This is a genomic window from Bacillus seohaeanensis (genome assembly GCF_042684945.1).
Taxonomy (GTDB): Bacteria; Bacillota; Bacilli; order Bacillales; family Bacillaceae_B; genus Rossellomorea; species Rossellomorea seohaeanensis.
The window spans coordinates 1-57671 of sequence record NZ_JBHUMF010000016.1; the positions used below are offsets into that span (position 1 = coordinate 1).

Annotated in this window: 58 protein-coding genes and 1 tRNA gene; 35 read left to right on the plus strand and 24 right to left on the minus strand. The window is 37.2% G+C overall.

Annotated features, from left to right (window positions below; all coding sequences use genetic code 11):
- Positions 1 to 383 precede the first annotated feature (383 nt).
- Both ACFSUL_RS07720 and ACFSUL_RS07725 read left to right on the plus strand, forming a co-directional pair.
- Positions 384 to 707, plus strand: a complete 324-nt coding sequence (locus tag ACFSUL_RS07720) for a YuiB family protein (RefSeq protein ID WP_071410900.1) — start codon at positions 384 to 386, stop codon at positions 705 to 707.
- Between the two features lie 330 nt (positions 708 to 1037).
- On the plus strand, positions 1038 to 1748 hold the full coding sequence (locus ACFSUL_RS07725; protein ID WP_377934234.1) for a 3D domain-containing protein: 711 nt from the start codon (positions 1038 to 1040) through the stop codon (positions 1746 to 1748).
- Positions 1749 to 1779: 31 nt separating this feature from the next.
- Here the strand turns inward: ACFSUL_RS07725 and ACFSUL_RS07730 are convergent, their stop codons facing one another.
- Together ACFSUL_RS07730 and ACFSUL_RS07735 are read right to left on the minus strand one after the other, a co-directional pair.
- Positions 1780 to 2577, minus strand: coding sequence for a cobalamin-binding protein (locus ACFSUL_RS07730; RefSeq protein WP_377934236.1), 798 nt, complete (start codon positions 2575 to 2577; stop codon positions 1780 to 1782).
- Between the two features lie 34 nt (positions 2578 to 2611).
- Positions 2612 to 3091 carry a divergent PAP2 family protein gene (locus ACFSUL_RS07735; RefSeq protein WP_377934238.1) on the minus strand — a complete coding sequence of 160 codons (480 nt, stop codon included), beginning with the start codon at positions 3089 to 3091 and terminating at the stop codon, positions 2612 to 2614.
- Positions 3092 to 3246: 155 nt separating this feature from the next.
- Here ACFSUL_RS07735 and ACFSUL_RS07740 point away from each other — a divergent pair, with 155 nt between their 5' ends.
- The 3 genes from ACFSUL_RS07740 to ACFSUL_RS07750 all read left to right on the plus strand — a co-directional run bounded on the left by ACFSUL_RS07740 (position 3247) and on the right by ACFSUL_RS07750 (position 6806).
- Positions 3247 to 4749 (plus strand): leucyl aminopeptidase, encoded by a 1503-nt coding sequence (locus tag ACFSUL_RS07740; RefSeq protein WP_377934333.1) that lies wholly within the window; start codon positions 3247 to 3249, stop codon positions 4747 to 4749.
- A gap of 465 nt (positions 4750 to 5214) precedes the next feature.
- On the plus strand, positions 5215 to 6531 hold the full coding sequence (locus tag ACFSUL_RS07745; RefSeq protein WP_377934240.1) for a Na+/H+ antiporter family protein: 1317 nt from the start codon (positions 5215 to 5217) through the stop codon (positions 6529 to 6531).
- Between the two features lie 86 nt (positions 6532 to 6617).
- Positions 6618 to 6806 carry a hypothetical protein gene (locus ACFSUL_RS07750; protein WP_377934242.1) on the plus strand — a complete coding sequence of 63 codons (189 nt, stop codon included), beginning with the start codon at positions 6618 to 6620 and terminating at the stop codon, positions 6804 to 6806.
- A 216-nt stretch (positions 6807 to 7022) separates the two neighbouring features.
- Here ACFSUL_RS07750 and ACFSUL_RS07755 read toward each other — a convergent pair whose 3' ends face one another.
- Complete coding sequence (locus tag ACFSUL_RS07755; RefSeq protein ID WP_377934244.1) at positions 7023 to 7415, minus strand: hypothetical protein; 393 nt, start codon at positions 7413 to 7415, stop codon at positions 7023 to 7025.
- 233 nt (positions 7416 to 7648) lie between these two features.
- Between ACFSUL_RS07755 and ACFSUL_RS07760 the strand changes: the two genes are divergently transcribed.
- Positions 7649 to 8035, plus strand: a complete 387-nt coding sequence (locus tag ACFSUL_RS07760; RefSeq protein ID WP_377934246.1) for a PaaI family thioesterase — start codon at positions 7649 to 7651, stop codon at positions 8033 to 8035.
- A gap of 108 nt (positions 8036 to 8143) precedes the next feature.
- On the opposite strand, the gene mnhG is transcribed toward ACFSUL_RS07760, so the two are convergent.
- From mnhG to ACFSUL_RS07795, 7 genes are read right to left on the minus strand one after another with little or no spacing between them, the layout of a single operon-like run.
- A complete protein-coding gene (gene mnhG / locus ACFSUL_RS07765) occupies positions 8144 to 8551 on the minus strand; it encodes a monovalent cation/H(+) antiporter subunit G (protein ID WP_071410909.1) in 408 nt (135 codons plus the stop codon).
- Positions 8535 to 8819, minus strand: a complete 285-nt coding sequence (locus ACFSUL_RS07770) for a Na(+)/H(+) antiporter subunit F1 (RefSeq protein WP_071410910.1) — start codon at positions 8817 to 8819, stop codon at positions 8535 to 8537. The genes mnhG and ACFSUL_RS07770 overlap by 17 nt, the downstream gene beginning before the upstream one ends.
- Entirely contained in the window at positions 8819 to 9295 is a 477-nt protein-coding gene (locus ACFSUL_RS07775; RefSeq protein WP_071410911.1) for a Na+/H+ antiporter subunit E, read from the minus strand. The genes ACFSUL_RS07770 and ACFSUL_RS07775 overlap by 1 nt, the downstream gene beginning before the upstream one ends.
- A gap of 6 nt (positions 9296 to 9301) precedes the next feature.
- Positions 9302 to 10783 (minus strand): Na+/H+ antiporter subunit D, encoded by a 1482-nt coding sequence (locus ACFSUL_RS07780; protein WP_377934249.1) that lies wholly within the window; start codon positions 10781 to 10783, stop codon positions 9302 to 9304.
- Positions 10776 to 11117, minus strand: coding sequence for a Na(+)/H(+) antiporter subunit C (locus ACFSUL_RS07785; RefSeq protein WP_071410913.1), 342 nt, complete (start codon positions 11115 to 11117; stop codon positions 10776 to 10778). The genes ACFSUL_RS07780 and ACFSUL_RS07785 overlap by 8 nt, the downstream gene beginning before the upstream one ends.
- On the minus strand, positions 11117 to 11539 hold the full coding sequence (locus tag ACFSUL_RS07790) for a Na(+)/H(+) antiporter subunit B (protein WP_071410914.1): 423 nt from the start codon (positions 11537 to 11539) through the stop codon (positions 11117 to 11119). The genes ACFSUL_RS07785 and ACFSUL_RS07790 overlap by 1 nt, the downstream gene beginning before the upstream one ends.
- Positions 11536 to 13941 (minus strand): Na+/H+ antiporter subunit A, encoded by a 2406-nt coding sequence (locus ACFSUL_RS07795; RefSeq protein ID WP_377934252.1) that lies wholly within the window; start codon positions 13939 to 13941, stop codon positions 11536 to 11538. Before ACFSUL_RS07795 ends, ACFSUL_RS07790 begins: the two co-directional genes overlap by 4 nt.
- 291 nt (positions 13942 to 14232) lie before the next feature.
- Between ACFSUL_RS07795 and ACFSUL_RS07800 the strand changes: the two genes are divergently transcribed.
- Positions 14233 to 14490, plus strand: coding sequence for a hypothetical protein (locus ACFSUL_RS07800; protein WP_377934254.1), 258 nt, complete (start codon positions 14233 to 14235; stop codon positions 14488 to 14490).
- Positions 14491 to 14751: 261 nt separating this feature from the next.
- A complete protein-coding gene (locus ACFSUL_RS07805) occupies positions 14752 to 15327 on the plus strand; it encodes a DUF5366 family protein (protein WP_377934256.1) in 576 nt (191 codons plus the stop codon).
- 330 nt (positions 15328 to 15657) lie between these two features.
- On the opposite strand, the gene ACFSUL_RS07810 is transcribed toward ACFSUL_RS07805, so the two are convergent.
- Positions 15658 to 17508, minus strand: coding sequence for a transglycosylase domain-containing protein (locus tag ACFSUL_RS07810; RefSeq protein ID WP_377934258.1), 1851 nt, complete (start codon positions 17506 to 17508; stop codon positions 15658 to 15660).
- Positions 17509 to 17948: 440 nt separating this feature from the next.
- On the opposite strand from ACFSUL_RS07810, the gene kapD reads away from it, so the two are divergent.
- Entirely contained in the window at positions 17949 to 18566 is a 618-nt protein-coding gene (gene kapD, locus ACFSUL_RS07815; protein WP_377934260.1) for a 3'-5' exonuclease KapD, read from the plus strand.
- Positions 18567 to 18933: 367 nt separating this feature from the next.
- Here kapD and ACFSUL_RS07820 read toward each other — a convergent pair whose 3' ends face one another.
- Positions 18934 to 19338: a kinase-associated lipoprotein B gene (locus tag ACFSUL_RS07820; RefSeq protein WP_377934262.1), complete on the minus strand. Its 405-nt coding sequence runs from the start codon at positions 19336 to 19338 to the stop codon at positions 18934 to 18936.
- A 134-nt stretch (positions 19339 to 19472) separates the two neighbouring features.
- Here ACFSUL_RS07820 and ACFSUL_RS07825 point away from each other — a divergent pair, with 134 nt between their 5' ends.
- From ACFSUL_RS07825 to ACFSUL_RS07835, 3 genes are all read left to right on the plus strand, one after another.
- Positions 19473 to 20159, plus strand: a complete 687-nt coding sequence (locus ACFSUL_RS07825; RefSeq protein WP_377934264.1) for a peptidylprolyl isomerase — start codon at positions 19473 to 19475, stop codon at positions 20157 to 20159.
- Positions 20160 to 20471: 312 nt separating this feature from the next.
- The gene (locus ACFSUL_RS07830) at positions 20472 to 20681 is read left to right on the plus strand and encodes a hypothetical protein (RefSeq protein ID WP_377934266.1); all 210 of its coding nucleotides are present in this window, start codon (positions 20472 to 20474) and stop codon (positions 20679 to 20681) included.
- Positions 20682 to 20926: 245 nt separating this feature from the next.
- Entirely contained in the window at positions 20927 to 21460 is a 534-nt protein-coding gene (locus tag ACFSUL_RS07835) for a superoxide dismutase family protein (RefSeq protein WP_377934268.1), read from the plus strand.
- Between the two features lie 256 nt (positions 21461 to 21716).
- On the opposite strand, the gene ACFSUL_RS07840 is transcribed toward ACFSUL_RS07835, so the two are convergent.
- Positions 21717 to 22880 carry a MalY/PatB family protein gene (locus ACFSUL_RS07840; RefSeq protein WP_377934270.1) on the minus strand — a complete coding sequence of 388 codons (1164 nt, stop codon included), beginning with the start codon at positions 22878 to 22880 and terminating at the stop codon, positions 21717 to 21719.
- Between the two features lie 185 nt (positions 22881 to 23065).
- On the opposite strand from ACFSUL_RS07840, the gene ACFSUL_RS07845 reads away from it, so the two are divergent.
- On the plus strand, positions 23066 to 23326 hold the full coding sequence (locus tag ACFSUL_RS07845) for a DUF1871 family protein (protein WP_377934272.1): 261 nt from the start codon (positions 23066 to 23068) through the stop codon (positions 23324 to 23326).
- Between the two features lie 62 nt (positions 23327 to 23388).
- Here the strand turns inward: ACFSUL_RS07845 and ACFSUL_RS07850 are convergent, their stop codons facing one another.
- Entirely contained in the window at positions 23389 to 24288 is a 900-nt protein-coding gene (locus ACFSUL_RS07850; RefSeq protein WP_377934274.1) for an alpha/beta fold hydrolase, read from the minus strand.
- Positions 24289 to 24759: 471 nt separating this feature from the next.
- On the opposite strand from ACFSUL_RS07850, the gene ACFSUL_RS07855 reads away from it, so the two are divergent.
- Positions 24760 to 25260, plus strand: a complete 501-nt coding sequence (locus ACFSUL_RS07855; RefSeq protein WP_071410925.1) for an Lrp/AsnC family transcriptional regulator — start codon at positions 24760 to 24762, stop codon at positions 25258 to 25260.
- Positions 25257 to 26426 (plus strand): aminotransferase, encoded by a 1170-nt coding sequence (locus tag ACFSUL_RS07860; protein WP_377934276.1) that lies wholly within the window; start codon positions 25257 to 25259, stop codon positions 26424 to 26426. Before ACFSUL_RS07855 ends, ACFSUL_RS07860 begins: the two co-directional genes overlap by 4 nt.
- 232 nt (positions 26427 to 26658) lie before the next feature.
- Here the strand turns inward: ACFSUL_RS07860 and ACFSUL_RS07865 are convergent, their stop codons facing one another.
- Positions 26659 to 27987 (minus strand): sodium-dependent transporter, encoded by a 1329-nt coding sequence (locus ACFSUL_RS07865; RefSeq protein ID WP_377934277.1) that lies wholly within the window; start codon positions 27985 to 27987, stop codon positions 26659 to 26661.
- A 343-nt stretch (positions 27988 to 28330) separates the two neighbouring features.
- Here ACFSUL_RS07865 and ACFSUL_RS07870 point away from each other — a divergent pair, with 343 nt between their 5' ends.
- The 3 genes from ACFSUL_RS07870 (at position 28331) to yugI (ending at position 30779) form a co-directional block, all read left to right on the plus strand.
- Positions 28331 to 28888: an RNA polymerase sigma factor gene (locus tag ACFSUL_RS07870; protein ID WP_377934279.1), complete on the plus strand. Its 558-nt coding sequence runs from the start codon at positions 28331 to 28333 to the stop codon at positions 28886 to 28888.
- Entirely contained in the window at positions 28881 to 30140 is a 1260-nt protein-coding gene (locus ACFSUL_RS07875) for a hypothetical protein (protein WP_377934281.1), read from the plus strand. Before ACFSUL_RS07870 ends, ACFSUL_RS07875 begins: the two co-directional genes overlap by 8 nt.
- A gap of 234 nt (positions 30141 to 30374) precedes the next feature.
- Positions 30375 to 30779: a S1 domain-containing post-transcriptional regulator GSP13 gene (yugI, locus tag ACFSUL_RS07880; protein ID WP_377934283.1), complete on the plus strand. Its 405-nt coding sequence runs from the start codon at positions 30375 to 30377 to the stop codon at positions 30777 to 30779.
- 174 nt (positions 30780 to 30953) lie between these two features.
- Here yugI and ACFSUL_RS07885 read toward each other — a convergent pair whose 3' ends face one another.
- Positions 30954 to 32366 carry a sigma-54 interaction domain-containing protein gene (locus ACFSUL_RS07885; protein WP_377934285.1) on the minus strand — a complete coding sequence of 471 codons (1413 nt, stop codon included), beginning with the start codon at positions 32364 to 32366 and terminating at the stop codon, positions 30954 to 30956.
- A gap of 180 nt (positions 32367 to 32546) precedes the next feature.
- Here ACFSUL_RS07885 and pruA point away from each other — a divergent pair, with 180 nt between their 5' ends.
- The 3 genes from pruA to ACFSUL_RS07900 all read left to right on the plus strand — a co-directional run bounded on the left by pruA (position 32547) and on the right by ACFSUL_RS07900 (position 36794).
- A complete protein-coding gene (pruA, locus tag ACFSUL_RS07890; protein WP_377934287.1) occupies positions 32547 to 34091 on the plus strand; it encodes an L-glutamate gamma-semialdehyde dehydrogenase in 1545 nt (514 codons plus the stop codon).
- A 178-nt stretch (positions 34092 to 34269) separates the two neighbouring features.
- Entirely contained in the window at positions 34270 to 35466 is a 1197-nt protein-coding gene (locus tag ACFSUL_RS07895) for an ornithine--oxo-acid transaminase (protein WP_377934289.1), read from the plus strand.
- A gap of 83 nt (positions 35467 to 35549) precedes the next feature.
- Entirely contained in the window at positions 35550 to 36794 is a 1245-nt protein-coding gene (locus ACFSUL_RS07900) for a Glu/Leu/Phe/Val family dehydrogenase (RefSeq protein WP_377934291.1), read from the plus strand.
- Between the two features lie 497 nt (positions 36795 to 37291).
- On the opposite strand, the gene ACFSUL_RS07905 is transcribed toward ACFSUL_RS07900, so the two are convergent.
- Entirely contained in the window at positions 37292 to 37525 is a 234-nt protein-coding gene (locus ACFSUL_RS07905; RefSeq protein WP_377934293.1) for a DUF378 domain-containing protein, read from the minus strand.
- Positions 37526 to 37723: 198 nt separating this feature from the next.
- Here ACFSUL_RS07905 and ACFSUL_RS07910 point away from each other — a divergent pair, with 198 nt between their 5' ends.
- The 3 genes from ACFSUL_RS07910 to ACFSUL_RS07920 all read left to right on the plus strand — a co-directional run bounded on the left by ACFSUL_RS07910 (position 37724) and on the right by ACFSUL_RS07920 (position 41112).
- Positions 37724 to 38887 (plus strand): iron-containing alcohol dehydrogenase, encoded by a 1164-nt coding sequence (locus ACFSUL_RS07910; RefSeq protein ID WP_377934296.1) that lies wholly within the window; start codon positions 37724 to 37726, stop codon positions 38885 to 38887.
- Between the two features lie 247 nt (positions 38888 to 39134).
- The gene (locus ACFSUL_RS07915; protein ID WP_377934298.1) at positions 39135 to 40487 is read left to right on the plus strand and encodes a glucose-6-phosphate isomerase; all 1353 of its coding nucleotides are present in this window, start codon (positions 39135 to 39137) and stop codon (positions 40485 to 40487) included.
- A 217-nt stretch (positions 40488 to 40704) separates the two neighbouring features.
- Positions 40705 to 41112 carry a YugN-like family protein gene (locus ACFSUL_RS07920; RefSeq protein WP_071410938.1) on the plus strand — a complete coding sequence of 136 codons (408 nt, stop codon included), beginning with the start codon at positions 40705 to 40707 and terminating at the stop codon, positions 41110 to 41112.
- Here ACFSUL_RS07920 and ACFSUL_RS07925 read toward each other — a convergent pair.
- From ACFSUL_RS07925 to ACFSUL_RS07950, 6 genes are all read right to left on the minus strand, one after another.
- Entirely contained in the window at positions 41105 to 42097 is a 993-nt protein-coding gene (locus ACFSUL_RS07925) for a potassium channel family protein (protein WP_377934301.1), read from the minus strand. The genes ACFSUL_RS07920 and ACFSUL_RS07925 overlap by 8 nt on opposite strands.
- Positions 42098 to 42157: 60 nt before the next feature.
- On the minus strand, positions 42158 to 42703 hold the full coding sequence (locus tag ACFSUL_RS07930; protein WP_377934303.1) for a GNAT family N-acetyltransferase: 546 nt from the start codon (positions 42701 to 42703) through the stop codon (positions 42158 to 42160).
- A gap of 155 nt (positions 42704 to 42858) precedes the next feature.
- Positions 42859 to 43212: a hypothetical protein gene (locus ACFSUL_RS07935; protein ID WP_377934305.1), complete on the minus strand. Its 354-nt coding sequence runs from the start codon at positions 43210 to 43212 to the stop codon at positions 42859 to 42861.
- A gap of 91 nt (positions 43213 to 43303) precedes the next feature.
- On the minus strand, positions 43304 to 43537 hold the full coding sequence (locus tag ACFSUL_RS07940; protein ID WP_071410942.1) for a hypothetical protein: 234 nt from the start codon (positions 43535 to 43537) through the stop codon (positions 43304 to 43306).
- Between the two features lie 184 nt (positions 43538 to 43721).
- Positions 43722 to 43985 (minus strand): hypothetical protein, encoded by a 264-nt coding sequence (locus ACFSUL_RS07945; RefSeq protein ID WP_377934307.1) that lies wholly within the window; start codon positions 43983 to 43985, stop codon positions 43722 to 43724.
- Positions 43986 to 44077: 92 nt separating this feature from the next.
- Positions 44078 to 44497: a hypothetical protein gene (locus ACFSUL_RS07950; RefSeq protein ID WP_377934309.1), complete on the minus strand. Its 420-nt coding sequence runs from the start codon at positions 44495 to 44497 to the stop codon at positions 44078 to 44080.
- A 225-nt stretch (positions 44498 to 44722) separates the two neighbouring features.
- Here ACFSUL_RS07950 and ACFSUL_RS07955 point away from each other — a divergent pair.
- Positions 44723 to 44795: transfer RNA gene (locus ACFSUL_RS07955), tRNA-Ala, on the plus strand.
- A 120-nt stretch (positions 44796 to 44915) separates the two neighbouring features.
- On the opposite strand, the gene ACFSUL_RS07960 is transcribed toward ACFSUL_RS07955, so the two are convergent.
- Positions 44916 to 45449, minus strand: coding sequence for a GbsR/MarR family transcriptional regulator (locus ACFSUL_RS07960; protein ID WP_377934311.1), 534 nt, complete (start codon positions 45447 to 45449; stop codon positions 44916 to 44918).
- 357 nt (positions 45450 to 45806) lie between these two features.
- On the opposite strand from ACFSUL_RS07960, the gene ACFSUL_RS07965 reads away from it, so the two are divergent.
- The 10 genes from ACFSUL_RS07965 (at position 45807) to ACFSUL_RS08010 (ending at position 57140) form a co-directional block, all read left to right on the plus strand.
- Positions 45807 to 47015: a quaternary amine ABC transporter ATP-binding protein gene (locus ACFSUL_RS07965; RefSeq protein ID WP_377934313.1), complete on the plus strand. Its 1209-nt coding sequence runs from the start codon at positions 45807 to 45809 to the stop codon at positions 47013 to 47015.
- A 1-nt stretch (position 47016) separates the two neighbouring features.
- Complete coding sequence (locus ACFSUL_RS07970; protein WP_377934315.1) at positions 47017 to 47853, plus strand: ABC transporter permease; 837 nt, start codon at positions 47017 to 47019, stop codon at positions 47851 to 47853.
- 11 nt (positions 47854 to 47864) lie between these two features.
- Positions 47865 to 48788, plus strand: a complete 924-nt coding sequence (locus tag ACFSUL_RS07975) for a glycine betaine ABC transporter substrate-binding protein (protein WP_377934317.1) — start codon at positions 47865 to 47867, stop codon at positions 48786 to 48788.
- Between the two features lie 323 nt (positions 48789 to 49111).
- A complete protein-coding gene (locus tag ACFSUL_RS07980; protein WP_377934319.1) occupies positions 49112 to 49363 on the plus strand; it encodes a sporulation protein in 252 nt (83 codons plus the stop codon).
- A gap of 22 nt (positions 49364 to 49385) precedes the next feature.
- Entirely contained in the window at positions 49386 to 49541 is a 156-nt protein-coding gene (locus tag ACFSUL_RS07985; RefSeq protein ID WP_377934321.1) for a hypothetical protein, read from the plus strand.
- A gap of 262 nt (positions 49542 to 49803) precedes the next feature.
- Entirely contained in the window at positions 49804 to 51774 is a 1971-nt protein-coding gene (locus tag ACFSUL_RS07990) for an LTA synthase family protein (protein WP_377934323.1), read from the plus strand.
- Positions 51775 to 52061: 287 nt separating this feature from the next.
- The gene (locus ACFSUL_RS07995) at positions 52062 to 52814 is read left to right on the plus strand and encodes a DeoR/GlpR family DNA-binding transcription regulator (protein WP_377934325.1); all 753 of its coding nucleotides are present in this window, start codon (positions 52062 to 52064) and stop codon (positions 52812 to 52814) included.
- Entirely contained in the window at positions 52811 to 53722 is a 912-nt protein-coding gene (gene pfkB, locus ACFSUL_RS08000) for a 1-phosphofructokinase (protein ID WP_377934327.1), read from the plus strand. Before ACFSUL_RS07995 ends, pfkB begins: the two co-directional genes overlap by 4 nt.
- A 167-nt stretch (positions 53723 to 53889) precedes the next feature.
- Positions 53890 to 55776, plus strand: coding sequence for a PTS fructose transporter subunit IIABC (locus ACFSUL_RS08005; RefSeq protein WP_377934329.1), 1887 nt, complete (start codon positions 53890 to 53892; stop codon positions 55774 to 55776).
- 647 nt (positions 55777 to 56423) lie between these two features.
- Positions 56424 to 57140 (plus strand): MgtC/SapB family protein, encoded by a 717-nt coding sequence (locus ACFSUL_RS08010; protein ID WP_377934331.1) that lies wholly within the window; start codon positions 56424 to 56426, stop codon positions 57138 to 57140.
- Positions 57141 to 57671 lie beyond the last annotated feature (531 nt).

The window sequence follows — 57671 nt, forward strand, 5'->3', positions numbered from 1 at the left end:
AAAAGATAAAATTCCCAAAAGGCAAAAAGCGCCTTTAGGAAATTTTCCTATTTTCTTCACGAGCTAATCAAGCCGCTTCCGCTTTTCGTTAAATTTGTTGTTTTTGTGACGATAGCGTGAAACAAGTTTGTATGTGTTGACTAAGTTAAAAGCATTGATTACACTAAAAATTGGTGTTTTATATAAAAGGAAGGCTGTTTTCAAAAAGTTTGTTGCTTTTTAATGGAAATCAACGGGCGAAATTTATAAGCGACAATCTAGGAGAAAAGAGCCGAAAAGAAAAATAGAATTATCTATTTGGGATGTTCAGTTAGAGAAGACGTTACTAGAAGCAATATTTAATCCGCGTTAACTGCCGGTATCATTTTGGAGGTATACTCTTTATGCAAATGCCTATACATGTAATCTTAATTTCGATGCTTTTATTTTTTGTTTTGTTCTTTGGGATTGGATTTCTATTGAATATGTTACTTCGGATGACTTGGATTATGGCAATTATTTATCCTATCGTAACGATTTTTATTGTCGATGATGTACGATTCATAGATTATTTCCGGAATGCAGGGGAATCGTTTTCTGAACTAGGAACAAAACTTTCTCGTCTTGCTACAGCTGATTTATTAATTCTTGGAAGTGGACTTGCAGGCGCTATTTTAGCTGGGTATGTAATGAGAGTTCTTCGTAAAAAAGGCTATAGAATGTTTTAAAATATCCGTTCGCATGGTGTAGTTTTTATCATGCTGAGCGGATATTTTTTTATTTACTTGAGAAATATAAAGTGAAACTTCAATCAGTGGGGAGTTTCCTTCATCCCCACTGATTGTTAGTGGAACCAATCGGGCGTTTACGGGCAACCTATGCATCTCTAATTCTCAAGCCTTGAGGTGGAGGCTTACTGCTCGTTAATGCGGGATAAAGTAAGTAATTGGTTAGTTAGCTATGTATTGTAAATATTTGAAATATAAGACTTTTTTATCAATTTATGAATACCACACTCTTTTAGTGGGAAGGACTAGGTTTTGAGGGGTGAAATTTTTATGATGTTGGTAAAAACTTGGACAAAACGTTTTTGTATGACGGTTTTATTTCTTGCGGCGTTAGGTACAACCTTTCAGTGTATTTCTGGTGTGAAAGCTGAAACAATGAAAAACTGGTGGTTAGACTATTCTAATTCCTATCAAGAACATCAACAACAATATGAAAAACATGCAACCAAAACTATTTCTCTTGTATTTAAACAGTTAAATAAGGCAAGTACCTTAAGTACGCAAATCTCAAGTCAGCCTGTCATAGCAGAAACTCCAAAATTAGAGGATGCGATTAATTGGAATCAATACGAAAAACATACAGTGGTAGCAACTGGCTATACAGCAGGTTATGAATCTACAGGAAAGAGTCCTGAGCATCCTGGATATGGGATTACATACTCTGGAGTTAAAGTGAAACGTGATCTTTATTCAACGATTGCAGCTGATTTATCGGTTTATCCAATCGGGACAATCCTATTTATCCCTGGATATGGATATGGAGTAGTGGCTGATAAGGGAAGTGCAATTCAAGGAAATGATCTAGATTTATATTATGAAACAGTAGAAGATGTTTTTAATGAATGGGGCAAGAAGGAACTAGATGTATTTCTAGTACAAATGGGGAATGGTACGTTAACAGAAGATGAGCTCCATAAATTAAATAATAATGAGACAATGCAAGTATTCAGACAGCAGTATCTATCAACGAAAGAAGAATAAAATAGCTCGTCTTTTAGACAAGCTATTTTCATTACTGGGCAAAGTTAAGTTCTTTGTATAAAGATGGGTGCAACATTTTACCAAGTTCTACCGCACCTTGAAGTAGCCGAGGAGAAGGACGGCAATATAGTGCTTCCTCTAGAATGAGTATACGGTCCCTTTGGATTGCTTCTAACTCATTCCAGTGGGGGCGCTTTTTGACGATAGTAGGATTTACTCTTTTTTGTTGAACTCCGACCCATGCCAAACAAATGAAGTCGGGGTTTCTTTCTTTTACGTCATCCCAATCCGTTTGAACACTCGCCAAATCTACATCTTTGAACAAATTTACTGCTCCAACCATCTCGCTTAATTCTGTCAGCCAATTTACCCTTCCAGGTGTGAAAACAGGTTTTGGCCACCATTCCCAATAAAGGGTATAAGGGTTTTCAACTTCTTTAGCCAGTTCTTTTAAGCGACGACAGTTAGCAAGGAATAAGTTATGACACTCTGTTGCTTCTTTTTCTATTCCGCATGCCTTTCCTACTGTAAGCATATCTCCCGCAATGTCGTCAAAGCTTTGCGGATTTAAAATAATATGAGGGATTCCCCGTTCCTCTAACTGTTCAATATTTTTCTCCATTCCGGGAACGCTTAATGATGCCAATACAAGATCAGGTTGTAGGGCCTCCAGTTTATCCATATTAATAGATAAATCAGGACCTAGTTTTGGCAATGAGAGAATGCTTTCAGGATAGTCGGAGAAGTCATCAACAGCAATTAAATGGGACGTTAACCCAAGGTAATTAACTATTTCTGTATTACTTGGACAAATAGAAATAAGCTTCATTTAAGACACCCCTTCTTTCTTACTAGCTACTGAATTAATTGAAAAGAAAATAGTGGATGAGTAAGGTTAGAATAACCCCTGACAATCCTCCAAAAAAGACTTCGATAGGTTTATGCCCTAATAGTTCTTTCAGCTCTTTTCTTTTTATTTGTTCAGGCTTGTTTTGCCATCCCTTTGCTTCGAAAACGAATTTCTGAAAATCTGCCATTAATTGATTGAGAACAATTGCTTGCTCTCCAGCTTGACGGCGCACGCCTGTGGCATCAAACATTGTAATAATGGCAAACATAGCTGCAATCCCGAAAATAGGAGAATCTAGTCCGACTTCTAATGCTACACCAGTTGTTAAGGCCGTTACAGCAGCTGAATGGGAGCTTGGCATTCCACCGGTAGAGGTGAGGAGAGACCAATTCAACTCTTTTGTCGCGATAAATTGAATCGGAACTTTTACAAACTGGGCAAAGAAAATGGCGATTAATGATGCCCATAACGGAAAATTCAAAAAAATCTCCATGTTGTTAGAAGTCATCCTTTCCTGTCTATCAATAAAAATTTTAGATTGATTATATCATACCTCCCATAAAGGAATGCAAAAAGATCATCATAAATACTTAGAAATTCGAAATAATTGGATATTTTAGCTATAATAGAATCGGAGGTGTGGTATTGATGAATTTCACTATTAACGGCACGAAAGTAACGGAAGCCAAGCATGAATGCACGATTGTAGGTGTTTTTAATCAACCGTCATTTGATGGAGAACTACTAGAAATGGATAAAGCGTTTCAAGGCTACTTAACTGATTTAGTAAAAGAAGGGGATATCTCTTCAAAACCAAAGAAGATTTCAAAAATACATACGTTTGGAAAGCTTAATACGAAACGACTGTTGTTTGTAGGATTGGGTAAACAAAAAGAATTAACATTTGATCTATTAAGAGAAGCTATCGGTGCCGCAGCAAAATCAATTAAAGACATGAAACTTTCCTCTTTTGGTGTCGCACTTGATACTTTTGTAACAGAGGAATTTAATGCAGAAGATGTAGCGCATGCTTTTTCAGAGGCATTTACACTTGCTACATATGAATTTTATGGTTATAAACAAAAATCAAATGAACCAGAAGTACTACTGGAGTCTGTGGATTTTCTAACAGCTTCTGATCATAAGGGAGTAAGAGCGGCTCTTCATGTTGGGTATGCTCATGGAAGAGGAACAAACTCAGCTCGTACCCTAGTGAATATGCCTAGCAACATGCTTACATCTACAAAGCTTGCAGAGTATGCCGCAGAGCTTGGTGAAAAATATGGATTTGAAACAGAGATCCTTGACAAAGAGGAAATGGAAAGACTCGGAATGGGTGCGCTTTTAGCAGTAAATCAAGGGTCTGTAGAACCACCTAAAATGATTGTATTAAAGTATGCTGGTAAAGATGAGTGGAAGGATGTAATTGGATTAGTAGGAAAAGGAATTACATTCGATACAGGCGGTTATTCTATTAAACCGAAAGATGGAATCGTTGGGATGAAGACGGATATGGGTGGTGCCGCAGCGGTACTTGGTGCGATGGAAATCATCGGCGAATTGAAGCCTGAGCAAAATGTTGTTGCAGTTATTCCATCAACAGATAACATGATAAGTGGTAGCGCCTTTAAGCCTGATGATGTCATCACATCTATGAGTGGAAAAACAATTGAAGTGCTTAACACAGATGCGGAAGGGCGTTTAGCACTTGCAGACGGTATGACGTATGCAAAGCATCACGGTGCAAGCTACTTGGTTGATGTTGCTACATTAACAGGGGGCGTCATCGTTGCTCTTGGTACTGATAAAACAGGCGCACTAACAAATGACGAAGGTTTCTTTGAACAAGTACTAGAAGCCTCTAATGAAGCTGGAGAGTTCATTTGGAGACTTCCATATACAGAAAAGGATAAAAAGCGAGTTAGAAGCAGTAAAATTGCTGATCTAAATAACTCACCAGGTAGAGAAGGACATGCAATTATGGGTGGAGCATTTGTTGGTGAATTTGCTGACAACCTACCATGGGTGCATCTCGACATCGCTGGCACAGCTACATCAGCTAGTAGCTATGAACTCGGTCCAGAAGGAGCAACTGGTTCAATGGCTCGCACACTAGCACTGCTTGTAGAGCGATTTGAAGTAGAAAACTAAGTTAGATAGTGTATAGTCACCCTCACGGTAATAGAACCTACCGTGGGGGTTTTTGTTGTTTTTAGGGTGAATCACTGTTTTGTGCCAGGAACAAATCACCGTTTTGAAGACGGTTCATCTGTTGAAATTTAGGAGAAAATCAACTGTTGATTTAAAGTCTATTTTTAACTGTTGAAATTATTAAGATATTCACCTGTTAATCTACCCTTTAAAAAACAAAGCAAGCATTCTAAAAAAGGTCGAGTAACCGAATAAATATAAAAATTTGTCTGAAAATATTGTCTTTAACACTTTATTAAGGTGAAGTGTTGACAAAAACTAAAATTCTTGATAACTTATAGAAAGTTATTTTAACACTCTACCAATTTAGCGAACTAAAGTAAAATCATGAAGTATAGATGAAAACAATAAGGAAATAATTAATAAGTATTTGGGAGAGTTGAGGGACAGAGAGGAGTTTACAACATGAATGCTGTAATTTTGGCAGTAATTGTGATGCTAATACTAAGTTTATTAAGGGTAAATGTCGTTTTTGCACTAATAGCTGGTGCAACGGTTGGAGGGTTAGCTGGAGGATTAGGAATAAATGAAACAATCACCGTCTTTTCTGAAGGAATTAGTGGAGGAGCGAATATTGCGTTAAGTTATGCATTACTAGGTGGATTTGCTGTTGCTATTTCAAGTACAGGAATTCCGAATTTATTAGTTGAATTTGTATTGAAGACAGTTGGAAAACAGGGAGATTCGAGGAAGAAGGCACTATCAAAAGCACTTATTGTATTTTCTATTTTATTAATGGCTTGTTTTTCCCAAAATGTTATTCCGATTCATATTGCTTTTATTCCCATTTTAATTCCACCGCTGTTGAAGGTGATGACGGAATTGCGTATTGATCGTAGATTGATTGCATCTGTTTTGACGTTTGGTTTAACAGCTCCATATATTCTTTTACCTGTTGGGTTTGGTTTGCAATTCCATGAGATAATTGCCCAAAGTATGGAGAGCAGCGGGATGCAGGTTGCAATGAGCGATATTCCTAAAGCTATGTTGCTACCGATTGCAGGAATGGTATTAGGGTTATTGATAGCTGTATTCTTTAGTTACCGTAAGCCACGTGACTATCAAGAAGGAGAAGAGATAATTGCGGAAGAGAAAGCAGTTTCTTCTAAAAAAGGAATGATTTTTGCGTTTATTTCTATTGTCGTGGCTCTATACGTACAACTACAGTTAGGATCAATGATTTTCGGAGCCATTGCTGGTATCACCGTTCTGTATCTATCCGGTTCAGTAAAATGGAAAGAAGCAGATGGCTTATTAAATGATGGAATGAAAATGATGGCGTTTATTGGCTTTGTCATGATTACTGCTTCAGGCTTTGCGGAAGTAGTAAAAGCGACAGGACATGTGGAAACATTAGTGGAAGCTACAATAGATATTATTGGTGGAAACAAAGGATTAGCTGCGTTATTAATGTTGGTAGTTGGATTGTTTGTAACGATGGGGATTGGCTCCTCTTTTGCAACTATACCGATAATAGCCGCAATATTTGTGCCTTTAGCAATGGAACTTGGATTCAGTCCGCTTGCAACGGTTGCCATTGTAGGTACAGCTGGAGCACTAGGAGATGCAGGTTCACCAGCATCAGATAGTACACTTGGTCCGACAGCAGGTTTGAATGCTGACGGCCAGCACAACCACATTTGGGATACATGTGTACCAACCTTTATTCATTACAACATACCGCTAATTGTATTTGGGTGGATTGCAGCAATTATTCTGTAAGCTACAGGGTTTTTGCCCACTCCAATTACCTCTTTGTCGCATACAACAATAATGAAGGCCCATTAGAGATAAGGAGGTAGTTCAAAGTGGAAAGAAGACCTTTTTACTACGGAAGAAGACCATTTTATGGCGGCGGATTTTTTGGTGCGCCATTTTTCGGAGGTGTGCTCGGAGGTTTAGTAGGTTCTGCAATTCTAAGACCTAGACCATATCCATATTATGGTGGTTATTACCCGCCATATGGTTACGGATATCCACCGTATTATTATTATTAAATAAGTTATAAAGAACTAAGGACAGTTTCTTTTAATGGAGAAGCTGTCCTTTTGTCTTGTCTCCGCTGCCTGAGCCGCTTGCACTTTTCTCTTTGTCTAGTTCCAGCGGCTAACTCGCTATGAAAAAGATAATTTTCCTCTAAAGGAAAAAAGCACCTTTTGAGGAAAATTCCTATTTTCTTCGCGAGCTGCCCGAGCCGCTTGCACTTTTCTATTTTAGTTTTCCCTCCATCTTACAATGACGGTAACGTGACAGCAATCTATTACACCTAATTTTTCATCAAATACTATTTGGAGACCGTCAGGATTAATGTGGACTGTCGGTTGGACTTTTACACCGGTGGAACGTATTAGCTTGTTTACTTCCTTCATTTTTGATTGTTGAGCTGCATTCATAAGTTTATAAGCAAAATCATTGGAGTTGCCAATATGGTTTAGCAGGGTTTGGGCATCGTTCATTAGTGCTAAAGTCTTTTGAGCGGATGACATAAATATGTTCGTGTCCACTGGAGGATAATTGCGGTTATAAGGGTGAAAATACTGCGGTCGGTAGAGGTTTTGAGAGCAGGGGCGTTGGCTAGGCGGATAAAATGGGTGATATCGGTACATATGAGTGACCCCTTTCTGAAAATATCATTAAAGGCATTTATCTCGCATTAACAGGTGGTAACTCCCGGTTGGGTGAAATTTCACTTTATTTGAAATATATGAAAAAGAAAATGGGTATATTCTTGCTGTTAATTGAATCCAACAAGAAACACTTATCTCTAATGAATGAAGGATTTTTTACGATTAATAACGAAAGTAAGTAGTAATAAAGAATAGGACGAGGTGGATAAAGAATGGATTACCAAAATACATTAATTCGTGCACTTGGAATTGAGTTTACCATTTTAGGAAAAGGCAAGGTAGTAGCAACGATGCCAGTAAATGAAAATACAAAGCAGCCATTTGGCTATCTTCATGGGGGAGCATCTGTTGCCCTGGCTGAAACGGTTGCAAGTGTCGGTGCAGGTGGATTAATTGATCTCGAGAAGGAGATTTGTTTTGGATTGGAAATTAATGCGAATCATATAAAAGCAAAAAAAGAGGGAGTTGTCACTGCGACTGCGACCGTGCTCCATCAAGGGAAAAGTACACAAGTGTGGGATATTAAAATTACGGATGAAGAGAACCAGTTGATCTCTGTTTCTAGATGTACAATGTCTGTTGTACCGAAAAAAGTATAGTAGGGAAAGTTTTTTACATGTGTGATAAACGCTACAAAGCTGTTAAAAAGGCTTGTCTCGGTAAAAATTTTACCAAGACAAGCCTTTTTTTCACTGATTCGCCTTATACTATGCCTGAGGCTGTTTAAGGCGTTCTCGCTTTTGTTTCTTTTGAGTAGAGTGTTGTTTTTCCTCATACTCTTTTTTATGCTGTAAATCATCTTTTACACTTGTATCTGATAGTTTAACTCCTGAGTTATAAGCAGCCCTTGCAATTAGATGTCCTGCAACGGGTGCAGTAACGAAAAGAAAGACGATGGCTAAGATAAGTCTTGAGTTGAAGTGGCCGTGTTCTAAATAAAAGTAGAAGAAGGTGGCCAATAAAATAGACATTATACCGAGTGTTGCACTTTTTGATGCTGCATGGTTACGAGTGTAAATGTCGGGGAGTCTTAGTACTCCGAAAGCAGCTACAAGACTTAACAAAGCCCCAACAATTAAAAGGAAGCCTATTAAAAATCTAATGATCTCGGTCACGTTCTATAATCTCCCCTTTCTCTAGGAATTTTGCAAAGGAAACTGTACCAATGAACGCAAGAATTCCTAGTAACAGGATAACGTCTAAGAAAGCCGAAGTGTCTAATACCATAGATACTAGGGCTATGATAGCAATTAAACAGACACCAAGGGCATCCAATGCAATAACACGGTCAGGAACGGTCGGTCCTTTAATAACCCTGTAGATGAGCCCAATCATGGATAGGGAAACACAAAGCAATGTTATTTGAATTATTGTCTCTAACATTAGCGGCTCACCTCCATGATTGCTTTTTCAAATGTATTTTGTATATCGTTAATTGCTTCGTCCACATCATCTAAATCCAAAGTGTGGATATATAATACTTTATTATCAAAAGAAACATCAACTACAAGTGTACCTGGTGTGAGTGTAATTAAATTAGCCAATAAGGTTATTTCCCAATCGGATTTCAATTCTGTTTTAAGTGCAAAAATGCCAGGTTTGATGTCCAACTTCGGTCTAATTACCTTTTTTACTACATCTATATTGGACATTACCAGTTCTCTTAAGAAGATCAGTAGTAGTTTCAATGCTGCTATTACCCGTACTAAATAGAAAGGGGAACCGAAAAATCTTCTGAGTGCGAGCAGGATAACCAATCCTAGTAAATAACCAATAATGAATGTGTTAGAAGTAAAGGATACCGATAGAAACATCCAAACAAAGGCAAGGAAAAAGTTTAATAATATTTGCAAAGCCATTCTACATTACTCCTTTAACACTGCATCGATATAGATTGTCGGATCCAGTAATACTTCTGTTGCTTGGGAAATGAATGGACGGATTGCTTCAGCACCAAATCCGTAACATACTGCTAGTGCAACAAGGATAGCCGATGTGGACCATAAGTAGCGTGCGTTGCCTTTCGAAATCCCGTTATATTCTTTGGGCATTCCCCAAATCCCATTTAAGAATATTTTAATAACGGAATAAAGGACGAGTAAACTTGAAGCAAGTACAAGTGCTGCACCTACATAATCTTCAGTACCAAAACTTCCCCTTAGTATGAGTAATTTTCCGATAAAGCCACTCAGAGGTGGAATACCAGCTAATGAAAAAGCAGCTACAAGAAATGTCCAACCAAGCCATGGGTATTCCTTAATAAGTCCGCCCATTTTTCTTAAATTGGTTGTCCCGGTAATTTTAATCATTACTCCAATAAGCAGGAATAAGGCTGCTTTAATGATCATGTCATGAATTAAGTAATAAACGGAACCTTCTAATGACTCAGGACTCATAACGGAAACACCGAATAAAATGACTCCGACAGCGATGACGATATTATAGATAATAATTTTCTTAACATCCCAATAGGCGATTGCTCCAATACAACCGACAACAATTGTTATCATCGCCAGAACACTTAGCATTTCGTGTGTGAATCCTGTGTCATGGTAGAAAAATAACGTGTAGGTTCTCATAATGGAATAAATACCGACTTTCGTCAATAATGCTCCAAATAGAGCTAGAATAGGCATAGGAGGTGCATAATAGGATCCCGGAAGCCAAAAGTATAACGGGAAAATTCCTCCTTTTAATCCAAACACGATAAGGAACAGTACAGCGACCACAGTGAGAATAGCTGGTTGATTTACTTCAGCTATCTTAACGGAAATGTCGGCCATGTTCAGTGTTCCGACAACAGAGTAAAGATAAGCTACTGCGATGACGAATAGAGCTGATGAGATAACGTTCACTAAGAGATATTTAATAGATTCTCTTAGTTGGATTTTCGTTCCACCCAGTACAAGTAGTACATAGGAAGACATCAACATTACTTCGAAAAAGACGAATAGGTTGAATATATCCCCAGTAGTGAAAGCGCCATTCACACCGACAAGTAAAAACTGAATGACTGGATAGTAATAGAATTTTTCTCTTTCTATTCCAATAGATTTAAAAGAATAGATTACAACAACAAAGGTGATGATGCTTGTTGTTGTAACAAGTAAAGCAGAAAGCATATCAGAAACAAGGGTAATCCCAAACGGAGCTTCCCAACTACTTAAATTCAGTGTTTGGATGCCTTGCTCATGAATTGTTCCAACAAGTACGAAAGATGCTGCAATAGTAGCAGCTGTAGAAACAGCTGCAATCCCTCTTTGTACTTTAATCTGTTTGCCAAAAAACATTAGTATAACCGCTGTCAAAAGCGGGATCAGTATCGGTAGTATTAATAAGTTAGTCATTGCCTTCGTTTCCTCTCATTTGATCCAGATTATCTGTTCCAAGTTCTTGATAGGCACGATATGCCAAGACAAGGAAAAATGCTGTTACCCCAAAACTAATAACAATTGCTGTTAATATTAATGCTTGAGGAAGCGGGTCTGCATATGATTTTGCATGCTCTCCAAGAAGAGGTGCAGCTCCTCCTTTAAGACCGCTTACAGTTAAGATCAAAAGGTGCGCGCCATGACTTAATAACGCTGTACCGATAATAATACGCAATAAACTTTTTGAAAGCATTAAATAGACTGCACTCATAAAAAGTACACCTATAACTACTGCCATTAATATCTCCATTATTCGCTCACTCCTATTGTTTGAATAATGGTCATCGTTACGCCGATAACAACTAGATACACTCCAGTATCAAAAATTACAGCCGTATGAAGAGATGTTTTTCCTAATAAAGGGATATAGAAATAATCAAACGCATGTGTCAGTAAAGGCACATTAAAGAGTAGTGCTCCAGCTGCAGTTCCGACCGCCAGAAGGAGCCCGATAGCAGTAATAATTTTATAATCTATCGGTAAAATAGTTGCCACTGTTTTTATATCATAAGCTAACAGTAGTAAAACAAGTGCTGCTGCTGTCATAAGTCCTCCGATAAAACCGCCACCTGGATGATAATGTCCAGAGAAGAAGAGACGGAGAGAAAACAAAATGATGATAAAAGAGACAACTTTTGTTGAGGTTTGCAAGATTACATCATTGGTTTTCATCCTTCTTTCCTCCTTGTTAAACGCAGTTTTATCATAGCGAAAATTCCTAATGACGCAATGGCTAATACACAGATTTCAAATAATGTATCAAACCCGCGGAAATCAACAAGAATGACGTTGACCATGTTCTTTCCGCCTGCTTCATCGTAAACATTTTCAATATAATACTCAGAAATGGAACCAAATAGTTTTGTGCTGTAGGAGGATATTGCAATCATTGCAACTGTAATTCCTACTCCTAATGAGATAAGAGCATTTCCAAGTTTAAATGTCATTCTTTCCTCATGTCTACTTAATTTAGGTAAGTGGTAGAAGCAAAGTAAAAATAGTGCTACAGATACAGTTTCAATAACGAGTTGTGTTAACGCTAAGTCTGGTGCCCGGAAAAGCACGAAGAATAGGGAAACTGTATAACCAGCAGCTCCTAAAGCGATAATGGACGTTAGTCGTGATTTCGCAAATAAAATAGTGATCGAACTGATAACTAGTAGTAACGCAATCACTATTTCGTAAACGCCGATAGGAGCGAGATTTTCTGTATTGAAAGCAAAAGCTCCTTTATACCACATGCTAAATAGCAAGATAGCAATCAAGAAAGAAAAGATATACACGAGGTAGGTTCTAATAAATCCTGTCATATATCCATTTGTAAACTGTAATGCTCCGCGTTCTCCCTTGATAATTCCACCATCATAAAGTGAATTCAAAGACAACTTCTTAGGGAAAACATCATAGATTTTTTTCCATTTTGGTAGAAGTAAGTATAATAATACTCCAAATAAGATTACTCCTAATGTCATAAACAATTCTGGAGTAAAGCCGTGCCAGAAGGAAATGTGTGCATGCAGTTCATGTCCCTCTTCTATAAGGCTAGGAGTAATAGCAGCAACTGCTGGTTCAATAATTCTATCGGTTAGAATATTTGGAAAGAATCCAAATATTACAACGAGAGAGGCTAAAATAATTGGCGGTACCAACATTCCAAATGGTGCCTCGTGTGGTTTCTTTTCCAATTTTTCCGGTTGGTGTTTACCAGTAAAGGTTTTAAACACAAGAATCATACTGTAAATAAAGGTGAAAATACTTCCAACCCAAGCGATTATTGGGAATAATATACCGATTGTGTCTAGATTGAATATATCCATTTCTAGTACACGAACCATGCCAGTAAAGAACATTTCTTTACTTAAAAATCCGTTAAATGGTGGTAAACCAGCCATTGAAAACGCTCCGATTATGGCAATGGTAAAGGTGATTGGCATAAAATGCATTAATCCACCAAGTTTGCGAATGTCTCGAGTACCTGTTTCGTGATCGACGATACCAACAACCATGAACAGGCTACCTTTAAACGTTGCGTGATTGATTAGATGGAATATAGCGGCCAGTGTCGCTACCATATAAATATTATCATCTAAATAATCATAGTGCAGAGCAGCTGCTCCCACACCAAGCAAGGACATAATCATCCCTAATTGACTAATAGTGGAAAATGCCAATATTCCTTTTAAATCGGTTTGTTTTACGGCATTAAAAGAACCCCAGAACATAGTGAGAATACCGAACCCTGCAACTAACCAGAGCCAAATACTAGACTCAGCAAAAATAGGACTCATACGGGAAACCAAATAAATTCCCGCTTTAACCATTGTTGCGGAGTGCAAATATGCACTAACAGGTGTTGGTGCTTCCATCGCATCAGGTAACCAGATATGAAATGGAAACTGAGCTGACTTAGTGAATGCACCTAAAAGGACTAAAAGCATCGCTGGAACAAATAACGGTTCTGTCATTAGTTGTCCAGAAACTTCGACAAGCTCCCGAATACTGAAAGTTCCAGCCATCACATACAAGAGTAGGAAACCACCAAGCATAGAAAGACCGCCGAAAACAGTAATTAGCATGGACTTTAATGCACCATAGCGAGATCTTTCTCTGTGGTACCAGTATCCGATAAGTAAAAAGGATGAAATAGAAGTGAATTCCCAGAACATATAAAGAACGATTAAGTTGTCAGATAAAACAACACCGAGCATCGCTCCCATGAACATAAGTAAATACACGTAAAAGTTATGGAGCTGTTCCTTATTTTTATCTAAATAGTAGATAGAATAGAGGACAACTAAAGCTCCTATTCCGGTAATCAGCAAGGCGAACAATAAACCGAGCCCGTCCACATATGCAGTAAAATTAATACCAAATGACGGCATCCATTGAACAGTTTCCTTTATCGTTCCTCCGTTTTGAGTGGTGGACATAAATTGAAAAAGGTAAACGAAGAGTACTACTGGTAAAATGAGGACAAACCAGCCTGTGTGTATTTTGCGGAATGCTTTAAATAAAAATGGGACAACAATCGCTAGCAAAAAAGGCGATAAGATGGCCCAATGCAATAGTGTCAAAAAAACCCCCCCTTTAACAAATTCCATTTTATATAAATTTGGTTTTTAAATGGTACCTTTGCTTTAGCCCTTTACCTTAGCGAGAACCTCAAAGAGCATTATAACGCAAATAAAATTCGCTTGCATTCCTTAACGTTTCCAAAAAGTTAGGATCGATAAAAAGATATTAAATATGAAGATATACGGAAAAAAAGACCTGAAAAAAATTTTGATTTTTTATTATTTTGCCCACTCTATGTAAAGAATAGTTTTCGTTACTTTGGTGAATCCTATCCATAGGTGGTGAAGGAAATGAAAAGAAAGTGGATTGCGGCTGGAGTTATCTTTTTACTCTTTTTAGGATTTGCATGGCGCTTAGAAAGTAATGATCAACGAGTAAATAAATTGGTCCATACCCATGATACAAATATAGATATTGAACAGGTTGACTTTGGATCGATAGAAGAAGTCAGTGAGGAGTATGGGCGAGAGATAAGAGTGCACAAGCCATTCCAATCAAGAGAGTATATTCGAATCGTTCCTTCGGCAAATACCCCGCAGACAAATTAGCCATCAATCACCTGCTGATGGCTAATTTATCTAGTTGTAATTTAGGTCTAAAAAAAAACAGCTAGGTCAAAAAACGAAATTCCCTAAAGCTACTTATCGCTTCTGTTAAACTAGTTTGAGTTCTACTAATCATCAGGGAACACTTTTCAAGATAGGAATAAACGATTATGATGAAGAAGTTAGTTTTTTATCACACAATAATGGGCACTAAGCCCTATCTAATGAAATTTCAAAAGAATAATCGTTATAGGAGAGTCTGTCTTGAAGAACACATATTTAACAGGTTATTTACCTCTTTTTTCAATATTGCTTTTTAGTTTGACGTTTTCTGTTTATGGTGTGGAGATTTTTGTTGATTTATTTAAGAAAATCGGTGTTTATCCTGGAATGAGAGAGTTTCTCTCTGATATGGAATTAAAGCTAACGATACTTGTTTTGCTAATGGTTGTTTGTTTCATGGTTTTTGCAGCATTAAAGTTAATTGCCGAAACAATTAATGAAGTGTCTATGTTATTTTTTTCAAAGGATTCAGAAGGGGATTTATTAACAAAGGTGCGATCAGGATCTTTAATCTTCTTTATTGGAAGCCTTGTGTCTGTTGTTAGTTTAAAATCGTTTTTAGGACTTCTTTTAATATTTGTATTAACATCATTTGCCTATTTTATCTTTTTTGTATATAAAATCAGCCCTTCCTTATCTAGACTTGGGACGATTGGAGTTGTAGGCTTCCAATTATTCTCGTGGTCTTCGCTTTTTGTGACAATTATCTTTGTATTTTTAAAATTGTATAATGGTGTAATGGCAAGTTTGCCGATTATGTCGAAGGTCAACTTATAAATATAAAAAACTGCCTTTCTGATTTAACAGAAAGGCAGTTTTTTTATGGCTAGTTCCAGGAGCTGACGAGTCGCTTCCACTTTTCTTTGTCCAGTTCCAGCGGCTAGCTGGCTGTGAAAAAGATGAATCGCCTCTAAAGGCAAAAAGCGCCTTTTGAGGCAATTCCCTATTTTCTTCGCAAGCTGAACAAGCCGCTTCCACTTTTCTTTGTCCAGTTTCAGCGGCTAGCTCCTCGAGGTCATAAGCCAAGAATCCCAAAAAGGCAAAAAGCGCCTTTCCAGGATTCTTGGCTTATGCTTTTTGGAGCTGAACAAGCCGCTTCCACTTTTCTTATCGCATAATTTGTTTCCATATATTGTGGCTTGGGCGAAGTCTTTCGATGTTGCTCATGTTTTTGGGAGTGTCGTGTCCAACCCAAACTCCTGTGGTGTATTGGTTTGTTAGTCCCATCACCCAATAGTCATTATAGTTATTAGTCGTACCGGTTTTAATTCCTACGTATGGTTTTGCTACATTAGCCCATCTACCTGTACCTGATTGAGCTGCTGTAGATAGCATGGTACGTATTTTAGATGTTGTATCTTTAGACCATACCGTTATAGGTTTTTTATCCCATTTATACAAAATGTTTCCTTTTGAGTCTGTTATTTTACGTATCGCATGACTTTTTGTATAAGTGCCATCTACAAAAGAAGTGTAGGCATCTGTCAGTTCGAGAGGAGACATTCCATAAGTAAATCCTCCCACTGCTGCTGCATACGTATGGTCTTTTTTCGTTACCTTTTGAAAGGAAAAAGCGGAAAGACTCTTGAATGCAGTATCTATTCCAGTCTTCTCTAACAACCTTACTGCCGGTGTATTATACGAATGTGCTAAAGCTTGATTCAATGTCACCATACCGGGCTGTGCACCACCATAATTGACAGGGCAATAGCTTTCAATACAATACGTATTAGCGTTTACCTTTGCATAAATAGAGGATTTGTATTTTTTTAAGTATGGCCCATAAACGAGTAGCGGTTTAATAACGGACCCAGGTTGTCTAAATGCTTGGAAACTATGGTGAAAATTATATTTTTTGTAGTTTTTTCCGCCAGTAATGCTGACAATATTTCTTGTTTTATTATCGATTGTTACACTCGCTCCTTCTAATCCATCATAGGTGAGCTCAGAGTTCAAGGCATTAACGCTCTTTTGTTGAAGGTCTCGATTAAGAGCTGTATGGATAGTTACTCCGGAACGAATTACTTCTTCGACTCGTTTATTTAACTTTTGTACAATTTTCTCTGTTTCTTGTTTCGATTTCGCTTTCTTTAATTGGACAGCATAGCCTTCGCTTACTGCAATCAAGTCTTTTAGTTCCTCTTCTACATAAAAAGCATAGTCAGGGTAAGCATCAATTTTCTTTCTGACGTTCAACTTAATTGAAACCTTTTTTAACTTGTTCCCTTCTTCTTTTGAAAGCTTATCATTGTTTACGAGAATATCAATTAGTCGTTCTTGACGTATTTTTGTTTGATCAAAGTGATCTATTGGATCGTATTTTCCCGGGTTATTTGGGATAGAAGCAAGGAAAGTTAATTCTGCTTTATTCAAATCCCCGATACTTTTTTGAAAATAATATTGAGAAGCCGTTTCTATACCATAAACACCATTACTAAAATAAATGACATTAAGGTAAAGCTCCAGTATCTCATCTTTCGTTAATGACTTTTCAATTTCGTGAGCGTAAAATAGCTCGGTAAGTTTCCTGTTATATGTCTTTTCTTGACCAAGGTATAAGTTACGAGCAAGCTGTTGAGTAATTGTACTTCCACCTTGTTGTAAATGGGTGAAAACAAGATTTTTAACTAAAGCACGTAAAATTGCACCTGCATCAAAACCAACATGTTCATAGAAGTGCTGATCTTCAGAGGCTATAAGCACATCTTTTAGGTATGAAGGTATTTCTTCGTCATGAACATATAAGCGGAAGGGGCGATTGACTTCGGAAAATACCTTTCCATTAGCATCTAATAATAGGCTTGTTTTATTAATTTGTAGCTGATCTGCACTCACCGTTTCTTCTAGTACCTTATGGAAACTATGAGCTTTATTTATTTCTTCACTCGCCAGCAGCACTACCGTGAAGAATATTCCCACGAATGTTGTAACAACAAAGTACCCTGCAAAGGATCTCATAATTTTTCACTCTACTTTTCTAGTAATGTTCCTTTAAATAACGATAGTTTTCTGAATTTCTCATACTTTACAATGATAATCCAAAAGCACCCAAGAATAAAGAACCAGTTATATAGAAAACAAAGGAAATTTTAGTAAACCTAGGTACAAAGCTGTTACATAAGAGGATGACAACATTTCCTAAAAGCAATGTTCCATTTCCCACAAAAAACAAACTTTACGAAAACAACCTTCCGAATAAAAATGTTACTTTCTAGAATTTAGGTATCGTTAGTGAAAAATTCTATTATAAAAGTGGCGAAAAATTTTAATTGTCATAATTTTTTTATCAGTAATGGTATAATATAGAATATGGAAAGAACGTTATGGATCCAACAAGGTTTACTAAAAATATTTAGAATAGCGGGGAAAAAAGAGAATGAAGAAGGAGTGAAAAGGACGTGAAAGAAAAGCAGCTTGTTTTTATTGATTTTGAGTTTTCAATGCCAGAACGCTATAAATACCCCCGCGGCTTTTTCCCTGAAATTATTGAAGCTGGAGTTGTTGTTACAATGGACGGTGAAATTGTAGAGCAATACTCAACTTATGTAAAACCAACAGCTTTTCCAAAACTAACACATCGCTGCAAGAAATTTTTATCCATCACCCAAGAAAATGTTGACAATGGTATAACCTTTCAAAGTTTAGTAAACTATTTTTCTCTTTTAAATGCAAAAGGGATAGACAAGGTTGTAACATGGGGAAACATGGATATGAAAGTGTTAAGGGATAACTGCGCGAAAACAAAAATAGAATTTCCTTTTGAAGCGAAATTTATTGATTTATCAATGGAATACAAACGTTTTTTTGGAGACAGGAACCAAACAGGTTTGTGGAAAGCTGTTCAAGAGTATGGTAGAGAAGGTGTAGGAAAGCACCATAAGGCATTAGATGATGCACTCACAACCCTTCATATCTACAAACTTGTTGAAAAAGACAAAAAATACCTAGAAAAAGCAAAACCACCAACCATTGGTGACAGAATCGACTTATCCAAGATTTATAACCAACTAGCATAATAGAAAAGCGAAGGCGGCTCGATCAGCTCGCGAAGAAAATAGGGGTTTCCCTCAAGAAGGCGCATTTTGCCTTTTGAGGGAAATCATCTTTTTCACAGCGAGCTAGCCGCAGGAGCTGGACAAAGAAAAGCGGAGGCGGGCTAAGGTTAGGGTGAGCTACACATTTATTCAAGAGGCAAAGGGGGCTATCCTCCACGCTAATTCTTAAAAAAGGCCTACCCACACTGCTAATTACTCCGCGGTGTCAGTCTCCAGCCAACAAAGCATTTCGATAAGAAGGGAAAGTAAATCATTTACTTCTTAACTAGAGAAGGGGAGAGACCCCGTCTGCATTTTACAAAGATAACGTATAAATTTGTTTAAACGTTTAACCTTCCATCTCTAACCCATACATCAACTCATATTCCTTTTTTAACGATTCTAGATTTTTTAAGCTTTTTTGAGCAAAATCGGAATCATCTTTTTGGAGATCTTGTTTTAAATGTTGAAAAGCTTTGATAAGAGAATCATTGTAGATTGGAATTTCTCCGTCAAAAGGTTTCACCATTTTTTCTGGAATATTAGCTTGTTCTCTAAAGGCAAGTGCTTTACGTTCTTGAAACAGCTGCACATCTGCCTGGTTAGGGTTATGTAGATCACCTTGTCGAGGGTGCTTTAAAACAGCTAATATCTTCACAACATACACACCAGGTCGCTCATTCGTGATTTCTCCGATATATTTTCCTGTTTTATAAATAGCTGTGACTAAATCTCCTGGCTGAAAATTTGGCATAAAAACCCCTCCTATAAAACGTATAAGTTTATTATAATGGAAAAGAACTAGAAAAAATAGAAAAGTGAAAATGGCTTGTCGCTGCAACTAGACAAACCAGTCAATGTAGTAAAGTTAACATGTGGAGGTAGAAAATGAAACGTTTACTTATTATTTTATTAGGTTTAACAGTGATCGCTCTTGCGGCATGTGGACAAGGAGAAAAAAAAGAAGAGAAGAAAGAAGCTACAAGTAGTTTTCCACAGCTTACGAATGAAATAGGGGAAAAGGAAAAAGCGGTAGAGATGAAGACAAATATGGGGACCATTAAAATCAAACTTTTTCCTGAACAAGCCCCAAAAGCGGTGGAAAACTTTTTAACTCACAGTAAAGAAGGTTATTACAACGGGTTGAAATTTCACCGAGTCATTAATGATTTTATGATTCAAGGTGGAGATCCCGAGGGTACTGGAATGGGTGGAGAAAGTATATGGGGAGAACCATTCGAAGACGAATTCTCCGATGAATTGTATAATCTTCGCGGTGCATTATCTATGGCAAACTCCGGACCCGATACGAATGGAAGTCAATTTTTTATTGTACAAAACAGTTCTGTAGACCCTGAACTAGAAGAACAAATGAAAAACTCTGATTTTCCTGATGATATTATTAAAGCCTATATGGAAAGAGGCGGTACACCATGGCTTGATGGGAAACACACGGTATTTGGACAAGTTATCGAAGGAATGGATGTTGTGGATAAAATAGCATCGGTTGAAACAGGTGATGGTGATATACCTGTTGAAGATGTCATTATTGAAAAAATAAATGTGATTGAGTAGGTGGAAAGAAGTGTTCTGGGGATTTTGCCTAGACACTTCTTTTCTTTGTTCAGTGGCCCCTGCCCAATCCGCCTCCAATTTTTGTTGTCCAGTTTCAGCGACTTGCCCCTCGAGGTCATAGGGCAAGCATCCCCCCAAAAAGGCAAAGGGCGTCTTCCCGAGGTAAAGCCCTATTTCTTCGCGATCTATTCAATCCGCTTCTGCTTTTCTTCTTGTTCATAAAATCGTTAAACTCCTTTGAGACTTCAAATGGTGTCTAGCAATGGAAATTGTTATAATAGAATTGAATTAGCTTTCTGAAAGGAGCTTACGATGCTTACTTCTTTTGTATTAAATTTATTTTTGTATTTTCCGGAAGATAAATCTGAATATATACCAGCAGTAATTACGATGGTCATCTTTTTTGGCGCGGCAGTATTATTTTTCTTCTTCATCAAAAAGATTGCTCGTAAAGAAGAATTAAAAACAAAAGAGTTGATAGACCAAAAAACAAGAGAAGAGGAAACTTCTAATAATAGATAACTTCTAAAAGGACAAGCAATTGTTCTTTTTTTATTGCCTCTGCCCAATCCGCTTCCTTTTTTGTTGCCTAGTTCCAGTGGCTAGCCCCTCAAGGTCATAAGATAAGCATCCCAAAAAGGAAAAAAGCATCTTTCTGGTATGCTCACTTTATGCTTGTTTGAGCCGCTGCTACTTTTCGATATTATGAATATTTTCTCTTTTCCTCGTCCAAAATGGGTACTAATATGGATTTTTGGAGGAAGAAAATGAAAAGGAAAACTCTTATATATATGTCATTGGTAGTATTTCTGATTCAAGGCTGTGCAATTGAAAATCCGAAAAAGACAGAGGTTGATATGAAAAATGATATCGGTGACTCTTTAGGAAGTATTACATTGCAACAGCAGGCAAGCGGAGTAGAGTTAGATATTAACTTAGAAGGACTACCTGCAGGAGAACATGCTATTCATATCCATGAAAAAGGAAAATGTGAGCCACCCGATTTTTCTTCTGCAGGTAATCATTTTAATCCAGAAGATAAAAAACATGGCTTGCTTCATCCGGAAGGAGCGCACGCTGGAGACCTTCCTAATCTCATTGTAAAAGAAGACGGTGCTGCAAAGGTAAAGCTCATGGCACCACTCGTCTCCATGGAAAGGGGAAAAACATCTTTATTTACAAAAGAAGGAACTTCCATTGTTATACATGAGGAAAAAGATGATGGTATGTCGCAGCCTGTCGGAGAAGCAGGAAAGAGAATTGCATGTGGGGAGATTACTGCTAAAAAGAAAAGAGAATAGTGTTTTAACTTATGGCTCAGTTCTCATAGAGTGTTGTTTTCGTTTGTGAATTTTGCCCGTAGCGGAAATCGACTCAGTAGGTACAACTTGGTTTTCCGTTAAAGAGCAACAATCTTCATGCAAACAGCCTAAGTTATAGTCGGCAACTTTTGAAATTAGGAAAAGGTTTTTTTAATAACTACTCTAAGACAGAAGGTTGTAAAAAAGACTGGCATGGACTTTTAAAGTCCATGCCAGTCTTTTGATGTATAAATACTTAGCTAAGTGCTGTTTTTAAGCGTTCAAGTCCTTCAAGCAATGTGTCTCGAGGACAGGCAATATTCATGCGCACAAATCCTTCTCCACCAGCACCATATTTTGTTCCAGGTTCAAGTGCAAGCTTTCCTTTTTGTAGAAGAGCTTTTTTTAATTCTTCATCATTTAGCCCAAGTTCCTTGCAGTCAATCCAAATGAGATATGTTCCATGAGGATCCACAACTTTTACTGAGGGTAGTTGTTCTGTAATAAATTCATTTACTATGTTTATGTTTTCTTTCAGATAGGAAAGTAGGTTTTCAAGCCATTCTTCTCCATGGTTATAGGCTGCTTCCATGCCTTTGATTCCGAAAGTGCTTAATGAAAAGAAACCTTGTTGTTTATGGATTTTTGCTATTTTTTCTCTAATTTTTACATTAGGAATTATCATAGCAGAAGCTTGAAGTCCTGCTAGGTTGAATGTTTTGCTTGGTGCCACACATGTAATGGTCCTTTGTGCATATTTTTCATCTATGGTTGCAAGCGGAATATGAACATGTGGTTGGTAAACCAAGTCAGAATGAATCTCATCTGATAAGATAAAAACATCATGCTTATGGCAAAGCTCACCGATTTTCGTAAGCTCTTCTTTTGTCCAAACTCTGCCGCCAGGGTTATGGGGGTTACAAAGTAAGAAAAGCTTGACACCACTCGCCAGTGATTGTTCAAAAGCAGCGAAATCAATTGAGTAGTGTCCGTTTTCATAAACAAGCTGACAGTTCTCGATAACTCTGTCGTTTTCTTCTACCATGCTGAAGAATGGCGTGTAGACGGGAGATTGTACAAGAACCTTATCGCCTGGGTCTGTGAGCGCTTGAATAGCTGTTGCTATTGCAGGCACTACACCGGGGCTGTATGTTAGCCATTTTGTATGTATTTCCCAGTCATGTCGTTTTTTCATCCAACCCTTTACTGCTTCTGCTGTAGTATCACTTGCAAATGTGTAGCCGAAGATTCCATGTTCTAATCGGCTTTTTAGCGAGTCGATAACTTCTTGAGGAGGTAGGAAGTCCATATCAGCAACCCACATAGGAAGAACTTCCTCTTCACCAAAGATTGTTTTCGTTAAATCCCACTTTACTGAAGATGTTCCTTTTCGATTAACACGTGTTTCAAAACGTTCCATTGCTTTCTCACCCTTTCAAAAATTTTACTATTTCCATCATAAGTGATATTTAGAAAATGGGAAAATATTTGATATATGACAAGCAAGTTATTTTAGTTTATCCTACAAGACGTAAGCTCTTTTTATCCCACATTAACGGAAAAATAAATGGGGTAATAAGTATTTGGACGAGGTGGTAACTCATTATGACTGGTAGAGAAACAAATGAAAAACTATTTGAAACATTGCAGTTATGGGACCCTCTTTCGGCAGGTCCCGATGGATATGATACAGAAATAGCTGATGTTATTGCAGCTGTTCATAAAATAGAGCATCCGAATACACTAGCAAAAGAGATTCAGCGAATATATGAATTTTCATTTGAAGAATGGATTTCGATGGAAAGCTGTTTAACTATTTCTTATAAATTACTTGAAATTAAGGGAAGCGGATCTTGCTCTATATAACGATTTGCACATAAAAATAAGGAATCGGTTATAAGCAGTTTTCAAAAGAATCTCCCAATCAATTACGACAAAATTGTTTGGGAGATTTCTTTGTTATAGGTAGTTTCATTTCGTTTTTTCAATGAGTCTTCCATTTGGTTTTTTATAAAGGAATGGATATATTCTAGAATCTCTTCAGGTTTTTCCTCAGGAACAAGGTGCCCCGTGTCTTCTAGTACTACTAATTTAGAATGTGGCAAGTCTTTAGCTAATCTTTTTCCGATTGATAACGGTACAACTCTATCATGTTTTCCCCATATAAGGAGGCAAGGGGTTTGAATATTGTTCAATTCCTGCATTGATAAGTCACCTTCCCGATCACGTATCATTCTCGTTAGCGCTTTGAATATATCATCATCGAGGAAGGGCTGTAGATACCCAAACATCATTTCATCATCAATCATAGCAGCGTCATGAACGACATTCTCCAAGTTTTTACGAAGTCCAGATCGTTTAAGATATAGTTTTACATACCAATGAAAGAATGGAATATAGCTTAAAAGCGAAATCGGCTTATTCATTCTTTTTAAGTAGCCGGAGCTGCAAAGTAAAATTCCCTTTTTAGCAAGGGATGGTTTTTTCTTCATTACGTTAAGAGCAATTTGTCCGCCCATTGAGTGTCCAGTTAAATAGATGTTTTGGATGTTTAGTCGATCAAGAAGATCAATTACTGTTTTTGCTAAATTATCGTAGGAATAGATAAATCTAGTTGATTTAGCACTGTTTCCAAATGGAGGGAGATCAATAGAAAGAACATTATAATCTTCTTTTAGTAAAGGTGTTAACCGCCTAAAACTAAAGGTGGAGGAAAGAAAACCATGCAGAAGAACGAAAGTTTCCGTTGATTCCGAATGGCGGTGGTATTCATAATAAATATCGACACCATTAATAGTATGCATTTTTCCGTAAGTTTGATTGGCCATCTAAATCACTCCAATGTATTCCTTAATTGTATTCTACCCGGTGATAAGAAAATAACACATGTATTTGTTGATGGAAGTATCCTACATGAATAGCTAGAAAGCAAAGTGATTATTAAAGGCCTTCCGAATGGTTTTTAAGGAAGGCTCTTTTCTCATAGATTGTTGTTTTTGTTTATAAATTCCGTCTGTTGATTTCCGCTATGGAGACTTGCTTTCCTTTCTTCCCGTAGGAGTCAAGTAACCTCCGCCCCAATCAACTCAGTTAGTTAAACTTAGTGTGTAGTTTAAAGGCAACAAACTCTACAAAAACAGCCTGAAGAAATTAGAAGCTACCCTTTTCTATCATTTGAAATAATGATAGCATTTAAGAATGAATTATCTGAATATAGTGACTCGCATTGCTATAGATAATAGGAATTTTTGTGAATTGCCTGTTTTTAAGCAGCTGAAATGGATGATAGGGGGAGTAATATGCAGCTCAGAGACATAGAACTGGAATTGTTGAAGATTTTACAAAAGGATGCTCGATTACCTGTGGGGAGTTTAAGTAGAATGCTTCAAGTAAGTTCAGATGAGATTGAGGAAATGCTTGAAAAACTAGAAAAGAAAAATATTCTTGTGCGGTATAGTTCTATCATTGATTGGTCGAAAGTGGACGGTCATGAAGGTGTTACCGCAATGATTGATGTGAAAGTGACACCTAAAAGGGGGGTTGGCTTTGACGAAGTAGCTCACCGTATTTATCGCTATAAAGAAGTCAAATCTGTTTACCTTATGTCGGGTGCTTATGATTTATCGGTCACAGTCGAAGGGAAGTCAATGAATGAAGTGGCGAGGTTTGTTTCAGAAAAGTTGTCAACATTGGATTCGGTTTTATCAACGACGACCCACTTTCAATTAAAAAAATATAAGCATGATGGTACAATTTTTGGCGATGATCAAGAGGATAGAAGGATTGTGGTTTCCCCATGAAGATGCAGAAAAATAGTTTTATATCTCGTTCTGTTCATAATTTAAAACCATCTGGAATTAGAAAGTTTTTTGATTTAGCGGCTAACATGGAAGGAGTTATTTCCCTAGGGGTAGGGGAACCAGATTTCGTTACTTCTTGGACTGTACGAGAAGCAGCAATTCTTTCTTTGGAACAAGGATATACATCGTATACGGCTAATGCAGGATTAATCGAGTTAAGAGAAAGTATTTCCTCTTATATGAGTAATCGTTATGATGTACAATACAATCCAAAAGAAGAAATTATTGTTACAGTCGGAGCAAGTCAAGCTCTGGATATCGCGTTACGAGCAATTGTCGACCCAGGAGATGAAGTGATTGTCGTAGAACCAAGTTTTGTTTCCTACGTTCCTCTTGTACAATTAGCTGGCGGTGTTGCGGTAACGGTAGAAACAAAGCCTGAAAACGGTTTTAAATTGTTACCAGAAGAGCTGGAAGCAGCCATTACTCCTAAGACTAAAGCAATTCTGCTTTGTTCTCCTAATAACCCAACTGGAACGGTTTTAGGAAAAGCTGACTTACAAGCTCTTGCAAAAGTAGTTCGTGAGCATGATTTAGTAGTGTTGTCAGATGAGATTTATTCGGAGCTTTCCTATGATGAGCAACATGTGTCCATTGCATCTCTTGAAGGAATGAAGGAGAGAACCATTGTAATCAACGGTTTTTCGAAAGGCTTCGCTATGACGGGATGGAGGCTCGGATTTTTATGTGCACCTGCAGACATTACAAATGCGATGTTGAAAATCCATCAATATACGATGATGTGTGCTTCGACACCTGCCCAATATGCAGCGTTAGAAGCATTGGAAAATGGCATGGACGATTTACAAGAAATGAAAAGAAGCTACCGTCATCGTCGTTACTATTTTGTTGATTCATTAAACGAAGCGGGGCTTGAGTGCAAAACACCAGGTGGAGCTTTTTATGCCTTCCCATCGATAAAAAGCACAGGATTAACTTCAGAAGAATTTGCAGAAAAACTATTATTAGAAGAAAAGGTGGCCGTTGTTCCTGGAAATGTTTTCGGAAAGGGAGGGGAAGGGCATATCCGTTGCTCTTATGCTTCTTCTATGGAACAGCTGCAAGAGGCAATCAAACGAATCAAAAGGTTTACACACAACAATTAAAGGTCCGTCCTTCATCACGTTAAATCGGTGAGGGACGGACCTTTAATAAAAGAAGGCAAAAAAATAGGACGATAAAAATCGTCCAAAAATGAAAACAAAAGGGGGAATACTTAGAAAGCTTAGTTATAGTATCGCCCCTTTTTAGCTTTTTATACATGAAAATATATATTTTATTTAAAGGTCCGTCCCAGACCACGTTAATACGTTAGCGTAGTGAGGGACGGACCTTTACTTATGAGATGAAGACGAGCAGTATTGCGATTGGCACTATAAATCTTAAAATAAAGATCCAGGTATTGAAAAGACCTACTGACATTGTTGAGCCGGATTGAATCTCGCTCCAAACATCTTGTTTTTTTAATCGGTAGGATACAAATAAACTGATTAAAAGTGCTCCGATCGGCATTCCAAAGTTACTTGTAATAAAATCTGCAAAATCAAAGATAGATTTATCTAGAATACGTATATGGTCTAATACACCGAACGAAAGGGCGCTAGGGATCCCAACGAGAAAGGCGAGCATACCTGCAAGCCATGAAAAGGAAAGCCGTTTTTGGGAATTGTTCTTAGCAAGAACGGCCACGCAAATTTCCAAAATGGAAAACGCAGAAGTCAGCGTTGCAAATAAAAGTAAGATTAAAAAAATGGAAAGAAAGAATCCTCCAAATGCCATTTCATTAAATACGGCAGGTAAAACGACAAATACAAGTCCTGGTCCGGCATCAGGTTGAAACCCAAGTGCAAAGACTGCTGGGAAAATAACCAGTCCAGCGAGTAGTGAAATAAAAATGTTTAAACCTGACACGCTTAATGCGGAATAAGGCATGCTATCTGTTTTTGACAAATAGGAGGCGTATGTAACCATAATAGAAATCCCGACACTCAAAGCGAAAAAGGCTTGTCCTAACGCTACAAGTGCTGTCTTACCATTTAAATAATCCCAGTCAGGCATTAGCAAAAAGCGAACGCCTTCCATCGCACCTTCCAACGATAAAGAGCGGATGACCAATACAATGAATATAATAAATAATGCAGGCATCATAAAACGACTTGCCCGTTCAATTCCTTTTTGAACTCCACCTTGTACAACCATTATTGTTAATACCATGAAGAGGAATTGAGCTCCAATTACCTCGAGGGGATTAGAGATAATGTCCTCAAATAAGGCACTGTAACCCGCCTGTGTTTTCCCTGTTAAAGCTCCAGTTAGGCTTCGAAATAAATAAGAAAGAATCCAGCCTCCTACAACACTATAAAAAGAAAGAATAATAAATGCTACTAGTGTTCCTAAGTAACCAATCCAATGCCAAGCTGATCGGGGAGCAAGTTTTTTATAACTCGTCACTGCATCCGCTTGACCTCTTCGTCCTATCACGAACTCCGCAAGTAGAATCGGAGCTCCAATCAGAATTGTAAACACTATAAAAAGAAAGAAGAACACTCCTCCTCCATTTGTTCCAGCCATATATGGGAACTTCCATATAGCGCCAATTCCGATAGCTGATCCAGCTGCTGCGAGGATAAAGCCAATCTTAGATGTCCATTGTTCCTTTTTTGCCATTCTTGAACTCCTTTCAACTGTATACCAAAACATTACCAAACATTCCCCCAACCTTATGCGTTAAAAAGCCGGAGAAGCAAAAGGGGATTGGAAAAATTCTGGTAATAGATGATTCAATTTTTTAAACGATTTTACAATGTTACTATGATTTCAACATAGTGTACAGGTGATTTTAAAATTTTCACCATATATTTAAAATTGGAATTTATTCACGGCCATGAAGCAATTAGAATAAAACCTTCGTTTCATAGATGAAAGTAGAACTAATCAATGAGAGACTAACTACAGAAATATGAAAAGTTCCAGTACCCTTAGCTTCTGGAACTAGACAAGGGGGACCGTCATGGAAGAATACCACTTAATAGATGAGGCAAAAAAGGGGGATTTAGGCGCATACAGAGATCTAATCGAGCAATACTCTCCAGTTGTTGAAAGGTTTGCGTACCAAATGGGAATCCCCATGCATGATATACAAGATATTTCTCAAGAAGTCTTTATAAGGGTATATCGATTTTTAAATCAATTTTCTCATGCGAAATTTACAACCTGGCTTTATAAAATTACTTTAAATGTTTCGAGAGATTTTGCACGTAAAGAAACAAAGCAAAAGAAAAAGATAGAAAAAATCCAAAAGGAACTTTATGAAAATTCTTCCCTTCCTCATGAAAAAATATTTAGAGAAGAGGAAGATAGGGTGCTTCATGAATGCATCCAAATGCTCGATGATAAATACCAACTGCCGATTATTCTTTTTTACTTTCATGATAAGAAGTATGAGGAAATAGCCGAAATTCTCTCTTTAAATCTATCTACTGTAAAAACTCGTTTACTAAGAGGCAAAGGTATATTAAAGAAAACATTAACAGAAGTGGAGAAAAAGGAGGGGGAATTAAATGGATGATAAAATGCTGGACAAAAGATTGGAACTTCTAAATAAAACATATAAAAAACTTCCAGAGCAAACCGATTCTTTCTCAATTATTCAAGCGATAAAAGAAGAGAATAACCCCAAGAAAAAGAAACGTCCTATTTTTCACTGGCCATATGTTGCAAGTTTTATTGGAGTGCTGTTAATCGCTTCTGTTTTAACCCTTCAGTTTACAATCGGTGGTGACAATCAATCAGGAGAAACGAAAGAAACGGAACAACAAAGCAGAGAACAAGCGTTATTTAATGGAATAAAGGAAGCGGAAAGTTTTTATGAGTTACGAACAACCCAAGCGGCAGGAAGGCTAGGGTTCACAGAAAAGACTTTTAATAAAACTGTGATGGCACAAGAGGCTAAAAGGGAATTAATTTATATAAAAAGTTTACCTAAACGTGACGGATCACTTGAAAAAAGGTTAGAAATATTAACAAATGCAAAGGACAGATTGGCTGAATCACTCCGAACTCCAGATATGATGATGCTTAACTTTGAAAAAAATATGAAGGAGGAAGAGGTAAGCATATGGACTGAAACATTTGTTGAAAAACAGAGAAGTATCTTGCCGTTAGCTGAAGAAGAATTACTTAAGTATAAAGGTCAATGGGAAAAGCATGTGAAGGATGGGAAATTAAATATTTATGAGTTCGGTTCTGGGGATGAAGTTTATTCTCGGGAAATGCGGAGACTTGTTGAAGGTTTAACTTCGAACGCAATTAGATTAAGTTATAGTGAAAAGGAAGATAAAATCATTACTTCTTTTGATTTTGAGTTTTTTCATATGATGATAGAAGGTAAGTTACCAGAAGAATATAGCCTGTTTATAAATGCTAAACTCTCACCAGTCATTCATGCTGGAGAAATAGCCACTTCATGGAAAGATGCGGCTAGAAGGTTAATGGAATATGACACAATGCTACAAACATTCAAGGATTCCTCAAAATTCCGTAGCGAAGTGAAAATAGAATATGACCGGTTATATCAATTTTTTGTTATCGGAACTGTAAGTCAATCGATTTTTGATGAATCCAAGATTTTAAAAAACGATGTAAAAGAAGCTTACGAGTATTTAATTACTACGTATCCTGAGTTTGAAACAACAAAATCAATTAAAGAAGTGTACGCAGAACTGAATGCTAATAATTTTCAAAAGCCTCCAAGATGGATACAACCGACACCAGTAGTTTTGCAGAATGAATGGAAAGAGAAGCTTAGTCAAGCCGACTAAATAGTAAGATAGTGTCTGGAAAGTTTATACATGCCAATCTAATAACGTTTTAATACTTTTGCTCAGGGGAAACATACTAGTATATAGAATAGCATTAAATTTACCAAAAACTGCATAAAAATAGGGGAAGATGAGATTTAAGGTTAAATTCTTTTTTGAAAAAATGCATGTTTTAAGGTATAATATTTAATTGCGTGAAAAAGAGAAAAAATATATATACTAGGAGTTGTTTCCATGACTACAAAATACGAAACAGGAAGCGTTGTTACAGGTAAAGTAACAGGCATTCAACCATACGGAGCATTCGTTGCACTTGATGAAGAAACACAAGGATTAGTTCATATCTCTGAAATTACACACGGATTTGTGAAAGATGTTAGTGAACATCTTTCTGTTGGTGATGAAGTACAAGTAAAAGTATTATCTGTTGATGAAAATGCAGGTAAAATTAGCCTTTCTATTCGTGCTACACAAGAAGCACCAGCACGTGAAGAAAAGCCAGCTGCTGCTAAAAAACCTCGTCGTCAAGGCAGTGTGAAGCCTGCGGCAGAAGAGACTCCTTCTGGTTTCAATACATTAAAAGATAAATTAGAAGAGTGGATCCAACAGTCTGAACGTGAAGATTTAATCAAGAAATAATAGTACTAAAAAGAGTTGAGTGGGAATTCCTACTCAACTCTTTTTTTTCAGTACTAGCAGCTAATTACTAGAACCTTTCGATTTTATGAAGGAAATTGTGATTACACGTATAAAATAAAAACTCACCGATAAATTTGTCAACTCGCCCTAATTAATTAAACACCCCGATTTTTATTAAAATTTATTCCGTTCAATTCCATACTTCCGAATCCGGTATTGCAAATTTTGTCTACTCATACTGAGTGCTTTTGCGGTTTTCGTTATATTAAAATCATGATGTCTTAGTGCTTTTTGAATATAGTAAGTTTCTGCTTCTTCCATAAATATTTCTAGCGGTTTAATATCAGCCCCACCTTGGAATAAGAAATCTGTACCTTCCCGGTCAGAGTCCGTTCCCTGTGTATCTCCTCCATCACTCTTTTGACGGAATTGAATTGGAAGGTGATTGAAATCAATTAGCTCTTCAAACTCCATAAGATTAAAGGAAGCTTCTAATACATGTTCGAGCTCCCGTACATTTCCTGGCCAATCGTAGTTATCAAACATTTCTTTTACCTCTGATGTTATACCTTTAATATTCATAGCAAAAAGATGATTGAATTGATCAATAAAAAAGCGGGTCAATTCTTCAATATCCTGTTTTCTTTCGCGCAAAGGGGGGAGAAAAATAGAGACAACACTCAGACGATAGTATAAATCTTTACGAAGACGTCCATTTGCAATAGCATCAATTGGATCTTCATTTATGGTTGCTATGATGCGGACACCGCTATCTTTGTCAGTGGTATTACTGCTTTTTTGGACTGATTGTTCCTGAAGAACTTGCAAAAGCTTTGCTTGAAGAGACATATTCAACGAACTTATTTCATCTAATAACAATGTGCCTCCTTCTGCTTGGTCAAAAAGACTAGGGTGTTCTACTGATTCTGTAAAAGTACTCTTTTTTGTTCCAAACAACATACTCTCGATTAGCTCATCAGGTAGTGCTGCGCAATTTTGAGAAATAAAAGGTTGGGAAGAACGGCTACTACCATTATGAATGCTTTGTGCAAATAACTCTTTTCCCGTGCCTATCTCACCACTAATTAACACGGGTGAGACTGTTCTAGTTGCCCTTTTCGCAGTTTCGACAGCTTCCATCAGTAAAGAATTACTCCCAAGAATGCTGTCGAATGTATAAAGGTTATTATTCCGTTTATGTAAATTATCACGAATTACTTTTTCTAACTTTGTAATGTCTTTCGCTATTTCTATTGCTCCAAGAAGTTGGTCTCCATGAAAGATTGGAAATGTATTGTTTAGTGTCGTAATTTCATTGCCTCTGTTATTAAAGTAAGTCTGTTTTACATTTAGTGTTGGCACTTTCGTTTTTATCACTTGAAGAAGCGTACTATCTTCTTCTGTATTAAATTGAAAAACATCAAGTAAATTTTTATCTAAGACATCATCAATTTCCATGTTTTCAATTTCCATCATTTTTTGATTGTAAATAATTGTTTTTCCTTGTGAATCAATAACGTGAATACCAGAATCTAAGTGTTCAGCGACTTTCTCGAACATAAATAAACGTTTTTCAGAATCTATCATATAACTCTCTCCTTATGAAAATAAAAAATTTTAAAAAAACTCTTGAAAAACGCAATCATCTTTTGCATTATTATAAGTGTAAGGGTTTTCTAAATGCAAATATTTTTTGCATTTCACTGTTAACCAGCCTCAACGTTTTGAGGATCCATAAAAATCTTTGTTTAAAGGGGGAAATGCCCGATGATTCCTTACAAACACGAACCATTTACAGATTTTTCGAAGGAAGAAAACCAGAAAGCATTCAAAGAAGGGTTAAAAGTAGTAGAAAGCTATTTAGGTCAAGATTATCCGTTAGTGATTGGCGGAGAACGTGTGACAACAGAAGAAAAAATAGTTTCTGTTAACCCATCAAAAAAGGAAGAGATTGTTGGACGTGTGTCTAAAGCAAATAAAGAGTTGGCTGAGAAAGCGATGAATGAAGCGTACGAAACATTTAATACGTGGAGAAAAGTAAAGCCGGAAACACGTGCAGACATCTTGTTCCGAGCTGCAGCGATTGTTCGCCGCCGCAAGTTTGAATTCTCTGCATTGCTGACGAAAGAAGCTGGTAAGCCTTGGAAAGAAGCCGATGCTGATACAGCAGAAGCAATTGATTTTATGGAATATTACGGGCGTCAAATGCTTCGAATTAAAGAAGGTTTCCCTGTAGAAAGCCGCCCAGGTGAATACAATCAATTTAACTATATTCCACTTGGTGTAGGTGTGGTTATTTCCCCTTGGAACTTTGCATTTGCAATTATGGCTGGTACAGCTGTTGCAGCAATCGTATCTGGAAACACAGTTTTATTAAAGCCTGCATCAACAACAGCTGTTGTTGCCGCTAAGTTTATTGAGGTGTTAGAAGAAGCTGGACTTCCAAAAGGCGTTATCAATTATGTACCGGGTAGCGGTGCAGAAGTTGGTGATTACTTAGTAGACCACCCAAAAACACGTTTTATTTCCTTCACAGGTTCACGTGATGTTGGTGTACGCATTTACGAACGTGCTGCGAAAGTAAACCCAGGTCAAAAGTGGCTTAAACGTGTTATAGCTGAAATGGGAGGTAAAGACACAATTGTAGTAGACAATGAGGGAGATCTTGAGTTGGCTGCGCAATCAATCGTAACCTCTGCTTTTGGTTTCTCTGGTCAAAAATGTTCTGCTTGCTCACGGGCTATTATCGTTGAAGATGTTTATGATCAAGTATTGGAGCGTGCAGTAGAGTTAACGAAAGAACTAACTGTTGGAGATCCAACTGACTATAACAATTATATGGGACCAGTCAATGACCAAGGTGCTTTTGATAAAATTATGAGTTATGTTGAAATTGGTCAAAAAGAAGGAAAATTAATGGCTGGTGGTGAAGGAGACGATTCCAAAGGCTACTTTATCCAACCGACAATCTTTGCTGATGTAGACCCTGAGGCTCGTTTAATGAAAGAAGAAATCTTTGGGCCAGTGGTCGCTTTTGCAAAAGCAAAAGATTTCAATCATGCCTTGGAAATTGCTAATAATACGGACTATGGTTTAACAGGTGCGGTTATTACAAACAATCGTTCTAAAATCGAGCAAGCTCGCGAGGATTTCCACGTAGGTAATCTCTACTTTAATCGTGGTTGTACAGGAGCAATTGTTGGATATCAGCCGTTTGGTGGGTTCAACATGTCAGGTACAGACTCTAAAGCAGGTGGACCAGATTATTTATTGCTTCATATGCAAGCAAAAACAACATCTGAAATGCTTTAATATACGAACAAGAGAGAGGAGCCTTTGGATATCAAGGGCTCCATCTGTCTTTTTACTTAGGCTTTTTTCGTAAAGGTTGTTGCTTTTTAACGGAAATCAATGGGCTGAATGTATAAGTAAAAACAACAATCTATGAGAAAAGAGCGTTTACTTAACAAATGGTGGGAGGAAATGTTTCATGGTTGTAAGTACGGACTCTATTATTGAACAAACAGAAAAATTTGGTGCAAAAAACTATCATCCACTTCCAATTGTCATTGCTGAAGCAGAGGGAGTTTGGGTAAAAGATCCAGAAGGAAATCGCTATATGGATATGCTTAGTGCATATTCCGCGGTGAATCAAGGGCACCGGCACCCTAAAGTTATTGAAGCACTAAAAAAGCAAGCGGATCGTGTAACACTGACTTCTCGCGCCTTTCATAATGATCAGCTAGCTCCTTGGTATGAGAAAGTTTGTAAGCTTACGAATAAGGAAATGGCTCTTCCAATGAACACAGGTGCAGAGGCAGTAGAAACTGCCATTAAAACGGCACGTCGCTGGGCTTATGATGTAAAAGGGGTAGAAGATAATAAAGCAGAAATCATCGCTTGCTATGGTAATTTTCATGGCAGAACAATGACTGCTGTATCTCTTTCTTCAGAGGAAGAATACAAAAGAGGATTCGGTCCAATGCTGCCTGGCATTAAACTGATTCCATATGGTGATTTAGATGCATTAAAAGAGGCTATTACGCCAAATACTGCTGCATTCTTAATTGAGCCAATTCAAGGAGAAGCAGGGATTGTTATTCCACCAGAAGGTTTCTTAAAAGCAGCTCATGCGCTTTGTAAAGAAAACAATGTTTTATTTGTAGCCGATGAGATCCAAGCTGGTCTAGCTCGTTCAGGAAAAATGTTTGCGTGTGAATGGGAAGATGTAGACCCTGATATGTACATTTTAGGGAAAGCGCTTGGTGGGGGTGTCTTTCCAATTTCTTGTGTAGTTGCTAGCAGTGAAGTACTTGGAGTTTTCAATCCGGGTTCACATGGTTCAACTTTTGGAGGAAATCCAATGGCGTGTGCTGTATCCGTTGCTTCCTTGGATGTTTTAATCGATGAAAAACTTGCAGAGCGTTCATTGGAATTGGGGAACTATTTTATGAGTAAATTAAAAGAGATTAATAATCCAGTGATAAAAGAAGTCCGAGGAAGAGGACTTTTCATTGGAGTAGAACTGCATGAAGATGCACGTAAATACTGTGAACAGCTAAAAGAAGAAGGACTACTTTGTAAGGAAACACATGAAACAGTTATTCGCTTTGCACCGCCGCTTGTCATTTCAAAAGAAGATCTTGATTGGGCTATTGAAAAAATAAATAAAGTTTTATCTAAATAGTCAGAAGAACAATGGTTTAGCAAACAGTTGTGTGTTACAATAACATCGTTTAAGATTACACAATAAAGAGGCGAATTGTAAAAATGGGAGAAAACCTTAATCTTTTTACTTCTACACAATATGTCATCAATGATGCATTATCAAAGCTTGGTTACACAGAAGAAATGTTTGAACTTTTAAAAGAACCAGTTAGAATGCTAACAGTACGTATACCTGTCAGAATGGATGATGGCAGTATAAAAGTATTCACAGGGTACCGTGCACAGCATAATGATGCAGTTGGACCTACGAAAGGTGGAGTACGTTTTCATCCAGAAGTAGATGAAGAAGAAGTAAAAGCACTTTCAATGTGGATGAGCTTAAAATGTGGAATTGTTGACCTTCCATATGGTGGAGGTAAAGGGGGCATCATTTGTGATCCTCGTACAATGTCTTTTGCTGAGCTTGAAAAGTTAAGTAGAGGCTATGTTCGAGCTATAAGCCAGATTGTAGGACCGACAAAGGATATTCCAGCACCTGATGTTTATACAAACTCACAGATTATGGCTTGGATGATGGATGAATACAGCCGTCTTCGTGAAAATGATTCTCCTGGATTCATTACAGGGAAACCAATTGTTTTAGGAGGATCTCAAGGGCGGGAAAAGGCTACTGCTCAAGGGGTAACTATCTGTATAAACGAGGCAGCCAAAAAACGTGGTATTAATATTGAAGGAGCACGTGTCGTCATTCAAGGGTTTGGTAATGCTGGAAGCTTCTTAGCGAAGTTTATGCATGATGCGGGTGCGAAAGTTGTTGCAATTTCTGACGCACATGGTGCACTACATGATCCAAATGGTTTAGATATTGACTATCTTTTAGATCGTCGTGATAGTTTTGGAACTGTGACAACATTGTTTGAAAATACACTTTCCAATGAAGAATTGCTTGAACTTGACTGCGACATTCTTGTTCCGGCAGCTGTTGCGAACCAAATTACTGCGGAAAACGCCAATAGCATTAAAGCGAGTATTGTTGTGGAAGCAGCGAATGGCCCAACAACATTAGAAGCAACAAAAATTCTTTCAGATAGAGGAATTCTTTTAGTTCCAGATGTACTTGCTAGTGCTGGTGGCGTAACAGTATCCTATTTCGAATGGGTTCAAAATAATCAAGGGTATTATTGGACAGAAGAAGAGGTTAATGAAAAACTGCATACTAAATTAGTGAATGCGTTTAATAATGTATATGAAACATCCGAAAGTCGACGAGTTAATATGAGACTCGCTGCTTATATGGTCGGTGCTCGTAAAATGGCAGAAGCATCTAGATTTAGAGGATGGGTGTAATTATAAGTTGATTAATCTTTCTCATAGGCTATTTTCGTAAAGAATGTTGCTTTTTAACGGAAATCAATGGACAAAATTCATAAGTGAAAAAACAATCTGTGAGAAAAGAGTCTTCTTGTAAGAAGTAAAGCAGCTGGTTTCGGACTAGCTGCTTTACTTTGTTTTATCGATATGTACCTTGTATTAAGGGGACTTTTCGGGATTACATAGGTTTAAAGGATAAAAAATAAGGCTGTTTTCTAAAAGAGTGTTGCTTTTAACAACATGGGAAACGCAGAGTGGATTGGAGCGGAAGGTACTTGACTCCTGTGGGATATAGAGGAAAAGTCGAGACCCCGCAGAACGTCGAGGAGGTTCGACTTCCTCCCCGCGGAGTCTAGTGCCTGCAGCGGAAAGGAACGGTCCATTGTTTACTCCCGAAAACAACAAACCTTACGAAAATAGCCAAAAATAAAAACAACCAATAGGGGCTAACATTGCCCCTATTGGTTGTTTTTTTACCGGGATGGTTGAGATTCTGGTTCTCTTTCCACTTCTCTCGATGGCTTAAATAATAATCCAAGATTGAGAAGTCCTGCAATTCCTACTAATCCATAGATGATTCGTGACAAGGCGGATTCCTGTCCTCCGAATATAGCTGCTACAAGGTCAAATTGAAAAAAACCAATAAGCCCCCAGTTAATTGCTCCGATAATTGTAAGAAGCAGTGCAATACGTTGAATACCACTCATGTTGTTTTCCTCCTAGATGTCTAATTAATTAAAATAGAGCCTATTTTAATTATTCACCTTTTTTAGGAATAATATTCTCGTGCAAGTTCTTTGCAATTGGGGAAAGATATAGTTGATAATGGAAATGAAGAGCAAGGTGAAGCAGATGAGTGAAATTTAATCTGTTTAATGTTGCTATTTTAAAGGGAGGAATTTTATATGAACGAATTTGTTTTTTATAATCCGACTAAATTAATTTTTGGTAAAGATCAGGTAGAGATGTTAACAAAACTTGTTCCTCAATATGGAAAAAAGGTTTTATTGGTTTACGGTGGAGGCAGCATTAAGCGTAACGGCTTATACGATAAAGTTACTTCAAAGTTAAAAGAAGTAGGTGCTGAAGTATCAGAGTTATCAGGGGTTGAGCCAAATCCAAGAATCTCAACAGTAAGGAAAGGTGTCGACATCTGTAAAGAAAATGGCATTGACTTTATTTTAGCTGTTGGTGGAGGAAGCGTAATTGATTGTACGAAGGCTATTGCTGCAGGAGCAAAATATGATGGCGATGCTTGGGATCTTGTCATTAAGAAAGCGTCAGCCGAAGAAGCATTACCATTTGGAACAGTACTAACAATAGCAGCGACAGGTTCTGAAATGAATGCCGGTTCCGTTATTACGAACTGGGAAACAAATGAAAAATACGGTTGGGGTAGTCCAGTCACATTCCCTCAATTTTCTATTCTTGATCCACAAAACACGTTCACGTTACCGAAAAATCAAACGATTTACGGTATGGTAGATATGATGTCACATGTGTTTGAGCAATATTTTAATAATGCTGAGAACACGCCTCTACAAGATCGTCTATGTGAATCTACATTAATAACAGTAATGGAAACTGCTCCAAAATTGTTAGACGATTTAGAGAATTATGAGCTTCGTGAAACGATTTTATATTCAGGGACAATTGCACTAAACGGAATGCTCCAAATGGGGTATCGAGGCGATTGGGCCACACATAATATTGAACATGCTGTGTCTGCTGTATATGATATACCGCATGCAGGTGGACTTGCAATTCTCTTCCCAAATTGGATGAAGCATAATTTGAAAGTTAACCCATCTCGATTTGCACAGCTCGCTGTAAGAGTGTTCGGTGTAGATGCAGCTGGAAAATCGGATGAAGAAATTGGCCTTGAAGGAATTGAAAAGCTACGTGAATTCTGGAAAGGACTCGGTGCTCCTTCCCGTTTGGCAGATTACGATATTGATGATAGCCAATTGGAAGTTATTGCAGATAAAGCAATGGTAAATGGAGAATTTGGTAACTTTACAAAACTAAATAGAGAAGATGTACTATCTATTTTGCAAGAATCCTTATAAAAAGCTGAGGAGGGAGCTTTCATTCGTGGAGGCTCCTTTTTAGTTCTATGTTTTGCTCCAGGGAAAGCGTCAGGTTAAAATTCAATTTATGATTACACATTTTCAAAGGAAATCTTGCTAATAAAATAAAATGATGAAAAAAGTTCATATTGGACACGCTTACAAATAGAAAGCTTTCTTGATTATCGTGACGGCTTTCGATAAAGTGAAAAGGTAAAATAATTTTAGATAAAAACGGAGGATGGTTATGACACACGTTCGTTTTGATTATTCCAAAGCATTATCATTTTTTGGAGAACATGAACTTACATATTTAAGTGATGCAGTAAAAGTTGCTCATCACTCGTTACATGAGCAAACAGGTGCAGGAAATGATTATTTAGGCTGGATAGATTTGCCTGTTAATTATGATAAAGAAGAGTTTTCTCGCATCCAAAAATCATCTGAAAAAATTAAAAATGATTCAGATGTCCTTTTAGTAATTGGAATTGGCGGTTCTTATTTAGGGGCTCGTGCAGCAATTGAAATGCTAAATCATAGTTTCTACAATGCTCTTCCGAAAGAAAAGCGTCAAACACCGCAAGTACTTTTCCTTGGAAACAATATTAGCTCTACGTACATGACGGATTTAATGGACTTATTAGACGGAAAGGATTTCTCTATTAACGTCATTTCTAAGTCTGGTACAACAACAGAGCCAGCAATTGCTTTCCGTATTTTCCGCAAGCTTCTTGAGGAAAAATACGGAGTAGAAGAGGCTCGTAAACGTATTTATGCAACAACAGACAAAGCAAAAGGTGCTCTAAAAACATTAGCAACGGATGAAGGTTTTGAAACTTTTGTTGTACCTGATGATGTTGGTGGGCGTTATTCTGTGCTTACAGCAGTAGGGTTACTTCCAATCGCTGTAAGTGGTGTTGATATTGAAGCAATGATGAAAGGTGCTCGTGATGCACGTGAGGCATTCAGTAAATCAGAATTAGAAGAAAACCCTGCTTACCAATATGCAGCGGTACGAAATGTTTTATACAATAAGGGTAAAACAATTGAAATGCTTATAAATTATGAGCCAGGTTTACAATACTTTTCTGAATGGTGGAAACAATTATTTGGGGAAAGCGAAGGGAAAGATCAAAAAGGAATATTCCCATCGTCTGCGAACTTTTCAACTGACCTTCATTCATTAGGACAATATGTACAAGAGGGACGTCGTGATTTATTTGAAACGGTTATTAAGGTAGCGAAACCTCGTCATGAACTTACAATTGAGGAAGCGGATAGTGACCTTGACGGCTTAAATTATTTAGCAGGACAAACAGTTGACTTTGTTAATAATAAAGCGTTCGAGGGGACACTACTTGCACATACAGACGGTGATGTTCCAAACTTAATTGTAGAAATTCCTGAGATGGATGCTTATACATTTGGCTACTTAGTGTATTTCTTTGAGAAAGCTTGTGCAATTAGCGGTTACTTACTTGGAGTCAATCCTTTTGACCAACCTGGTGTGGAAGCATATAAAGTGAACATGTTTGCACTTTTAGGCAAACCAGGATTTGAAGAGAAAAAGGCTGAGCTTGAAAAACGTCTAGAAAAATAAAATATTTGCGAAAGAGTGCGTTTCTGAAGGTGAGACTTTAGAAATGCACTCTTTTTTCATTACCCTTGGAGTAAAAGTGCCAAATCCTAAATTTAGTTCCCTAACTGCAGTGAAAGGAAAATGAAAGTATCAATTATTTTTCATGATTCTAACATGTTTGGAGAAGCTATAAACATAGTGAGTGTAAATAATAAGTTGTATTAAGGGGGTAAAAAATGTGAAGGAATTATCTTCTAAGCTCGAAGGACAGCATTACAAACTTTATAAATTGGAACAGGTTCTCAAGCCATTAGGATATAGTATCGGTGGTAACTGGGATTATGACCATGGCTATTTTGATTATAAAATAGATGATTCGGTAGGCTATCAATTTTTACGAGTACCTTTTATTGCTGTGGATGGTCAATTAGATTCAAGGGGAACAACAGTGGAATTCGGTAAACCGTTTCTTCTGTCCCATAAATACCAGCGAGGGTTGGATGACCATGCATCGGCAGGAGATATATCTGGAGTCGTTAATCAATTTTCTGAGCCGGTTGATGCTGATGCCAGCTTTCCTGAGGAGTACATTACAACTGGAAAAGAACTTGTGAAGGAATTAGAAGATGTATTGCTACCTAGGTAGAAATTACTAACAACTCATCTTCTAATTCAACTTTTACATGAAGGGGAGGGTTCACATCTGTGTTTTCTCCTCTTTTAATGCCGAGTAATAAGATATTGTTTTTTAGTAGCAATATACTAACGTCTTCAAAACTAAGATTCACCCATTCAGTTGATACAGGCAGTAGGCGGAGATTATTCCCCTTTAGGTTATTTAATAATTTAAGTATTGCCTTTGACATTCCTTGAGAAACAATACTATTCATCATGACATAACTTGTTTGTTTATTTGTTTGGATTATTTCATCCGCACCAGCCCGCTCTGCGTTCGCAATTTGCTCATCAGTTAATATTTCAACAACGGTATAGAGAGTTGGCATATTTCCTTTTATCGCTAGCAATGTAAGGACAGAACTCATGTCAGCAGTTGTTTCATCTTTATTCTGATCAGCGGTAATGATAACTTTGGAAGCCCCGGATAAATTGGCTTTTCTTAATACATCATCTTTAAAAGGTGTACCTTTAACAAAGTGGACATGGTAATCTTTATATGGATTTTCTTTTAATGATTCATCAATTAAAATAATAGTGCACTGTTGTTGAAATGACATTAATTGACTGATGACTTCTCTAGAACGTTCATTCCATCCGATAATAATGATGTGTCCTTTCCCGCTATAGGTGGCTTTACCTTCTAAATAGGCACTTTGTGTTTTAACTGCATCTTTTGCAAGTGTAATGAAATAGGTTGAAATGAATCCTACTCCTACGAATATAAGCGCTATCGCCATGATTCTTCCTCCCAATGAAGTTGGAGAAAAGTCACCATAGCCGACTGTGGATGTTGTAATGATTGCCCACCAAATTCCATCAAATAAAGTGGGGAATGTTTTTGGTTCTACAAACGTAATAAAAATTCCAAATAGAAGGTTGACTGACAAAGCAATCAATAAAATTCTCAATAATAACGGCCAGCGTAAAAACTGCTGAAACAAATGCTGAACCATACCACCAGCTCCTTTTGTATCTGCACTGACCATTATTTCCTAATATTCATTATCTCATAACTATTTATCCCATTCTTCTCTTAACAAGCTATACATATGTGCATCGTATACATTATCTTCTTGGGTAATATATTTTCTTAGTAAGCCTTCTTGCTTAAAACCTAGCTTCTCCACAACTTTGGCCGAAGCAGCATTATGCTGAACTATTACAGCTCCTATTCGAGTCATATCCCTCTCTTTAAATAAGTAAGAAATAAGAGGAACTAATGCTTCGGTCATTATTCCTTTTCCCCAATAAGTAGGCGAAAGATCGTATCCGATTTCACAACGGTGATGCCCTTTACTTATATTATGAAATCCACAAGTACCAATAATTTCATCTTGTTCCTTGTTCACAATAGCCCAACGCATTGGTCCACCGTTTTTTAAGCCATTACTAAAGCTTTCAATAAGTTTATTAGCTTCTTTTTTAGAGTTAAGAGGTGACATTCCGAAGTATTGAAGAACCCTAGAATTTGATAGATTGGAGAATAAGAAATTTGTATCAGCTTCTACGATTTCCCTTAATGTTAATCGTTCAGTTTTAAATTCAGGATAAGCTTTCATACCTACTCCCCCTTTTGGTATAACAGGTATTATAACATTTTATTTGAATTAGTTTTAAGAAAATTCACTAAGTTAAAATAGAAATAGGCTAACCCAGGAGTAGAGTAAAGATAACTTTGGGTCAGCCTCAGTGATTATTAGTAGTAATTGAGGAGCTATTCTTTCTGATCATTTAGTAAATTTACAGCTTCTAAAAAAGCTGCACGATATTGTTGTTGTTCTTCCATCGCTTGTTGTAAAACGGTAAGAAGGGATTTGTTAAGATAAAAAGACCCCTCATCCCCTTCTCTTTCTAGTGTGTTAAGAAGAAACGTGTAGACGAGCATTAATGACGAATAATTATCTACATAAGTCAGACTGATAGCCCGGCCGCCTTTTCCTCCATTAGCATGAACGTTATTAGAAGGATTCGGCAAATCTAACTTTGATAATTCTGCAATAATTTCTCCTGTTGAACCTTTCTCCATGATCTTGTCGATCTTTGCTGCAAGTTCGTCTTGGTTTTTCATGTGTTCCACTCCTTTTTCTAAATGCAAAATAATCGGTTAAGCAAAGTATGCTGTAAAACGTTCTATTTTCTAATGAGTAGTAGTGAACGGATTAATATCCAGTGAAATTAGTAGCGATAATATCAGAATCCTTAGCCGTAACAACTAATGTGTTGTAGTAATTAAAAAGATTGATTAAACTAAAGGCAATAGCATTCCCGCTAAGAATTTCTTCTGCACTTGCAAACTGACTTCCAACAGCAGTTACCCCGATTTGTGTTGGAGACAGGTCAGTAGCATCGTTACCGTTAGAAAGAAACGGGTTAAGTTGATTACTTGTATTCATACTTCCATCCCCCTAATATTTACTTATAGTGTATGTGGACAAAGAGTGTAAGAGACGGCGATTGACGGAGGACAAACGTTTATTTTTATTAGAAGAGGTCCGTTTCTTCTAAATTCACAGATAAAAAAGAAGAGCCCGTCCAATTAGATGATGGGACCATCTTATTGAACAGGCCTTTTAATTGTTAGCCAGCGTCTACTGCGTTTTTGTCTTTCACAGCATTCTTTGCATTGTTCTCTGTGTTTTCAACAGAAACATCCAGCTTATTATTAATATTTAAGATAGTGAGTAAGCTGGCTGCTATAGCGTTATTACTGAGAATATTGACTGGAATAGCATTTTGTACCCCTACAAGCGTAACATTTACTTGATCATCTACTTCTGCATTTCCATTATTTCCAGTGCTAGGAGTCTTTGGGCCACAATAGTTGAAATCTTCTAAACACATATTCTTTCACCTCCAAGCTTTGTTACTATATTGTATGACTAAGAGATAGTTTTGGTTAAACTTATATAATAGGTAAATAGTTTATTTTGTAATTATTCTTCCTCTCTTAGGACAGTATTTTTTAGCGTAGAGAGGTTGAGTTCTGCGATAGTTTCCCCATTCAATTTCAATTTAAAATCCGCACCTTCCTGGGAAGCGTCCCATCCTCTAATCAAATGTCCCCATTTATCAAACTGAAGCTTTGAAAGGACGGAACCAAGGTTTTCTGAATCTGAAAGGGAGGAATTGACTTTTAAATCTTTTAGTTTTGGTAAGAGTGAACCTAGACTTAAAGTTGGAATGCTTGATTTTAAAGATTCGAGAGCTTCGTCTCTTAACGATTTTTGCACATCTTTATTGAGGTCTGTTAACACATCTTTCACACTCGTTTGGAGTTTATTTATTAGCGAATCTAATTCCTCCGAGCTAGGAATCAAATTGTCCTCGTTTTGAGTAGTTGCCTCCTTATCCATGCTCTTCACCACCTTTCTTCACTGTTATACTATATGACATGTATAGTAAGTCTGTTTCCACGAATGGACTAGTCCAATAGTTTATTTTTGAAAGAATAGGCAATTAATAGGAGTGTTTCGACCAGAAATAAAAGAAGAATGGGGATAGAAGTGGAGTATGAATAATCTGAAAATTCTTGTTGACATATTTTTTATTTTGTCATAGAATATTTCTTGTTAGCGTACGGGGCATTAGCTCAGTTGGGAGAGCGTTTGGCTGGCAGCCAAAAGGTCAGCGGTTCGAGACCGCTATGCTCCATTAATCAAATTTTGCACAAATAAGACCATCATTTAGAATAAATGATGGTCTTATTTGTATTAATAGAAACGAATTAAATCAATCCCATACATAACGTGGAATTTAGGAGAGCAAGATATACTACCCTTGTTTTTTTTCAATTATGTTGAAGATTTCTTCTGATTCAAACAGTTCAATTACTTTAAAGAGCCATTGAAAATAGTTTATGGCATATGTCACCTTTTCAATGTCTTCTTTAATTTGTTCTGCAAATTCTTCATTCGTTTCTTCTGCTAATAAACTTTCCAATTCATTAAGGGACTTTCTCAAGGCCTCCATATTCAACTGCGACCCTTTTCTCCATTGAATGGAAAACAGATCAATAAAATTTTGATACCAGTCTGCTTTTATTTGATAGAGATCTTTACGTTCTCCTTTTTTCCAAACCTTTTCGACCATATTTAAGTTAATTAAAGTTCGAACCCCAGTAGACATACTTGTTTTACTCATTCCAAGTTCTTCTTTTAAAGCATCTAATGTCATCGGTTTGTTGTGAAAATAAAGTGTTCCGTATATTCGACCAATAGAGGGGGTTACACCGTATAGATGCATATTTTTCGTAACGGATTTAATTACACGTTCCCTCGCTTGTGCTGCTAGTTCTTCCTTATTCATATGTCACCTTCCAAATAAATTAAGACTCTCCTCCATTTTCGAGTCTAGTACTTGTTGACTTACATTTTATAGTTTGAAAAGAACATTGTAAAGATGATAGATGAAAGCATTTGGGAGTATTATCTATCAATTATAAGAATGAGTGAGTAAACTTCGTACAGTTTTTACTGCACAAACTTTTTTTGGAGAATATAGCTACTCACTGTATTTGTTGTAGGTTCTTATTAACTTTATACTTAAATAGATTTGTGGTGCTAATTTACTATATTTATCTCGCATTAACGGGCGGTAATCCCCACTGATTGAAGTTTCACTTTATATAGAAATGTTCCTTTACAAATGAATAGAGGTGAAGAGATGGAACAAGCAAAAATTCAAGTACATAATGTCACGAAAGTTTTTGGGAAATCCCCGAACCAAGGGATTGGACTACTCAATGAGGGGAAGACAAAGAAACAAATATTAGAAGAAACTGGAATGACGGTTGGGGTTAATAAGGCGAATTTTGAAGTAAATTCTGGAGAAATTTTCGTAATTATGGGGCTTTCAGGAAGTGGGAAATCTACCCTAGTACGAATGTTAAACAGATTAATCGATCCAACAGATGGTCAGGTCTTAATTGATGGCCAAGACATTGTAAAGCTGAAGCCAAATCAACTTAGAGACGTAAGGCGAACAAAAATGAGTATGGTATTTCAGCGTTTTGCCTTATTTCCACATCGAACCGTATTAAGTAATACAGAATACGGATTGGAAGTTCAGGGGTTTGATAAACAGGAGCAAAAGGAAAAAGCATTAGAGTCTTTAAAACTTGTTGGTCTAGCAGGCTATGAAAATAGTTACCCAGACGAACTTAGTGGAGGAATGCAGCAGCGTGTCGGATTAGCGCGTGCGCTTGCCAATGATCCTGATGTTCTATTAATGGATGAAGCCTTCAGTGCACTAGATCCATTAATTCGGAAAGACATGCAAAATGAATTATTAGAGCTACAAGAAACAATGGAAAAGACTATTATCTTTATTACGCATGATCTTGATGAGGCCTTACGCATCGGTGATAGAATTGCATTAATGAAGGATGGAAGTATCGTTCAGGTTGGGACGCCAGAAGAAATCTTGATGAATCCGGCGAATGACTATGTCGAGCGCTTCGTTGAAGACGTTGACCTGTCAAAAGTACTGACAGCTTCCCATGTGATGAAACGACCGGAAACAGTGCGGAGTGATCGTGGTCCACGAGTCGCGTTACAGATAATGAAAGAACAAGGAATTTCCAGTGTTTATATTGTTGATAAAAAACAAAAGTTACTGGGTGCTGTAACAGCGCAAGACGCATCTGTAGCAGCAAAAAATGATCAATCACTTGAGGATATTATGATCCGTGACTTGACCACTGTCACACCAGAGACATTAATTGTCGATATGTTTGAAAAGATGACATCCTCTGCCTTGCCGCTTGCTGTAGTAGAAGATGATAACCGCTTAAAAGGTATTATCGTTCGTGGAGCAGTCATTGGGGCACTAGCAGGTAACAATAATCATTTAAACGAAAATGGGGTGAACTAAAATGCAGTTATTTCCAAAGTTACCCCTTGCAGATTGGATTGATCAAATCGTAGATGTCCTAACGGAAAATCTTGGTCCTCTCTTTGATCTAATAACAGAAGGCATCGAAAGTTTTGTGGATCTATTTGTTTTAGCCTTAACATCGATTCCAGCTCTTGTGTTAATTGCTATTTTTACAGGGCTTGCTTGGTGGGCGAGTCGTCTGTCAATTGCGGTTTTTACGGCAGTTGGGATGTTGCTCATACATAATCTAGGCTACTGGGATGGGACAATTGAAACATTAGCATTGGTCCTAACTTCTGTGTTGATATCAATTATAATCGGAGTTCCCATCGGGATATGGATGTCGCAAAGCGATCGATCAAGAGATATTTTTACACCAATCCTTGATTTTATGCAGACAATGCCTGCCTTTGTTTATTTAATCCCAGCGATTTTATTTTTTGGAATTGGTGTTGTACCAGGGATTATCGCTTCTGTTATTTTTGCGATGCCTCCGACAATTCGTTTAACCAATTTGGGGATTCGACAAGTACCAGAGGATTTAATTGAAGCGGCGAATGCATTTGGATCGACAACAAAACAGAAATTATTTAAAGTCCAGCTACCTTTGGCTACCCCAACGATTATGGCGGGGATTAACCAAAGTATTATGTTGGCACTATCAATGGTTGTTATTGCGTCTCTTGTTGGGGCACCAGGTCTTGGGGCTGACGTCTATCGTGCGGTAACCCAAATTAAAGTAGGAATTGGTTTTGAATCTGGCCTTGTTATTGTTATTTTAGCAATTATACTAGACCGGATTTCTCAAAATATAGGAATGACAAAACAAAAATAGGGAGGAATTACATGTTTAACATGAAGAAAAATTTGCGCTTTTTAGGATTATCATCAGTGCTTGCTTTATCTTTAGGGCTTGCTGCTTGTGGCGGTGACGAAGAAGCTACATCAACGGATGGTGGAGACTCTGATAGCAAGGCATCTGTAGGGGAACAAGTCGATTATAAAATTGTCGGAATTGAGCCTGGTGCTGGAATCATGAAAGCAACAACAAAAGCATTAGAGGAATACGAAAACCTTGCCGATTGGGAGCTTACAGAGTCATCATCAGCTGCTATGGCAACCGAACTTCAAAAAGCTTATGAAGATGAAGAACCAATTATTGTCACTGGTTGGACTCCACACTGGAAGTTCTCCAAATTTGACTTAAAGTATCTTGAAGATCCAAAAGGTATTTATGGTGAAGCGGAAAATATTGAAACGTTTGTCCGTAAAGGCCTAAAAGACGAACAACCAAGTGCGTACACAGTGTTGGATCAATTCCAATGGACGAATGACGACATGGGAGCAGTAATGGTTGATATTCAGGAAGGTATGGATCCAGAAGAAGCCGCTACTAAATGGGTAGAAGAAAATAGCGATGTAGTAGATGAATGGCTAAAGGGTGCTGAGGAAGTAGATGGTGAAAAAGTATCTCTTGCTTATGTGGCATGGGATTCAGAAATCGCAAGTACGAATGTCGTTGCAAAAGTTTTAGAAAGCATTGGTTATGAAGTAGAACTTGTTCAGTTAGATGCAGGTCCAATGTTTGCTGCGGTAGCAGAGGGCGATGCTGATGGAATGGTAGCAGGATGGTTACCATTAACACATGCAGACTATGTAGATGAATACGGTGATCAAATTGAAAGCCTAGGTGCGAACCTTGAAGGTGCAAAAACAGGTCTTGTCGTTCCAGCTTATATGGACGTTGATTCCATTGAAGATTTAAAATAATAAAGGCTCTATGAAATAGACGCTTAAGCAAAAAGGAAAGGTAGAAGATTTTTTTCTATCTTTCCTTTTTATTTGTTTGAATTCATATGATTTTAAAAATAAATATATAAGATAGAAGAAACTCGTCGAAAAAAGAGGATTTTATTCACCAAGCTAAAAGTTGTTGAATTAAGAAGGGGGTTAGTTAGAAGTAAACGGATTTACTATTTTTTAAAACTTCCCGTGATTCCCGACATCATAGCTAAAAACTGTTTCCATACATAAATCTATCTATGAATAGCATTCTAATATGGAAGAGATTAATTTGAAGGTGGGGGATTTTGATGGATCAAACATTGGCCTATTTGCATGAAATTTTGTCTAACTACACAGAGGAGCAAGAAGTTATTCGAAATATAGATCACAAAATAGAACAAAATCACTACAGTTCTGAAGGTTCTTTTGTACGAGGATTATCCGAGGAGGAAATTCGTTCGCTCGAGCAGATTCTTCAAGAAGAAATTAAACATGCTAATGAATCGGGAGACCTTGAACGAGGACACCAGCTTAACGAAGTGTTTGAATTACTATACTAAATCAATTGGAGGAATGTTACTAATGGTAAACGTAGACACTGGTAAAGTGGCTAAATTGTCACATCAGCATAAATCAACTTATCCTGGAAATAAGCATAAAGAGCAAAATGCATCATATGCTAAAGAAACAATGGAAAAAGATTATGAATTAGATGGACCAACATTAAAAGAAGAATAAACCGTGCGAAGGAGTTTTTACTTCTTCGCACGGTTTATTTTTATGCGAGTATTTAACTCCTATAGGTAAACGAAGTGTAAAGGATTAACAGTAAAGGAAGATAAATTATTTCTTCAATAAAGGGTTGGCCTATAAGGGGTGAAATGGGTTTCGTTAATTCTTTTATTAAAGACCTACAAAAAATTGTAACACTTAAGTAAAAAATATCTGTTATAATAATCATTGTTATTTACAATTTCTTAATAAAAGGATGAAGTTTAATATGAACTTTCCAAAAAACATCGGGAGAAAGATGCTTTCAGGCAAACTTTCTTTTTTCTATTTAATCGTTGTGTTATTTTGGCTAAAAACATACAGTGCATATAAAATTGAGTTTAATCTTGGCGTTGAAGGAACAATGCAAGAGTTCCTATTATTTATTAATCCATTAAGTACTGCTCTTTTATTTTTTGGGTTAGCACTATTTTGGAAAGGAAAAGGACGGAACATTGCATTTGGAACGATTAACTTTCTCTTATCCTTCCTATTGTACGCAAATGTTGTATACTATCGTTTCTTTAATGATTTTATTACAGTACCTGTTATGATGCAGGCGAAAACAAATAGCGGTATGGGAAGCAGCGCTCTAGAGTTAATGTCGCCGTTAGATATACTTTATTTCTTGGATACAATTGTCATTATCGGTTTAATGTTATGGAAAAAAGTTCCGCAAGAAAAATTGCGTTTTCGTGCCGTAACAGCTGTATTAACATCGGCAGTGTTAGTTTTCTTATTAAACTTAGGGCTTGCTAATGCAGATCGACCTGACTTATTAACGCGAAGTTTTGACCGAAATTATTTAGTGAAATATTTAGGTGCGTATAACTTTACCATCTATGATGTAGTACAAAATTCTAAAACATCGGCTAAACGTGCATTAGCAGATAGCACGGAAGTAGCAGAGGTAGAGAATTATGTGAAAGCAAATAACCCTGCCCCTAACCCGGATTATTTCGGAAAGGCAAAAGGGAAAAATGTTATCTACGTTTCAATGGAATCACTGCAATCCTTTGTAATTGATTATAAGTTGAACGGGCAAGAAGTTACTCCGTTCTTAAATTCACTAGTTGATGAAGAAGGAGCGTTCTATTTCGATAACTTTTTCCATCAAACTGGTCAAGGAAAAACATCTGATGCTGAGTTTATGATGGAAAACTCATTGTTCCCGTTACCTCAAGGGGCGGTATTTATGACTCATGCAAATAACACACTGCAGGCAGCCCCAGCGATATTGAAATCGGAAGGCTATACATCGGCAGTGTTCCATGGAAATTATAAAACTTTCTGGAATCGTTCAGAAATGTATCGTACATTTGGATACGATGAATTTTATGACGCAACTTATTATAATATGGATAATGAAGAAGACTTGGTCGCTTATGGGTTAAAAGATAAGCCATTCTTTGAACAGTCTATGCCGATACTAGAAAGTTTACCGCAACCGTTCTATACTAAGTTTCTTACATTGTCAAACCATTTTCCATTTGACAAACATGAGAATGATACGGATTTCGCTATTGGAAATACCGATGACGGTGTTGTAAACCGCTATTTCCAAACAGCGCATTACATGGATCAACAGTTAGAAATGTTCTTTAACGACTTGAAAGAATCTGGTCTATATGAAAATTCGGTAATTGTTTTGTATGGAGATCATTATGGTATTTCTGAAAATCATAATGAGGCGATGAGCGAAGTGATGGGGAAAGAAATTAATGATTTTGAAAGTGCTCAACTTCAACGAGTACCGCTATTCATCCATGTCCCTGGGATGGATGGAGAAGTGAACCATACGTATAGTGGTCAAGTTGATGTACGTCCCACACTTATGCATTTACTTGGAATTGAAACGAAAGACTATATTGAGTTCGGTCAAGACCTATTTGCTGAAGATCGTGCACAGATTGTCCCTTTCCGGAACGGAGATGTTGTTTCTGAGAAGTATTCACATCTGAAAGGTGTTTGTTATGACAATGAAACAGGAGAGCCTGTAGAAGATAATCAGTGTGAAGACATTCAAAAGGAAGCAACGAAAAAACTTCAGCTTTCTGACAAAGTCATCTACGAAGATTTATTGAGGTTCTATGAACCCCAAAATTTTGAACCAATTGATCGTAGTGATTATCGATATGTGAATCCTAATCCGAAAAGTTCTTCTACAGATGAACCAACTGGTCAAGAAGAGCAACACTAATAATAGACAAAAAAACTGGCAGCCAATTACACGGCTGCCAGTTTTTTTGTCGTTAATCTAACTACATAAAAGAGGTTGTTTGAGGGATTTTCCTTAAAGGCTTTCTATACATATCCAAGATAGCTACGGGATATCATTTTTGAAAGTTTATTTGACGTTTTATGATTGTTTTTGGTTATTTATGATTGATTTTTGAAACCGTTGCCATTACAATGGAACTATTAATGAAACTATTAATGAAACTTCAATTAATTTTGATATAGAGTTAGGTGTTACAGGAGGGACTTATGCTAACGGAGGAAAGACATAGAACAATATTAAACCTGTTAGAAGATAAAGATATTGTGAAAATTCAAGAGATAGTTGATGCAACAGATGCATCAGAATCGACTATTCGTCGCGATTTAACACAGTTAGAGCAGGAAAAATACTTGAAAAGAGTTCATGGTGGGGCTTCAAAGCTTCAAGGGAAATTACAAGAATTGAGTGTTTCTGAAAAATCCACCAAAAACCTTCAAGAAAAACATCTTATCGCTCAATATGCTGCAAGCTTAGTGGAAGAAGGAGATTGTATCTTTCTTGATGCCGGAACCACGACATTAAATATGATCGACCATTTAAAGGAAAAAGCTGTTGTTATTGTGACAAATGGACTAACGCATATTGATTGCCTTCTTGAAAAGGGTTTGAAAACGTATACAATCGGTGGGTATGTAAAGCCCATTACGAAGGCGATGATTGGAAGAGGAGCGGTTGAGTCATTACGAGAATACCGGTTTGATAAAGCCTTCATAGGGATGAATGGGATTCACCCTCAATATGGTTTTACTACTCCTGATCCGGAAGAAGCACAGGTCAAAAAAATAGCTATGGAACTGTCAAGAGAAGCGATTGTATTAGCAGATGACACGAAATTTGGAGAAATTGCTTTTAGTAAGGTTGCGAATTTAGATGAAGCAATGATTATAACAAACAGTCTAGACGAAAATTACGCTACTACTTTCGCAGAGAAAACTACAATTAAGGTTGTGACAACATGATATATACGATGACACTAAACCCTTCTGTTGATTACATTATGGAGCTTGAGAATTTTCAAAAAGGAGGGCTCAACAGAACATTAAACGAAAGTGCATTTCCAGGTGGAAAAGGAATTAACGTTTCGCGAGTTTTATATCGATTAGAGGTATCGAGTGTGGCATTAGGATTTGCTGGCGGTTTTACAGGAAACTTTATTGAGACCTTCTTAAAAGATGAGGGAATTAACACGGACTTTGTAAACATAGAGGAAATGTCAAGAATAAATGTCAAAGTGAAGGCGGACGATGAAACAGAAATAAATGCGAACGGACCTGAAATTAAGGAAGGTCACTTGGTAGCGCTGCTCGATAAGATAAGGAAGCTTACATCTGAAGATATATTAATTCTTGCAGGAAGCATTCCAAAGACTGTTCCAAAAAACTTTTATGGAATTATTGCCGAACAGTGTGAAAAACAAGGAACGAAGATTGTAATAGACGCGGAAAAGTCATTGCTGGAATCCGTACTTCCATTCAAACCGTTTTTAATTAAGCCGAACCATCATGAGTTAGGTGAAATATTCGATACTGAAATAAAAACAGAAGAAGATGCAATCTATTACGGGGAGTTATTAAAGAAAAAGGGTGTTCAAAATGTCATTGTCTCTATGGCAGAAAAAGGAGCGCTACTATTTACGGGTGATAACGTTTTTTATTCCGATGTACCTAAAGGGGAATTGAAGAGTTCTGTTGGAGCAGGTGATTCTACAGTAGCTGGTTTTATAGCAGGTATGGTGAACGGCCTGAATAGAAAAGAAGCATTTCGCCTTGGTACTGCTGCAGGATCTGCTACAGCATTTTCTATCGGACTTTGTACAAAAGAAAAAATTGATTCACTACTAAACAAAATCACTATTACAGAAAAGTAAAGTAAAACTTCAATCAGTTGAGGGCTTGTTGCTCGTTGACACGGGATAAAAAGGAGAAGGCTGCCAAATAGCAAGGTGAAACCTTCTGTAAAACGGTTGGTCTTAGTGGATTTTACTGGCTTTAGTGTGGCCAATATACTAAATAGGATGTAAGGGGGAAGTACTCCGTGAAAATTACAGAATTACTAACAAAAGAAACGATTACCACAGAATTACTATCAACAGCAAAAGAAGATGTAATTGAAGAGTTGGTAGCTGTACTTGATGAAGCTGGGAAGCTAGAAGATAAAGTAAGTTTTAAAAAGGCAATACAGGATAGAGAAGCACAAAGTACAACAGGTATTGGGGAAGGAATTGCTATACCACATGCAAAAACGGTTGCTGTAAAGGCTCCAGCAATTGCTTTTGGAAAATCTATAGCTGGTGTAGATTATGAATCTCTTGACGGTGCACCTTCTCATCTATTCTTTATGATTGCTGCGACAGAAGGAGCGAATCAAACCCATTTAGAAGCACTTAGCCGATTATCGTCTATGTTAATGGATTCAGATGTGCGTAAGGCTTTGTTAGATGCATCAACAAAGGAAGAAATACTAGAAATTATTGATACTCACGATAAAGATGAAGAAGAGGAAGAGTCAACAGACAACGGAGCACCAACTAAGCAAGGGCAAGTGCTTGCTGTTACTGCTTGTCCAACAGGAATTGCTCATACGTATATGGCGGCAGATGCTTTAAAAGGAAAAGCAAAGGATTTAGGTGTTGATATTAAAGTAGAAACAAATGGTTCTGGCGGTGCTAAGAATATTCTTACACAGGAGGAAATCCAAAACGCTCCAGCTATTATTGTGGCAGCAGATACGAAAGTAGAAATGGATCGTTTTAAAGGAAAACATGTTATTGAGGTCCCAGTAGCGGATGGAATCAGACGTCCGCAGGAATTAATTGAAAAAGCATTAAAACAAGATGCTCCAATCTATAAAGGGACAAGTGGAAGTTTAGAGGGCGAAGAAACTACGCAAAAGGAAGCGCAGAAAAAGCAGCGCGGCGGCTTCTATAAGCATTTAATGAATGGTGTTTCAAACATGCTGCCGTTTGTTGTCGGAGGCGGTATTCTAATTGCCATCTCGTTTTTGTGGGGGATTAATTCGGCAGACCCTAACAGCGAAGAGTACAATAAGTTTGCTGAAATAGTAAACTCCATTGGAGGAGCAAATGCATTTTTCCTAATGGTACCAGTACTAGCAGGTTTTATTGCTATGAGTATTGCGGACCGTCCTGGTTTTGCTCCAGGTATGGTTGGGGGATTAATGGCGGCAAATGGTAATGCAGGTTTTTTAGGTGGACTTATTGCAGGTTTCTTGGCAGGTTACTTGGTTGTATTAATTAAATATTTATCAAGAAAACTACCTGAAGTATTAGAAGGGATTAAGCCTGTTTTAATTTATCCGCTACTAGGGATTTTCTTCACTGGAATTATTATGTACTTTTTAATTGAACCGTTAAGTGCAATTAATACAGGTGTTCAAAACTGGTTAGATGGTCTAGGAACTGGGAATTTAGTTCTACTTGGACTAATTCTAGGTGGTATGATGTCCATCGACATGGGTGGGCCAATTAATAAAGCAGCATTTACATTTGGAATTGCGATGATCGAAGCAGGGAACTATGGGCCTCATGCTGCAATAATGGCTGGCGGAATGGTACCCCCACTAGGTTTAGCTTTAGCTACGACTTTCTTTAAAAATAAATTCACAGATAGTGAACGTAAAGCGGGAATTGCCTCCTACTTTATGGGTTTCTCTTTTATTACAGAGGGGGCAATCCCATTTGCAGCTGCAGATCCAATGAGAGTTATTCCATCTGTTGTTACTGGTTCAGCAGTAGCTGGAGCACTGACGATGGTATTTAATATCGGATTACCTGCACCGCACGGAGGAATTTTCGTTTTCCCAGTCGTAAACGGAAATCCGTTCTTATATTTATTAGCTATCCTAATAGGAGCAATCGTAACAGCAGTTATGGTGGGATTACTAAAAAAACCTATTAAGTAATTAATTTAAAAGATTCTGGTCTTTATTAGAGAGACCAGGATCTTTTTTTATAAAACAATATTAAAATAATGAAATTAGCAAAATGAAAGAAGAATAAATCTTTCAATTTACTACTTTGTATTTGATGGTAAGTTTCAAATAACCAAAAAAGGCTATAAGAATAAAAATACTATACTAAACATATACATAGGGAATAATAGCAATAAATCTCGTGGCAGTAACCTGTACGTTTGAAAAGTTATAGTGAAAAATCTTTATATCAGTATATTGGTCTAGTTTTGTCTGCTGAAGTCTTGGTCTTTTTCATAGCAACAGCTGTGGGGGAAAGAGAGACACCTTCTTTTGTTATGGAAAAGTTTATTGCCTTTGGTTTGTGTATAGAGGAAAAAAAGAGAAATGTTACGAAATAGTTAAGTAGCTATCTATTTAGCTTTGTACTATTTATCCTGCATTAACGAGTAGTAGGCCTCCTCAAAAAACTTGAGGAAATCGAAGAAGAGTAGGTAGGGGATAATTGCAACTGCTCGTAAAAGCTGGATTGGTTCAATAGATAATTTGTGGGAGATGAAAGGTCCCACGGATTAAAATTTCACTTTATCCTATATTAGTAAGAAACAATTATTGATGTTGTTGTTGGAGGGGATCTAATGGAATATTTAACAGAGGACGTTATGACATCTATTACACGCTTATCGCTTATCGTTTTATTAAGTGGATTAGTAGGAATAGAAAGAGAAATGAAAAACCATCCAGCAGGTTTGCGGACACATATCTTAGTAGGGGTAGGGTCTTGTTTGCTTATGCTAGTTTCGTTGTTTGGTTTTGAGTCCTATTTAAGTGAACATCCGAAGCTTGTCGGTTATGACCCGAGTAGGATTCCCTCCTATGTTATTTCTGGGATAGGCTTTCTAGGAGCTGGTACAATTTTAGTTCATGGAGGAGTTACGGTAAAAGGTCTCACAACTGCAGCAAGTATATGGGTTGTAGCGGGATTAGGACTCGTTGTGGGTATAGGAATGTATTTTGAGGCGATCTTAACAACAGTTATTATTATTTCGACCTTATTTTTTCTAAATAAATTAGAGAATTTTTATAAAGGCAAAGCAAAAAATGAAGGAGCATTTATAATTTGTATGGTGGTCCAACAAGAGAGTGGGAACATTTCCGAAATAAATAAACGTCTAACAAAGAAAGGTGTAGAGATCATACAATATAATATGGAGGAAGATGACTCTCTAAATAGTAAGCAAATGTTCAAATACACCCTTCATGTGAATTGTACAAACGCAGACAAGTTCTCTAAAATTCTGGAATCAATACAGAATTTTAGCTATGTAAAGAAAGTTCAAGTTCATAAAAAGTAAGGGGGTGGGGAATGGATGCTCATCCCTTTATAGTGTCATTAAATAAACTAATTCATGTAATAACATTATAAAGTGTAAGAAGAAATGGTTGTATCTATATGAAGGAGGGGGGGAGAATAATGAATGGGAAAAAATCAATCAATAAAAAGATCTGCCTCATTACGTTTTAATCAGGCAGATCCTTTTTTGTTTACAGGTTTATCAAAGGAATAAGTATGTAAAGCCAGAAAAAACAAAAGCCATAGTAACAGAAAAGATAAAAGTGCCGCCTTTAACTCGAGCCTGACTTTCACTTATATGAAGGGCGTTTACAAATGAATAAGCGAATAAATAAATGGCCATTATGAAGGATAGATATAAAGCTACATTAGTTAGCAAGATGACAAACCCCTTTCAAATCGGACTAGTATATTTCTATGATTGGTAAGATGAAAATATCCCATAAAACTTTTTCGTAACTTTTTCAAAAAATATATTGAAATAATTTTGGTGCCGTGATATATTAATAAACGTCGCTGATGCGAAAGAAAT

Coding starts and splice junctions, on each gene's coding strand:
- ACFSUL_RS07720 (WP_071410900.1), top strand. CDS start 384: ATGCAAATGCCTATACATGTAATCTTAATTTCGATGCTTTTATTTTTT.
- ACFSUL_RS07725 (WP_377934234.1), top strand. CDS start 1,038: ATGATGTTGGTAAAAACTTGGACAAAACGTTTTTGTATGACGGTTTTA.
- ACFSUL_RS07730 (WP_377934236.1), bottom strand. CDS start 2,577: ATGAAGCTTATTTCTATTTGTCCAAGTAATACAGAAATAGTTAATTAC.
- ACFSUL_RS07735 (WP_377934238.1), bottom strand. CDS start 3,091: ATGGAGATTTTTTTGAATTTTCCGTTATGGGCATCATTAATCGCCATT.
- ACFSUL_RS07740 (WP_377934333.1), top strand. CDS start 3,247: ATGAATTTCACTATTAACGGCACGAAAGTAACGGAAGCCAAGCATGAA.
- ACFSUL_RS07745 (WP_377934240.1), top strand. CDS start 5,215: ATGAATGCTGTAATTTTGGCAGTAATTGTGATGCTAATACTAAGTTTA.
- ACFSUL_RS07755 (WP_377934244.1), bottom strand. CDS start 7,415: ATGTACCGATATCACCCATTTTATCCGCCTAGCCAACGCCCCTGCTCT.
- ACFSUL_RS07760 (WP_377934246.1), top strand. CDS start 7,649: ATGGATTACCAAAATACATTAATTCGTGCACTTGGAATTGAGTTTACC.
- ACFSUL_RS07770 (WP_071410910.1), bottom strand. CDS start 8,819: ATGTTAGAGACAATAATTCAAATAACATTGCTTTGTGTTTCCCTATCC.
- ACFSUL_RS07775 (WP_071410911.1), bottom strand. CDS start 9,295: ATGGCTTTGCAAATATTATTAAACTTTTTCCTTGCCTTTGTTTGGATG.
- ACFSUL_RS07780 (WP_377934249.1), bottom strand. CDS start 10,783: ATGACTAACTTATTAATACTACCGATACTGATCCCGCTTTTGACAGCG.
- ACFSUL_RS07785 (WP_071410913.1), bottom strand. CDS start 11,117: ATGGAGATATTAATGGCAGTAGTTATAGGTGTACTTTTTATGAGTGCA.
- ACFSUL_RS07790 (WP_071410914.1), bottom strand. CDS start 11,539: ATGAAAACCAATGATGTAATCTTGCAAACCTCAACAAAAGTTGTCTCT.
- ACFSUL_RS07800 (WP_377934254.1), top strand. CDS start 14,233: ATGAAAAGAAAGTGGATTGCGGCTGGAGTTATCTTTTTACTCTTTTTA.
- ACFSUL_RS07810 (WP_377934258.1), bottom strand. CDS start 17,508: ATGAGATCCTTTGCAGGGTACTTTGTTGTTACAACATTCGTGGGAATA.
- ACFSUL_RS07820 (WP_377934262.1), bottom strand. CDS start 19,338: ATGCCAAATTTTCAGCCAGGAGATTTAGTCACAGCTATTTATAAAACA.
- ACFSUL_RS07825 (WP_377934264.1), top strand. CDS start 19,473: ATGAAACGTTTACTTATTATTTTATTAGGTTTAACAGTGATCGCTCTT.
- ACFSUL_RS07830 (WP_377934266.1), top strand. CDS start 20,472: ATGCTTACTTCTTTTGTATTAAATTTATTTTTGTATTTTCCGGAAGAT.
- ACFSUL_RS07835 (WP_377934268.1), top strand. CDS start 20,927: ATGAAAAGGAAAACTCTTATATATATGTCATTGGTAGTATTTCTGATT.
- ACFSUL_RS07840 (WP_377934270.1), bottom strand. CDS start 22,880: ATGGAACGTTTTGAAACACGTGTTAATCGAAAAGGAACATCTTCAGTA.
- ACFSUL_RS07845 (WP_377934272.1), top strand. CDS start 23,066: ATGACTGGTAGAGAAACAAATGAAAAACTATTTGAAACATTGCAGTTA.
- ACFSUL_RS07850 (WP_377934274.1), bottom strand. CDS start 24,288: ATGGCCAATCAAACTTACGGAAAAATGCATACTATTAATGGTGTCGAT.
- ACFSUL_RS07855 (WP_071410925.1), top strand. CDS start 24,760: ATGCAGCTCAGAGACATAGAACTGGAATTGTTGAAGATTTTACAAAAG.
- ACFSUL_RS07860 (WP_377934276.1), top strand. CDS start 25,257: ATGAAGATGCAGAAAAATAGTTTTATATCTCGTTCTGTTCATAATTTA.
- ACFSUL_RS07865 (WP_377934277.1), bottom strand. CDS start 27,987: ATGGCAAAAAAGGAACAATGGACATCTAAGATTGGCTTTATCCTCGCA.
- ACFSUL_RS07870 (WP_377934279.1), top strand. CDS start 28,331: ATGGAAGAATACCACTTAATAGATGAGGCAAAAAAGGGGGATTTAGGC.
- ACFSUL_RS07875 (WP_377934281.1), top strand. CDS start 28,881: ATGGATGATAAAATGCTGGACAAAAGATTGGAACTTCTAAATAAAACA.
- yugI (WP_377934283.1), top strand. CDS start 30,375: ATGACTACAAAATACGAAACAGGAAGCGTTGTTACAGGTAAAGTAACA.
- ACFSUL_RS07885 (WP_377934285.1), bottom strand. CDS start 32,366: ATGATAGATTCTGAAAAACGTTTATTTATGTTCGAGAAAGTCGCTGAA.
- pruA (WP_377934287.1), top strand. CDS start 32,547: ATGATTCCTTACAAACACGAACCATTTACAGATTTTTCGAAGGAAGAA.
- ACFSUL_RS07895 (WP_377934289.1), top strand. CDS start 34,270: ATGGTTGTAAGTACGGACTCTATTATTGAACAAACAGAAAAATTTGGT.
- ACFSUL_RS07900 (WP_377934291.1), top strand. CDS start 35,550: ATGGGAGAAAACCTTAATCTTTTTACTTCTACACAATATGTCATCAAT.
- ACFSUL_RS07905 (WP_377934293.1), bottom strand. CDS start 37,525: ATGAGTGGTATTCAACGTATTGCACTGCTTCTTACAATTATCGGAGCA.
- ACFSUL_RS07910 (WP_377934296.1), top strand. CDS start 37,724: ATGAACGAATTTGTTTTTTATAATCCGACTAAATTAATTTTTGGTAAA.
- ACFSUL_RS07915 (WP_377934298.1), top strand. CDS start 39,135: ATGACACACGTTCGTTTTGATTATTCCAAAGCATTATCATTTTTTGGA.
- ACFSUL_RS07925 (WP_377934301.1), bottom strand. CDS start 42,097: ATGGTTCAGCATTTGTTTCAGCAGTTTTTACGCTGGCCGTTATTATTG.
- ACFSUL_RS07930 (WP_377934303.1), bottom strand. CDS start 42,703: ATGAAAGCTTATCCTGAATTTAAAACTGAACGATTAACATTAAGGGAA.
- ACFSUL_RS07935 (WP_377934305.1), bottom strand. CDS start 43,212: ATGAAAAACCAAGACGAACTTGCAGCAAAGATCGACAAGATCATGGAG.
- ACFSUL_RS07940 (WP_071410942.1), bottom strand. CDS start 43,537: ATGAATACAAGTAATCAACTTAACCCGTTTCTTTCTAACGGTAACGAT.
- ACFSUL_RS07945 (WP_377934307.1), bottom strand. CDS start 43,985: ATGTGTTTAGAAGATTTCAACTATTGTGGCCCAAAGACTCCTAGCACT.
- ACFSUL_RS07950 (WP_377934309.1), bottom strand. CDS start 44,497: ATGGATAAGGAGGCAACTACTCAAAACGAGGACAATTTGATTCCTAGC.
- ACFSUL_RS07960 (WP_377934311.1), bottom strand. CDS start 45,449: ATGAATAAGGAAGAACTAGCAGCACAAGCGAGGGAACGTGTAATTAAA.
- ACFSUL_RS07965 (WP_377934313.1), top strand. CDS start 45,807: ATGGAACAAGCAAAAATTCAAGTACATAATGTCACGAAAGTTTTTGGG.
- ACFSUL_RS07970 (WP_377934315.1), top strand. CDS start 47,017: ATGCAGTTATTTCCAAAGTTACCCCTTGCAGATTGGATTGATCAAATC.
- ACFSUL_RS07975 (WP_377934317.1), top strand. CDS start 47,865: ATGTTTAACATGAAGAAAAATTTGCGCTTTTTAGGATTATCATCAGTG.
- ACFSUL_RS07980 (WP_377934319.1), top strand. CDS start 49,112: ATGGATCAAACATTGGCCTATTTGCATGAAATTTTGTCTAACTACACA.
- ACFSUL_RS07985 (WP_377934321.1), top strand. CDS start 49,386: ATGGTAAACGTAGACACTGGTAAAGTGGCTAAATTGTCACATCAGCAT.
- ACFSUL_RS07990 (WP_377934323.1), top strand. CDS start 49,804: ATGAACTTTCCAAAAAACATCGGGAGAAAGATGCTTTCAGGCAAACTT.
- ACFSUL_RS07995 (WP_377934325.1), top strand. CDS start 52,062: ATGCTAACGGAGGAAAGACATAGAACAATATTAAACCTGTTAGAAGAT.
- pfkB (WP_377934327.1), top strand. CDS start 52,811: ATGATATATACGATGACACTAAACCCTTCTGTTGATTACATTATGGAG.
- ACFSUL_RS08010 (WP_377934331.1), top strand. CDS start 56,424: ATGGAATATTTAACAGAGGACGTTATGACATCTATTACACGCTTATCG.